Raw genomic sequence first — 55,840 nt, forward strand, 5'->3', positions numbered from 1 at the left:
AAGGCGATCGGCAAGTTTCTTGATCTGCGTGGACTTTCCGGAGCCCTCGCCGCCTTCGAACGAAATGAACTTTCCGCGCCCCGAAGGCCGGCTAACCGTTGCTTCGGCCATGATCAGAGCTTCTCTGCGCTCGCGCGGAACATGCCGATGACAAGCTCGCTGGCGCCGTCGATCGCCCGGCGCATCGTCGAACCGGTCGCGACCGCCTCCGCAGCATAGACCGGCGCCTCCATCGCGACATTGCCGCCGCGCCAGACCCGCACCACGCCCACCGGCTGGCCCTCGGCGACCGGCGCTCGCACCGGGCCGTTATAGACCAGGCGCGCGATCAGTTTTTCGCTGCCGTTCTTCGGCACCATCACCTTAATCGGCTCGCGGCTCGCCAGCTTGACCGACCGGCTTTCACCGCCGAACACCTTGGCGTATCCGACCTGTTGATTGGCAGCGAACAGCGTCCGCGCCTCGAAATTGCGGAACCCCCATTCCAGCATTTTCTTGGCTTCCGACGCGCGATCGTCGGGGTCTTCAAGCCCGTTGATCACGACAATCAGCCGGATGTCGTTCTGGACGGCGGAGCCGACCATGCCGTAGCCGCCGTCCTTGGTGTAACCGGTCTTCAGCCCGTCGGCGCCATTGAGCGAGTTCAGCAGCGGATTGCGGTTCTGTTGCCGGATCTTGTTCCAGATGAATTCCCTCTCCGCGAACAGCTTGTACATGTCCGGATAGGTCAGGATGATATGACGCGAGAGGTTGGCCAGTTCCCGCACCGTCATCTTGTTGGCGGGATCGGGCAGCCCGTTGGAATTGCCGAAGGTCGACCTGGTCATGCCGAGCTCGCGTGCCCGCTTGGTCAAGAATTCGGCGGCAAAGATCTTCTCGTTTCCGGCCATCCCCTCGGCGAGCGCGATGCAGGAGTCGTTGCCGCTCTGGATGATCGCGCCCTTCAGCAGATCGTCGACCGAAACCTTGCTGTTGAGGATGGCAAACATGGTCGAGCCGCCCGCCGGCGCGCCGCCTTTGCGCCAGGCGTTTTCGCTGATGCGATATTCGTCGGTCAGTTTGATCTTGCCGGTCTTGACGGCGTTGAACACCACCTCGGCCGTCATCAGCTTCATCATGCTGGACGGCGCCCGCAACTCGTCGGCATTCTTCTCAAACAGCACGCTGCCGCTGGTGCCTTCAATCAGGATTGCGGTCGGCGCGTCGCCGTCAAAGCCACCCTCGACTTCCTTCTTGGCGCCCTGCACGCTGTTGTTGGCGGCGTAGACAATCCCGCCCCAGCCGACGGCCAGCGCCAGCGTGGCCGCGACCAACCCCCGCCACAGGCGAGCAGCGGCGGCGTCAGATTTGCTGGAAACGGGTCTGTCGGCAGCCATCGGCAATGTCCTGAATCCCGGCGTTCTAACAGTTGGAAGTATCGCAAACAACACAGGTTTTCGGACTTGTGGATCAGCCGATCCAATTGCGGTGCCGACCGAACGACCGTATCCTTCCCAAGCGCTGCAATTTCCCGACAAGATACGAAAAACAGGGCGGAAACGCGATGCCATCCTCACGGACCATTTCTGCCAACGGGATCGAGTTGTTTGTGCTCGAGCAAGGTCAGGGTCCGCTGGTGCTGCTCTGTCACGGCTGGCCGGAATTGTCCTATTCGTGGCGGCACCAGATCCCTGCGATCGCGGCAGCCGGTTTCCATGTCGTGGCCCCGGACATGCGCGGCTTTGGCCGCAGCAGCGCGCCCACTGATGTCGGGGCTTACAGCATCTTCGACAATGTCGGCGACATGGTTGCACTGGTGTCGGCGCTGGGCGAAAAGCAGGCCGTCATTGTCGGCCATGACTGGGGTGCCCCGGTTGCCTGGCACGCGGCGATGTTCCGCCCGGACGTCTTTACGAAGGTCGCGGGCCTCAGTGTGCCGCCCCCGTTCCGCGGCCGCGGCCGGCCGCTGGAGAGCCTGCGCGAAGGTGGAATCACCAATTTCTACTGGCAATACTTTCAGACCCCCGGCGTTGCCGAGGCCGAATTCGAGCGCGATGTCGCATTGACCATGCGCCTGGTGCTTGGGCGCGGGGTGTCCGATCCGGCCGCGCTCTACATCGCCGAGGGCAAGGGCTTTCTCGGCAACATCAGCCCGGTCGTGAAGCTGCCGGATTGGCTCGGTGAGGCCGACATCGCCTATTTTGCCAAGGTCTATCGGGAATCCGGCTTTCGCGGCGGACTGAACTGGTACCGCAATCTCGACCGCAACTGGGAGCTCACCGCCCCCTGGCAAGGTGCCCAGATCCATCAGCCGTCATTGTTCGTCGCGGGATCGAAAGATTCCGTGATCACCGGCCTGATCGGCGCCAAGCGCGTGACCGAACTGGAGCGGGTACTGCCTAACCTACGGCAAAAGCTGATCATCGACGGCGCCGGTCACTGGGTTCAGCAAGAACGGCCCGATGAGGTCAACGCCGCTTTGATAGCCTTCCTGAAGAATCAGTAGAGCCCGCGCCCGCTCAAAACCTCGCTCGGGCCCCGCGGATCGATCGGCAGATAGGCCGAGCGCGGCGTGGCGGCATAGCCCGCCTCGTTTTCGTAAGAGACCGCACGTGGGTTTTCCAACGCCCGGCCCCGGGTGCGGTTGGAGGTCGACATTTCCGAGGTCGCATTGATCGAGGCGTAGTCCGCCGACGTGTTGCCGAGGCTATAGGGCCGTCCCTCCGGCATCGGAACCTCGCCTCGGACCCGACCCGCGGAGGACGGGATCTCGGGAACGAACGGCCGGGCGGAAGCCACACGCACCGTGGACGGCGACGGCGCCGGAACGCCGGTCCGCAAGGTCGCCATCAGCTGACGGTCGTCGGAACCCTCCAGGGGCGCCCGCCCAACATATTCGACGCGGACTTTGGCGACACCATTGCTTTTGAAATCAAGGAGTTCGGCTGCCTTATTCGAGACGTCTATGAGGCGGTTGCCATGATATGGGCCACGGTCATTGACGCGGACGACCAGCGATTTGCCGTTACGCAAATTGGTGACGCGGGCGTAGCTGGGGATCGGCAGCGTTGGATGGGCTGCGGTCAGCGAGAGCATGTCGAATACTTCGCCATTGGCGGTCAGCCGGCCATGGAAATCGTCGCCGTACCAGGAGGCCATGCCTTCCGCACGATAGTCGGGGTCTTCCTCGGGCACGTAGACCCGCCCCGCCACGGTGTAGGGCTTGCCGATTCGGTAGGTGCCGCCACCCTTCGGCACGCGTTCGCCCATCGCCACCACCCGGGGGCTCGAGGAAACGCCGTACTTGGGATCGACGCGGCTCGCGAACTTGCCCGACGAGGCGCAATTGGCAAGCAGGAGACAGGCGGCCACGGCAGTAGCGCCACGCGCCACCCGGACCATCGATTTCGGCCGTCGAATCCCCATCTGCCCCAAATACCATTCTCGCGGCCGCATGCCTACGTTGAGGCTGCCCGGCCTGATTCCTTGATACGGCCCACCTCCGCACCAAGTCGTAAAGATATCGCAACCCGAACACGGCGGAAATGCGGTGCGCGCCGCCGTGGTGAATCAATGGTTGCTACCGGTGTGGTCGCCTTGGGTTTGCCGTGGTCCCCCGGCGGTTTACGGGCTTCATTGTGACGATCGCCCATAGACCATCCCTGCCCTGTCCCGGTTTCAGACAATCTGTTGCAGCAAATCATCACTCGGCCCGGATCTGTCGTTTCGGCTACTGAATCTTTTTGACTGTGCAACGCCGCAGTCGTTCTGTGCGTGCAGGGGCGCAAAGGATTTGTGCGATGATTGAGACGGTTACAGCGATTATGGGCTTGGTGAGCGCGGCGATTTTCCTGGCTCATGCATTCGAAGGCTATCGTTCCCGGGCCTGAGTTTCAGGTCCTGCCGGTGGTTTTGGCCACCGGCAGAAAGACGCATCACCTCTTTCGAGGCGGGAGATTTTGAAAGCTTTAATCAATTCGGACGAGCATCCAGAGTGGCAGGTGTATCATGCGCAACCACGATTTGGTCTCCAACGGATTCCTCGCACTGACCACGGCCAGCCTGGTGCTGCTGTGCTCAAGCTTGCTGGCGTTCGCGCTCGGCTAGACCGCAAGCCTTCCGCATTGCTGGGCGGGATGGCACCGTCAACCGCGCGAAATGACGCTTTCCCCGGCGGCACGCCCCTAGAAAAATGGTAGCAAGCCCGTTCACCACTTGTTCGTAGGCTGTGAATTCCTTAAGCCGATTCCGAAATTTTTAATAAATGCGGACCAGCCTCCAGTCAGCGGCAGGAGGTGTACCATGAGTAATCATGACTTCGTGTCTGACGGGTTCCTCGCGCTAATCGTCACCGCCCTTGTGCTGTTGTGCTCAGGTTGGCTCGTTCTCGCCTTCAGCTAGTCCTGGGAGGGGGGCGCCTCGTCCCACCTCTGGACGTAGGGCGTCGCGCCGGTTGCGTATCTCAAGGAACACCGGGCCTGAAGGCGAAAGGAATAAAATGAGTGACTCGCTTTTCTGCGAGCGGAAAAAGTGGGGAATTGCGGTTTACGGGCTCGTTAATGCGGGACTATTCGCACTGAGCGCGTCGGTCGCAGCCGCTGCCGAGATAAAGTCCCTTAATCTCAAAGACGATCAAGTCGAAATTTCCATCTCCGGCAATATTGCGCCTGGCGATGCTGACTTACTACAAGCGCGCATCAAAGCGGCGAATGACGCGGGTAAACTGGTGACCTCGCTGCGGTTGCACTCTGATGGCGGCAACTTGCGAGAAGGTGTCCTGCTGGCAGCCGTGGTCAAGTCTGCAAAAATCTCAACGAATGTAGGGCGGGACGCAACTTGCGCATCGGCGTGCTTTCTCATTTTTGCGGCCGGGGAAACAAAAACCGCAAACCATCGCGCCCGCATCGGAGTGCATGGCGCCGCCGATAAGGGGACCGAGTCTCGTTCTGCAACACAGTCGATGGCAAGCGTTGCAAAAGAATTGGGAGTTACCTCGTCAATCATTCGCCGCATGTTAATCACGCCATCCAGCGAAATGGTCTGGCTTAGTCTCACAGATCTTCAATCGATGGAAACGAATGTCACTCGCGGCGGCGACGGGCCAGAGCGATAATGAGCCAGGTGACTATAGAGTACCAGTCGGTCGCGCCTGTTGCCAAAGAGCCCATAAATACCCGGGTTTTCGCAGCCGAGTTGATTCTCTGGTCCTGTCTCGTTCCACTCCGTCCCAAGCAGTTGGTTTGCAAAAGTGTTAGCAAACCTCACACCTTCTGGAACGGTCGCTGTATCAGGAGCCGGCGATTTGGAGTTACCCAAGGGGTGTCATCGACCGGACCACGGGTAATATGAGAGTGTTGTGCTCCCGGCTTCAAGGGACGCGACACATGTCCAAATTCGACCCGCCGAGACTTCCTTTTAAGCGCCCACGTTTCGATTGGCTGTTCTGGGCATCCGTTGTCGGGTCAACGGGTTTGCTTGCGCTGTTCATAGGCGAACTCGGCACATAGGCGGGGTCGCCCGTCAGAATCATCGGCACACCGGCGCTCCTCGGGAACGATAACGCGGCATCCGAATTTGCGCCGACGAAGAAGCCCAATCGGTGGCGGCATCGAGGCCGCGCTCGGCGGCAATTGGAGTGCCAAGGCCGAATATCTTTACGTCGATCTCGGCAACGTCACCTACACGGTAACCCAGCCTGGATTCGGCCCCCTCACGCTGGCCATTGGCGTGCGCGATCACGTCGGACGCGTCGGTGTGAACTACAAATTCGGAAGCGGTCCGGTCGTCGCCAAGTATTGAGACGGCGAGCGAGCGGCGTTGGCAGCAACTCTCGCCCGGTCGACCACAAATCCTGCATTGCAACGACCCGCGGACAACGTGCCCTGCTCTCGTCCTCAGGAGTTTCATCCTCAAATTGGGTCCACTTCGCATTGCGTTCGGCTCCGCCCTACGCTAAGCGACTGAAATTACTGGTTTGGAAGGGTGGCCGAGTGGTTTAAGGCACCGGTCTTGAAAACCGGCGTGCCTGCAAGGGTACCGTGGGTTCGAATCCCACCCCTTCCGCCATAAGCCATTGAAATTGCTGATTTATATGGTTTATCTGGATTTCTGCGCACAAACGAACGTACAACGGGCGCGGCTTGCTTTTCAGGCGGTGTTGTTGCTCGGCATCGTTATCCCCACCGTGATCGTCGGAGCGACGCTCCTGTTTATGATGGACCGGCACGGCCGTTTTTGCGGGGGGGCCCCATTTGGGTACTCCACAGTAGAGTTTGTGGCTGCCCGGACGCGCGTGGTACTTCGCCCCAAAAATGGGAGGTGCCCAATGTGCGCAAATTGCGCGGAGCTAGAGCGTAAGCTCACGCTCATCAAGTCCGGCAGCGAGCCGGATGACCCTGAGACCCGGCAGCGGTTTAAGGCCCTGGTCGCAGACGTGGAACGCCAACTGGACGTGATGCGTAAAAGCCATCCCTCCACTGTGCACTGAAGCCGCCTCCCCGCCAGCGCACCATCGGCGCCTATGACAAGAGAAGGGTAGTGAGCGCCAGCCCGGCCAGGACCAGCGAGCCATATCCAGCGATACCGAGCCAATCGACGTGCCGATTCATGCCGGCACGGTGATCGTGGGGGAACCCGGGCATCTTGACCTAAATCAAAACAATGCCGCCATTGCCAGTTTTTCCCGAATTATTATCAGAAGAACTACTGAGTTGGTCGCTTTCCTGAGATCGAAAAACCCCGCCGGTTAGGGCGGGGCTAAGTCGAGGTAGCATCGCTTCTTTAGCCCGCGTGAGGGCTGCTGATAGAGTAACGGTCCGGTCGGTATAGTCGACCGCCTTTCGTGCATGCTTGCCTACTTATCCCGCATGCGTCCCGGTATAATAATGCGCCTGCGCACCCTCGGCACAAACGGCCCCGGCGCGGAGAACGCCACGCTGACCAAGGCCGCCAACCCGGTGGGGGGTCTCCCGCTCGGAGGTTCGCGGCATACCGGGAGCGCAGAGTCGATTCTTAGAGCGTTCAGGAGTTCCAAAGAAACGGCCCCAGGGCCGCGCGGTGGGCGAACACTGGGGCCGACATTTCCTCGAATGAAGCGCGGGGGGACGGCATCCATTCGGTCGTGCACAACTAAGCGATCCGGTCAGGAATTGTTCCGCTCCCCTAGCGGTCGGCTCATTTCGACGTTCCTACGGAAGATAACGTCTCGGTGAACGAAACCGATTGCCTTTCCCCACGCAGTTGTCCGGAAACGAAGCCGGAGCAGTCTCCTCGTCACCGACAACAGGGGATTTTCAAAATGATTGCTCTCACAGTCACCACCATTTTAGCCGTCTGTGCCGGAACATTGATCGCGCTGGCATCGAGCGATTTCGGCACCGAACTAGTCCTCGCCGTTGTAAGCCTCGTATAAGTACGGCAACAAAGAAAAACCCCGCCTTGACCCGGCGGGGCTAGTGGGGTTGGTGCAGGCATTCTTGCCGGTATTTCCCGATCCTCCATCAGGAGAACTACTGACTTTCCGAACTACTTCGGAGGACCTCGAGCTGCATGCCCGTGTCATAAAATGTTGGCACGTGTCGTGCAAGTAACTCTCTGCTGGGGATTAGAGAACCCAGATTGAGACAGGGCGCCGCCGGGACACTGTATTTCGAGCCCGGCGGCGTATCTTTTCGTACTAAATGCCAGCGAGGCACTTTCCCAACATGGCAAGGCTATGTTGATCTTGAAGCAGGTGCGACCCGCGTACAGTCGGATCAGGCGCAGACAGACGGACACCCCTTCCGCCAATACGCTGTTCCACCCTCCTCCGGATCGGACTGGAAGGTACTGATCTAATGGTGCCTTTTCGCAGAAGGGCCCGCAACCCCCGGTGCAAAGCCACGCTAGGCCGGGCATCGTGGCGCTTCTTCGGTTGCTAAACATCTGTTGGGCAAACTGGCTTATGTTCGTCGAGCGCAAGGTGACGCGATGAAGCGAGAACCTCCGCGTCGCAAACTCCCTGATCCACCAGCCTATCGACCGGATCGTCGCCGCACGGCGACCCGATGCGGGGATGTCACCACGCTGCGCAACAATAATTCCTACCTGTATGAACGCCTCCGATGCTTGATCTAGATCAAGGCGGCCCGCGGCAATGCTGAAAAGCGTTATTGCGAGTTGAGATTGCCGCTGGCTGCCGCTCTTCTCGGAGATAGGGCGCGTGTCAGCAGATGTTCACGGAACGCTTGTGGCAATCGCGCACTGACGCACCCGTTGCGCAGCAGGACGAACAAATGGCGGTTCTCGGCAAGATCAGCCACACCACCACTTACCGGTATGCGAAGCCTGTTACCTTCGGTACGCACCGGGCGATGTTCTTGCCAAGGCGCGGCGCATCGGCGCGTCTTGTCAGTTGGTCCGCAACAAGCAGCGTTCCTACGAAAATGCACTGGACCACCGATGCCCGCTCCAACACCGTAACGGTGATGGAATTCACTGAACCTGCTAGTGAGCTGACGATCGTTTTTGAGGCTCGCGGCGTGTATTACGGCGTTAAAGGGATCGAGGCGTTTCCGCTGGAATCCCGGGCCGATGAAGTGCCGGTGCAATACACTCCCGACGAATGGACCGATCTGGCCGGTTATCTCCGCCCTCATGCCGAGGATCCGGACGCAACCCTGGCCGCGTGGACCAAGAGCTTCGTTGCCGGCGACCAGGATCGAACCATCGATGTCTTGCACCGGATGCTGCACATTTTCCGCGACACCTTCAGCTATCGTCCGAGGGACGCCGAAGGAACCCAGTCGCCTGGTGAAACCTTGCGCACCAGATCCGGCACTTGCCGCGACTATGCCTGGCTCATGATCGAGGCATTGCGCCGGCTCGGGTTCGCGTGCCGCTTTGTGACCGGTTACCTTTACGATGCGGCGCTGGATGGCGGCGCAGTCGGCGTGACCGGGTCCGGCGCCACCCACGCCTGGCTGCAGGTCTTTCTCCCAGGTGCCGGCTGGCTGGACTACGACCCGACCAACCAGATCAGTGCCGGCTTTGATTTGATTCCGGTGGCAGTCGCCCGACATCCGGCGCAAGCAATCCCGCTGGCAGGCTCGTGGTTTGGTGAAGCAAACGACTACCTGGGCATGACGGTCAACGTCGCCGTGCAAAAGATCGGGAACGCGCCCGATCTGTCGGCACGATAGAAGCAATTCCAGCACCGCGTCGCACGAATCATTGGAATGCCGGCAAGCGGCCTTCCGTGGAATGCGCCGCCTCTACGCCCCGGCTTCCGAGAATTTCACGGCCGGGAAAGCGATGATTTCGCCGTCATGCGACTCGAAGGAACCAAAGGGCTGCGGCTTGCCGATGGCGAAACCCTGAACTTGGCGCCAACTCAGCGCCCCGTCGGGAAAGCGAACCCTGACTTCCGTCCTGAATTCTTCTCCGCGGCTTACCGCGTCCCGCCAAATCTTCAGCATGCCTCCGCGGTCATCGGGATCGACCCAATCGATCCAGCGCGTTCCCAGCACGCTGGCACTTCTGCCAAAGGGCTGCTGATACAGCACGTTGGTCACTCTACCGTTTGGATCTGCGATGGTTACCGTGGCCTTCGACAACTTCGCAATTGCTTGCAGGTATCTTGCTCCGGTGCATAGCAAATGGTTTCTGTTTTGGTCCGTGGTTGCATCCGCCATCAGTACGAGTAATGCGCTGGCTCGTCCCTGATCATCGACGAGGAATTCGCCATACGCGCGCACCCAGCGCACCCGGCGGTCCCCGAGGATGATGCGAAAGGTGTCGTCAAATGAGATCCGGTTCTGCAGGGCGACATTGACCCTCTCCCGATCTTGCCGGTCCCGGGGATGCATCCTGTCCAGCAATGCCGCGCGCGAAGGCAGTACGCTGCGCTCGAAGCCGAACAGGTCGAATATCCCTTCCGACCAGGCCATTCGCTTCTCGGCGAGATTCACCCAGCAGACGCCGACCTTGAGCTGCCGTTCGAGGAATCCGAGGACGTCGTGGGGAATTATCTGGTGCTGCGCGATTCCGGTCATCTCATTGATCTGGGCTCTGAAAGATTCGGCACCCCGGAAGGCCTGACGGCGGGGCTGCTGTTTTCGGCAGTGCAGTGCCTCGCTGGACAACAAGCGCTCAGGAACGCGCCAAAACGGCTGGTCGCTCACGAGACGATTTCGCGGTCAAAACGCAAGAAGCACCCATGCAGCGGCACTGCATAGGCCACAAAGCCAAACAATTGAAAGCCAGAACAATGCATCGTCGCGTGACATGAAGCTTCCGGTAACTCCCAGCCTGGTGCGGCGCCTGTGCGCATATACCGGAGCGCTGCCATGCAAAACTTGCTATCGCGCGCCAAGATTTTGGGATTCCGCGCCGAAAATCTCGCGAAGGTGCCTTTTAGACCATGCCCGTGGCTTTGAGTTAATGGTCGTAACTGCCCGACCTCAGTTGCCGCCCCGTCGCTCGTCGTCGGCCTTGTCACGGGCTTCCAACGCTATCGGTGCGCCTCTCGCCGGAACGCAATTGGACAGCCGGAATTCTCTTGGCGTGGTTCCTGTCCATCGCTTGAATGCGTGAGTGAAGGAGCTGACTTCCTGATAGCCCAACAGCCACGCTATTTGAGTGACGGGCAATTCGCGATCACTGAGATAGCGTTGGGCAAGAGCTGATCTCAGCCTGTCCAGTATTTCGGCGAAGGTTACACCCTCGTCTCGAAGCTTCCTCGATAGCGTACGCGAACTCATGCCAAGCTGACGGGCGACTTCCGAAAGCTCGACCCGCCCGTGCGGAAGCAGTTGCGGTATTACTCCCTCCACGCGGGAATGATTGCTCCCGCGCAACCCCGGTCGGTGAGCAAGCGCCTCTTCTGCATACCGCCGCAGCAAATTGTTCAGATGAGGGTCGCGCCCGACAATCGGCATCGAAGCGGCCAGCGCCGGAAGCATTATCTCATCCGTATCGGCGTCAAATTCTACTTCGGTTCCAAAGAAGGCTTTGAACGCCGCCGGCGAGCCGGCCCTGGAATGTCTGACCTTCAATCGACGCGCGGCTATTCGACTACCGGTAAGCTGTCGGCATATGCGCATCAGCGCAACCAGCCAAAACTCGATCTGATGCCGATCGGAGTTTCGATCTACATTTACGTAGTCGATGGTGATGTTCGCCGTTTCATTTAATTCGAAGCCCAGACGCGCCCCGTCAGTGTTGATTTTGCTGTAGCGTTCAGCGTTGCGAAAGGCATCCGCAAGATGCTCCGAGGATGCCATCACATAGTAAACCAAACCAATCTCGCGCAGGTCGAAGCTGCGTGCCAAATGAAACCCGAGAAGGTCATCCCGAAGTTCTTCGGCGGCCGATTCCAGGAGCTTGATCTGGGACTGCACCTCGAGACGAACCGTCGAATCGGTAATCTCGTCAAATCGCAACCCCGACTTTGACAGAACGGCCTTTACGTCCCTGCCTTGCTCGCGCAGTCGCGCGCATGCCAGGCGAGCGATTCGTCCGGTGGCACTCGGGATCGAACGAAAGCCCGCAGATCCATTTGAACTCATGAGGCCGGACCTCATTTCCCTTCCGAGCCTGCATTCTCAGGACCCAACATCTTTCCCGGAAAAAGGCTTTCTCTGACAACAACCGGGTCGTCACGGGCGATCGACCTTGATCTAAATCAAGTAAATCAAGCCGAATGCCTCCAATGGTTCCACGTCAGACTGAACTCTTTGGTCACGAAACTCATCCGATGCAAACCCTTGCTCGAACACTGATCGCGATCGTCGTGGCGCTTGCGTCGCTGGGCGCGATCACCGAGCGCGTGCGCGAGCCGGGTGTGACCGACACCGAAATTCGTATCGGCAATGTTATGCCCTATAGCGGGAGTTTGGAAGCATTCGGTGCGATCGGAAAGGCCGAAGCGGCGTATTTTGAGATGATCAACGAGCGTGGCGGGATCAACGGCCGCAAGGTGCGCTTCATCTCCCATGACGACAAATCCGATCCGTCGACCGCGCTGGAACTGACGCGCGGCCTCATCGAGAAGGAGGACGTCCTCCTGATGTTCGGGTCGTTTGGAACTCCGGGAAATTTTGCCGTCCGCACATACTTGAACGAGCGGCAAATTCCTCAACTCTTTGTCGCCTCCGGAGACGATCACCTGAGCGATCCATCGCTATTCCCCTGGACAATGAGCTGGCAGCCCTCGATTCGGGAAGAAGGGCGCATCTACGCCAACTACATCCAGGCGTTCTACCCCGGAAAACGGATCGTTGCGCTTTGGCAGAACGATCATTTCGGCCGTGAACTGTTCAGGGGACTGCAGGACGGTCTCGGTGACATCGCCCGGATGATCAGGGTCGACATCGCGCACGATGTCGCAGACGACAATCTGGGCAAGCACGTATCGGTCCTGAAGCGATCAGGCGCCGAGATTTTTGTGTTTGCGGGCGCGCCTGCCAACGTGACGAAAGTGATCCGAAGCGCGGCGGATCTGAACTGGCACCCTGTATTCATACTGAACCACATGTCGTCATCGATCGCGACGGCGCTAAAGCCTGCCGGACCGGAAAATGCCTTGGGCGTGATTACGGCGACCTTCTTGAAGGACGCCAGTGATCCGGCCTGGAAGGACGAGCAAGCCGCCAAGGATTGGCCCACATTCATCGAAAAATACAATCGGGCCGGAGGCAAAGACGACAACGCCGCCGTGTTCGGATACGCGGCCGCCGAGACACTGGCCCAGGTGCTCAAGCAATGCGGCAATGACCTGTCTCGCGACAACGTCATGAAGCAGGCCGCGGCTCTCGAAAACTACCAGAGCTCGATTTTGCTGCCTGGAATCAAAATCAACACTGGACGTTGGGACTTTCGGCCAATCAAGCACCTGCGACTGGTTCAATTCGACGGCCGCAGCTGGCAACCGATCGGCGACGTGCTTGAAACTGCTTTCTCCAGATCCCAAAAATAGCCGGGCCCGGCAACACACAATCGTGGTGAGATGGCATGGGTGCCGACTGAGCGGTGCCCCCCGCGCGCGGTGCTTTGTGGTCGATCCCGGGGTTTGATCCAGATCAAACACGCTGCGGCGCGCCGTCCCAAAATAGGCCGTGACCGGCCGCGCCAGGCGCTGCCGCACCGGAGGAGACGATCATGAGCGTACTGAGTTCACTGCGTATCGCTGTTCTCGCTGCCACCGGCGCCCTGATTGCTGCGGGCGCGCAGGCCGGGCCAATGCCGACCAACGTGGCGGCGATGAAAGCGATGGTCGACCAAAACACGACTGAAGTGCGCTGGGGTGGCGGCTGGCGCGGCGGCGGTTGGGGCTATCGCGGCGGCTTCGGTTATCGCGGCTGGGGCTATCGCGGTCTCGGCTACGGCGTCGCAGCTGGCGCCCTCGTCGGCGGCGCGATTGCCAGCCGCGGCTATTATGGCGGCTACGGCGGATATTATGGCGGCTATCCTTCCTATTATAGCTACGCTGCCGTTCCGTATTACGGTTATGGGGGCGGCTACGGCTATGGTGCCGGCTATTGCCCGCCCTATGGCGGCTACGCCGCACGCTATTACGGCTGGTGAAATCGGTCGCGCTGTTTGTTTTCATCTCCCTTGCGGAGGATGAGAACCGCGCTACGAAGCTGCGCCCGCCCCCACGATGGCGCGATCGTGTTCGCCGACTCTATTTGGGCAGGCATTCCACGTTGAAGGCGATGATGATCTGCGCCGGGTCGCCCTTGCCGATGCTCTTCAGGTCTTCCAAACCGCTTTTCAGCTTGGCTCCCGCCTCCTTCAGGCTGCCCTCGAGTGTCGACTTGGCCGCCCTGCATCGCTCTTCATTCGAGAACTCCTGAAACACGACGGTTGGGAGCAATCTCCATTCCGCCCTGTCGTTGGTAGCGGCCGGACTGACCGAGTAGGAGAAGACGTACATCAGGACCCACATTGATATGCTCCACGAATGATACGACGCGAGTTGGGTGGCGCTGCCGTTATAATCGCCGGTGGCATGACTGAGCTGACCGACCTCGTCGGGTGGAGCTAGCTTTGTCCATGAAATGCTGCGCGCTGGGCAACATCGCTCGCTGACGAACTCGCGGTCAGCGAAACCGGGAACTGCGAAGCGGCGGCGGTAAAGACCGACCGGACCGACGCCCACCTTTCCTGCGTGATCAGTACGGATACTGATACTGCCCGGGGCAGACCCAGTTGCCGTAAGTGTCGTAATAGCAGCTGTTGTAGCCGCCGTAGTAACCGTAAGCTCCGGCAGCTGCGGCCCCAATGGCTGCGGCGCCATAGGCCGCGCCGCGATAAACCCGGCCTGGATAATACCCGGGGTAACCAGCTATCGGACGGCCCGGCCGGCCGGCTATCGGGTAACCGGGGCGACCCGGCCGACCAGCTATCGGATGCGCCGGTCGAAGGCCTCCGCGATACCCGCCTCCGGCATGAATACGTCCTGCGTGAACGGCGCCGCCTCGGAAGTGAGCGCCGCCACCCCCGTGGAAGCCACCTCCACCACCACGGAAACCAGCACCACCTCCTCCTCGGCGCGCGAACGCGTCATCGGGAATGAGACTGGCAGCAACAAGAACGATTGCAGCGAGTGCAGCGAGAGCAAACCGAAACATGGTGCTTCCTCCCCACTGATTTGAGATGAGTTTCGCCTCGCATCAGTATGTAATGCGAACGCGGCAAACTAAGTGCACGCGCGTGATGGAGGCTTGATCTAGATCAAGGCAGCAGCGGTGGTTCATCCTGCGAATGCGCGCGGTCGCTGCGCGTACTGATCTCAAGAGACGCTCGGACAGTCAGCACCCAAGCTCAGAACGACACCAATATCGTCGCCGGCATTGAAGCCACGCAGATTGAAGCAATCACGACAAACGTACTGGATTTGCGCCTGATAGTCAGCCGCGCTGTCTCGGCATAAAGACGGGCGGCGCGCTCGCATGAAATCCCACCGCTTCCGAAGGCGTCATAGTATCTGTTCATGCCCAGACGGCGCACGTCGTCAGGCAATCCTCGCGCAAGCTGCGCTCGAACGAGGTTGCTTTCGCGGTAGACGCCATCCAGGCTTCTTGCCAGCGAAGTGACCCGCAAGAGCTGTGTCAGCGACACACATATGCACCATTCACAAGAACGCGGACACAGTTCCTGCTTGCAGCTGCGGCGCCTACGGCCGCTCCGCCGACGACCGCCCGGCGCGTTGTACGGCGTGCAACGCCGGCAACGCTAGCGGGGGTCGCCGGGCGTCCCACCCTGGCTTCGGCGCCTTGAATGGATAGCTCAAGACCGCCGTTTGGCGATAAGTCGATCGAGCCAAATACTCCAAAACCCAGGACGGCAACGACTAGCAGCGTCCGCTTCGTATGAAAGGATTTCATGGCAACCTCCATTGGCGACTTGAGACAGTGGGGTCAGTTTTTTGATGCTGTCGGTCCCTGGCTTGATCTGGATCAATCAAGTCGGGACTGTGAGGCGGCAGCAACGTGGCACAAACTGCATAGTCCAGAGCTCCGATCAACAAAGCGGGCGTGGTGCGCGGCACGGACGAATGCCTCAAGTGGCGGCCCTCAAGCCTTGATTGATCCGATGCGTGCAGTTCTTCACCGTAGAATACCTGATCAGATTTGTGCGGGGCTGACCTGACCCTGCGGGAGTGGTCAGAGCCTCTCCTGACGTCGATGATGCGCTGCGGCGTGGGGCCGACTGGAAATTCGCGCATTGACTGTTTGGGAATGGACTAAAATGGTGGCTCTGGCACTTCTGATTTCGAGCGTATTGGCCATCCCGCTCGCGGTTTGGGTGTTCACGCGATAGGGCCGCGTCGGCCGCCTCTCCTGACGTCCTAATAATTGGGCCGTGGCACAAACTGCACTGGGCGGCCCGCTGATCCGGGCCTATTCTGAGAGGTCTTATGAGAGACGATCGCGCATTCCAGATTGGCGTCATCGGGCTGGGGTTAGTGCCGATCGCACTGACATTCGCCGTGCTTTTCATGCGCTAGCACCCCCGCATCACATGCCCGATTTGGCATACGCGCTCGGCATCATCGCCTCTCGCAATCAAACGCTCCTCTGCTCGAAGTGCTATGGCGACCGCATGGTGTTGGCTGGCAGCAGGCCCGGCCCTGACCACTCCGAACTGCGGACCTTTAATGGCCCGAGTGCGGCCATGTCCACAAAGTAGCGGTCGAGGACCCGCTCGAATCCGTTGGCAGCACCGGCTGGACCGACAACGATCTCAGCCCGCCACATTGAAACCTTTGAGCAATAAGGCCCCGCCGAGTGAAAGAGCCAGTCGATGTGCGCAATCTGGATGCCGAGGCAACGGCGGCACTGGAAGAAGCCCGCAACATGCCGCCCGGCCCTGATCGAACAGAGGCATTGAAGAAAGCCGGCATTTTGCGGAAAGCCGCCGATCTCCATCGTTCGCTGTTGCCAAAGCGCGGCAGACCACCAAAATAGTGCCGCCTCCGTTTCACTCATTCAATAAGCCGGGCGATTTGGCTATTGCCAGCCTGGAACGCCGCGCATGTCGGGTAGATGGTGGGCGATACCCTTGTGGCAGTCGATGCAGGTTTTCTCGTTGGTGAACAGAAAGCGCTGATGCGCGGTGGCCGCGCGTGGCGATTGCCGGGTGATGTCCATGGACTCGGCGCTGTGGCAGTTGCGGCACTCCAGCGAATCATTGGCCTTGAGGCGCGCCCATTCGTGCAGGGCCAGTTCGAGCCGGTGATCCACGAATTTCTCTCGCGTATTGATCCTGCCGAATAGATGACCCCAGACCTCTTTGGATGCCTGCATCTTGCGCGCGATCTTGTCGGTCCAGTCGTGCGGCACGTGGCAATCCGGGCAGGTCGCGCGCACGCCGGAGCGGTTGGAGAAATGAATCGTGGTCTTCAGTTCCGCAAACACGTTGTCGCGCATCTCATGGCAGCTGGTGCAGAATTTCTCGGTGTTGGTCAATTCCAGCGCGGTGTTGAAGCCGCCCCAAAACACCACGCCGGCGACGAAGCCGGCGAACACCAGCACGCCAAGGCCAAACACCGAACTTGGCCGTCGCAGGACATCCCACAATTCGACGACAAAGGCCCAAAACCGGGCGAGCCAGGATCGTCGCGACACACCTTGGTCAGCAGCGCTCATCGCCGCCCCCCGGGTGCGGCGCGGCTGAGCAGAGTGTCGATATCGACGAAATCATTGTCGACTGGCGGCTTCACCATATTCTGCGGAACGTGGCATTCAGTGCAGAAGAAGCGCCGCGGCGACACCGAGGCAAGGAACTGGCCGTCCCGATCCATGAAGTGGGTGATGCTGACCATCGGGGCCTGCGACTCTCCGGTCCGCGCGCGGGCGTGACAGGAAAGGCACTTGTTTCCGTTCATATCGATCTGATAGCCGTCAGTGGTATGGGGGATCACCGGCGGCTGCTCGGGATAGTTTCGCACCTCCTTCTCGGTGGTGTTGCGCAACGGCGTCATCGGCGCCGCCGGCCCCTCTTCATTGAGTGGCGTCGAGCCGCGCAGCCCGGAACTGACGGTTTGAGCGACCAGCGAAGTCGAGGCGCTGGCGGAGAGAATGGCCAGTGCCACAAGCCAGTGTTTCCCGATCATGTGCTTTGTACCCGCTCGATACGCACCGCGCATTTCTTGAAATCGGTCTGCAGCGAGATCGGATCGGTCGCGTCCAGCGTCACCTTGTTGATCATCTGCGCTTCGTCAAACCACGGCACGAACACCAGCCCGCGCGGCGGCTTGTCGCGGCCGCGCGTTTCGAGGCGGGTCCGGATGTAGCCGCGGCGGGACTGCACTTTCACTTCGTCGCCGCGCCGCAGCTTCAGTTCGGCTGCGTCGTCCGGGTGCATGAAGCACACGGCTTCCGGGAACGCCTTGTAGAGTTCGGGGACGCGGCGCGTCATGGTGCCCGAATGCCAGTGCTCCAGCACGCGGCCGGTGGAGAGCCAGAAGGGGTATTCGCTATCGGGCACTTCCGGCGGCGGTTCATAGGGCAGTGCGAAGATGCGTGCCTTGCCGTCCGGGAATCCATAGAACTCCACGCCCTTGCCGTTCTTCACATAGGAATCGGTACCTTCGCGGAAGCGCCATTTGGTCTCCTGGCCGTTGACCACCGGCCAGCGCAGGCCGCGTACCTGATGATAAGTGTCGAATGCCGCCAAGTCGTGCCCGTGACCTCGGCCAAAGCCGGCGTATTCCTCGAACATGCCCTTCTGGACATAGAAGCCGAACGCCTTCGATTCATCGTTCAGATAACCGTCCTCGATATCGGACACCGGGAACTTGTCGATCTGTCCGTTGGCATAGAGCACGTCAAACAGCGTCTTGCCGCGGTATTCGGGCTTCTTGGCAATGAGCTCCTCGGGCCACACTTCCTCGATTTTGAAGCGTTTCGAAAACTCCATTAACTGCCAGAGGTCCGATCGCGACTCACCCGGCGCGGTGACCATCTGGTGCCAGAACTGTGTGCGCCGCTCGGCGTTGCCGTAGGCCCCTTCCTTTTCGACCCACATCGCGGTCGGCAGGATCAGGTCGGCGGCAAGCGCCGTCACCGACGGATAGGCGTCGCTGACCACGATGAAGTTATCGGGATTGCGGAAGCCGGGATAGGTTTCCTCGTTGACGTTAGGCCCGGCCTGCAAATTGTTGTTGACCTGAACCCAATAGGCATTGAGCAGCCCGTCCTTGAGCATCCGGCTCTGCAGCACCGCGTGATAGCCTGGCTTGTCCGGAATGGTGCCCTCCGGCAGCTTCCAGATCCGTTCTGCGATGTCGCGATGCGCCTTGTTGTTCACGACCATATCGGCCGGCAGGCGATGCGAGAACGTGCCGACTTCACGGGCGGTGCCGCACGCCGAGGGCTGGCCGGTGAGCGAGAACGGGCTGTTGCCGGGCTCGGAGATTTTCCCCGTCAGCAAATGGATATTGTAGACGAGGTTATTGCACCAAACGCCGCGGGTGTGCTGATTGAAGCCCATGGTCCAGAAGCTCGTGACCTTGATCTTCGGATCGGCATAGAGTTCGGCCAGCGCCTCAATCCGGTTGACCGGCACGCCCGACATCTCGGCCGCTTTCTCCAGCGTGTAGTCGGAGACGAACTTGGCGTATTCCTCGAAGGTCATGTCGGTCGCGTCATTGGCCTTGGCTGCGCCAGTCGCTTTTTTCTGCAACGGATGTTCGGGGCGAAGGCCGTAGCCGATGTCGGTCTGGCCGCGTTTGAAAACCGTATGCTTCGCAACGAAGTCCTTGTTCACCCGGCCGGTCTTGATGATGTGGTTGGCAACGGCATTGAGCAGATAAAGGTCAGTCTGCGGCTTGAACACCATGCCAATATCGGCGAGGTCGAACGAGCGGTGTTCGAACGCCGACAACACGGCGACGCGAACATGCGGCGCGCTCAACCGACGGTCTGCAAGGCGCGTCCACAGGATCGGATGCATCTCGGCCATGTTGGAGCCCCACAGCACGAAAGCGTCCGCAGCCTCGATGTCGTCGTAGCAGCCCATCGGCTCGTCGATGCCAAAGGTACGCATCATGCCGGCCACCGCCGACGCCATGCAGTGCCTTGCATTGGGGTCGATGTTGTTACTGCGCAAACCAGCCTTGAACAGCTTGGCCGCGGCGTAGCCTTCCCAGATCGTCCATTGCCCGGAGCCGAACATGCCGACACCACTCGGCCCGCGCTTTTTCAGGGCGTCCTTGTACTTCTCCGCCATGATGTCGAAGGCTTCATCCCAGGACACCGGCTCGAACTCGCCCTTCTTGTCGAATTTGCCGTTGGTCTTGCGCAGCATCGGTCTGGTCAGGCGGTCATGGCCGTACATGATCTTTGAGAGGAAGTAGCCCTTCACGCAGTTCAGCCCGCGATTGACCTCCGATTTGATGTCGCCGTGGGTAGCGACCACGCGGTTATCCTTGGTCGCCACCATAACGCTGCATCCGGTGCCGCAGAACCGGCACGCTGCCTTTTCCCACTTCAATTCGCTTACGCCACGTTCGGTGACGAGGTTGGCGGCGGCAGCGGCGGCAGGCATCCCGCCCGCGAGAGCGGCCATCGCTGCTGCCTCGAGTTTGAGAACCTGACGGCGGTCCAGCCTGGAGTCGGTCATGACGGTCCTTCCGCAATCAGGAGGTCGCGTCGAGCGCGTGGAAAACGAGCGAGGCGGAGTAAACGTCAGGCAGCCGCGCGATGTTGTTGAGCGTGGTCCCGAGTGAGCCGGAATCCGGCGAATCGACCACGACGACGAGTTTGCCAATGGGATCACGGCCATGGATCTCGCATCCCTCCATGGTCACGATGGCGGCCTCCACGTCGGCGAGGTGCTCCGGCCGGGCCTGCACCAGAATGCTGGCGATTTCGCCGCCGGGCGGCGCTATCACGCGGTCCGGCTTGATCAGTCGGCCGGTCATCAGCGCACGGCGGTCGACAGCGGAGTGAGACTTGGCCATGTACCTACCTCCGAAAGCCGGGAGTCATCGATCCGGCGGACCCGGCGGGCCCGTAACGATCTGAGATATCCAAACCGCGAGTCCGTAACTGCCGACAACGGCGACGGTCAGCGCGGGCATCAGCACGGCGGTCAGAAATAGAAACGCGAAGATTTCCATGCGCCTGCGGCGCGGACGTCCGCTCGTGTCATCGCTCGCCAAAGCCATGCGTGATCCCACTCGAGATTTTAGGATTGGCGGCATCGGGGCCGCTGCCGGCACCCAGCATGGCGCGCCGGGGGCGATTAGCTTTGATCTAGATCAAGGCAACCCGCGAAGTCTTGAAGGTGCCAGGAGGCTGGTCTCCAGGCCGTTCGAAAATCCGTCTCACTTCAGCGAGATCGCAATCCGGCTGACGTTGGCGGCGAACTCCATTCCCGCCTTTGGACCTCGCAGCGCGATGACCACGCCCTTCTCATTCCCGAGTTGAACGCCTCCGGCGCCACCAACGAAGGCGCCGCCAGCCCCTACGGAGCTGTAGGTACCGGCAAAATCGCTGACCTGCTTGATGCCTGACGCCCAACCTTCGAGACGATTGACAGATCCTCCCGCCGTGACACCGAGGCTGAGACCGGAGACTCTGAATGGATAGTCGCGGCCGCGATAGGTCAGGACGCCGCTGCCGCCGCCGGCGCCGAGCATCAGACCTGCTTTGGCGAACTTGAGCCGGACGTATCCGGAGGCTTGCGCGAACGATGATGTTGTCGAAACGATAATTGCGAAGACCGCGATCGCGGCGACCCGGATTGCAGACGGCATTGCTCCAACCCTCCTCCGCTCAAGGGGCCGCCACATCCACCTTCTTCCAGGTGTGATCCGGATCGAACAGGTGGATGCGCCCGACAATCCTCAACGTCCGATCTCCAAGATCCTTCTCATAGACGGTACCGGCATGATTGACTATGAAGGTCATAACTCCGGAATTTCCATACTCGGCGGGATATGCGATCAGCGCGAAGCCGCCGATCATCTTGCCCTTGACGACGTAATTGAACGCACCGCCCGGCGCATCAGACCCCTGCCCCCGCATGATCCGAAAATAGTATCCGTGATAGGGCTCCGCCTGCTCCGCCTTGTATCCCTCGGCGGAGGCTTGCGCCATCAGTTCGCCAAACGGGCTTGGGTCGCTGTCGTCGCGCCAGAACAGCCCGTCCTTCTTGCCAGGGCTACTGACGACACGTTGCGCGTAAACGCCTGCTCCCTCGCCGGTGCGATCCTTTTCGGCATACTCGTTCTGGGCATCCACAAAAGCCAGGCTGGTCTGGATCGCGTCCAGTTCATTGCGTCCGATACGACGGTATAGAACTTCACGACGTCCGGCAGCCGTGTCGAACTCCCAGCCAGTCCTGCCATTCACCAACGGAATCGGGAATGGAAAATCATCTGCGCCCAGTATCAGCGTGGCTTTCTTGTTTCCCTCGGTCCGAATGGAATTCCTGGCATCATAGGCCGACAGGAAACGTTGCCGCATCTCGGCGTCAGCAACATCATCGCCGGACTCGACAATGTCAGCCCCGGCATTGCCGAGGACCTTCAGAATGGCGCTCTTGGTGCCGGTCTTGACGGCTGCAACCAAAGCGGCCGCAGCGTTCTCCGGCGAGGGATAGGCCTGCTGCGCCTGAGATGCCGAAGTCAGCAGCGCCGCTACCGCGATTGTGCCGACGACCGTCAAAGCTATCCGACAGAGCGATTTGCGGATGATCATGGCAAGATCTCCCGTGGCGTGGGAATCCTTGCGCCACCGGCAAGCCAGTCGGTGTAGGAACCGAACTTCAATCCCAGCTGTTCATAGTAGACGCGCAGATAGCCGTCCCGGCCGCGGGTCACCGCTTCCGGCATCAGGCTCTTCACTTCCTGCGCGATGACGCCGACATAGGGCTTGGTGCTGCCGAGATAGCTGAAGCGGTAGTAGCCGAGACCATTGGCGAGATGACCGAGCAGCACGACATCGTGTTTCAGAGCGATATCGGAGCGCCGTCCACCACCGCCGCCACGAAAGCCACCACCGCCACCGCCGCCACGGAACCCGCCGCCTCCTCCCATGGCGGCTCTGCCGCCAAAGCCGCCTCCGCCGCCCCCGGCGAAGCTCGGACCGCCACCGCGCGGACCCATGCTCGCCATGCTGGCCCGGCCGCGGGCCGATTGCGCGGCGGCGGCCCTGCCCGACGACACATTCATTGCCCCGCCGCGAGCGCCGGCGCCGCCACGGTTCGCAGCCTTGGCACGATCTCCGCCACCTTTGGCGGCCTTGGCACGATCGCCGCCACCCTTGGCGCGATCCGCCGTGCTTGGGCGATTGGCGCGATCACCGCCGGGCCGATCACGCGAGGCTGCGCGGTCGCCAGTACGATCACCCGCACGATCGCCGACCCGGTCGCCGGCGCGATCTCCGCCGCCCGGACGGTCCTGTCCCGGTCGAATCACCTGCTGACCGTCGCGACCGCGGAAATCCATCCGGTTCGCGGCACCGGCCTTCAGATTGTTGTTGCCGAAGCGCTGCTGAACGTTGACGTTGTTGTACCGCACGCCCTGGCGATGCGCCGGATTGTGCTGCCAGCTGTTTCCGATGTTGGTGGTCCTGTTGAAGTGGTTGACGTAGAGATTGCGGTTGCCCCAGTTGAATCCGCCGCCCCAGTAATTGCCCCAGCGGCCGATGGCCCAAGCCGCGCCGAAGGCAAGACCCGTCGCGATGACGCCCGCGCCGATATAGGACGGATAGCCAAAATAGTACGGCGGATATTCCGCGTAAGGCCAGGCCCCGTAAACCGCCGCCGGTTCGTAGTACGGCACATACATCGTATTTGGATCGGCCGACTCGATGACGATGGCCTGCTTGTTCTCCTGTGTCTGAACGCTGACCTTCTGTTGCTTGGTGGTGACCAGCTTCTTGTTGTCATAGGCTTTGGAACGAAGACGCTGGATCGCGTCCATCACATCCGGTTGCTGCGCGAGCACGGCATCGCCAAGACTCTTGGTCCAGTCCACCTTGTCGCTCATCATCGAAATCACGTCCGGCGTGCTGGCAAGCGCCTTGACGCTGTCATCCCAGGATTGCTTGTCGACTTCCTTTTTGAGGGCATCGCCCTTCAGCGCCTTGCGCTCCTTCAGCCAGCGATCGGCTTGCACCACTTCCAGCGGGTAGGTCGACGCCGCCAGCACATTCGCCAGCAGTTCGTCTGGGTAGAGCGCGATCGGCGCCACCATTGCTTCGAGTTGGGCAGGCTTCAGCAGCTCGGCACTCGGCTGAGGCTGGCTGGCCGGCTGGGCTGAAGTGCCGGCGGCAGGCGGGTTATCGGATGTCTGCGCCGAGACGGCGGCTGGCATCGCCACCATCAGCGCGAACGCGATCAGGGTCTTACCGCAGCGGAACATCACACCCTCCTTCGGGGTCCATCGCGGCAAGCATCGGTCCGGGGCCGGGTCGTTCTTTGATAAAGATCAAGGAATCTAGATGAGGGGCGCGGCCGGCCTGGATCAGGCCGAAATTGATCGGCCGCGGGCGATCGGCAGTCTGATCGTGAGTAGCGCGCCACCTGACGGCTGGTTCTCCACCGAGATCTTGCCGTGGTGCGCTTCGACAATGGTGCGAACAATGGCAAGCCCCATGCCCATGCCCTGCGGTTTTGTCGTGAAGAACGGATCGAAGACCTTCTTGAGATTCTCCGCTTCGATACCGGGGCCGGTGTCCCCAACCCGGATTTCCGCGGAGGCGCCGGAGCGATTCGTGGTTACGCTGATTTCGCGCTTTCTTGGTTCGGCTTCGGATATGGCGTCCATCGCGTTGATGATCAGATTCAGAATCACCTGCTGCAGCTGAACGGGATCGCCCTTGATGCGCAGATCAACCAAGGCTGGGGTATAGCTCAGTTGGATTTCGCGTCCATGGGCCAGGGCCGACACAAATCCGATAACTTCCCGCACCGTCTCGTTCACATCGAGTTCTATCATTTCGAACGGTGTTTTCCTCAGCACGCCGCGAAGCCGGCGTATCACCTCACTGGCGCGCAGGTCATCACGTCGGATGTCAGCAAGAATTTCCTTGAGCTCTTCCAGATTCGGCGAAGCCCCCTTGAGTATCGATTCTGCCGTTTCGGTGTTGGTAAGAATGGAACCGAGCGGTTGGTTCAGTTCATGCGCAATAGATGTCGTCAATTCTCCGGCTGCCGCATAGCGGTTGACGTGTGCAAGCTCCGCCATGCGTTGGCGTGATTCGACTTCGGCAAGACGGCGGCGCTGTCGTTCATGGAGCAATCCGCTGATCAATACGCCCTGGACCAGGATGACGCCGCCAATCAACGCCAACTGCCAACCATATTTTTCCCAGATGCTGGGCTCACGAAACAGGATCGCGCTCCCTGGGGGCAGATTGCTTCGGCTGATGTCCCAGCGCTGCATCTGCCGCCAGTCGTACTTCGGAGACGCAAAACCGATCGGCTGCACCTTGATATTGCCCGGCTTCTCGCCCCCGAGAATGCGGATCGTTGCGCTGGCGGTCTGCCGGCTGGATTCAGCGATCGAATGCATCGGACCACCCACGGTATCTCCATCGAAAAACGCTTCCTGGAAGGAGAAGATCGGAGCGTTCGCGACCGCATGGAGTCTACGCAAAGCGAGATCGCCTTCATGGGCAACACCCGCCGCATCGACCGACATCAAGCCCCAGAACAGGACCGTGTGCGGCGGGAGCACCTTTGCCTGCTTCAGAATTTCCTCAAACGGGAGGTCCGCGTACCAGACGAATGCGACCCGGTTTTCGAAGGGCTTGGCTTCCTGCTTCACTTCATCGAGCCAGAACTTCTCCAGAGGCGAGGCACCGGTGACGACGGCAATCGTCTTTGTGTCCGGCAGGACCTGAAGAATGCTGCCGAAAAAGGCTGAGAAGTCGTTGTAGACCGAGACGACCGTGTCATTGTCGGTCAGCAGCGAGCGGTCAACCAGTCGCTGCTCGATCGCCGTCAGCACCATGGGTGCGTCAGGGAAAAGCTGTCCGCGATATTTCTGGACAAATCGAGCCGCAGGCGCCCCAATGCTCAGCACGATATCCGGCTGATGGCCAGCGTACAGCGACCGTAGATAGTCGACAAACGGTGCCTCCGGTCCCGGGTTGTTAAACCGTGCCGTCAGCAAACTATGCTCCTGAACGTCCAGCGGCCGTGGCGATTGCTGCTCGAGCGCCACCTTGATGCTTAGGGCATATGCGCTCCAAGGCCGAAAGTCGCGTCCGAAAGAATGCAACATCAGGACACGTTTGGGTTCGCCCTGCGGCGCACTGCTAGCCGATCCAGGCAACATCGCAGCCAGAATCAAGAGACAGACGCAGAGACGAACGGCCAGGACTGGCCAGATCGCTCCGATCTGGATGCGTCCGCTCATGCTGTTACCCCCGGTCGTCCGAGCGGTGCATTCGAGCACAATTCGAGCGCGAATCATACTGCAGCGGACGGTCTCACCCGTGTGGAAACGCTGCCTTCAGCAACGCGTCGTGATCGGGATGCGACACCCTAGATCTGACAGCGGTGATATTTTACTTCCATTTCGTCCATCCCCGGAAACTCCCGGGAGATAGTGTTGTCATCGAGTATCTTCAGGAAAAACTGGACGTTTGAAAGCATGATACCCGAGGCACAAGCGACGACCATATTGACGTTTTGAGCGTTTTCCTTCTTCGACTTGATCGAGCATTTCTCGAACTTTCCCCTCAGGCGATTGGCCTCGACGATGAAGCCGCCGCCGTAGACGCCGGAAAAGCTCGTAAAGGTGACCTGGTTCGCGCGACCTCTGCGGGCAAACACTTTTCTGCATTGCTCTGCACTGGTAGCCCATGCGCCGGTGAGTTCGAACGCCTTCACCTCCTGCAGCGACAATAAGCCGGCGCCCGCCGTGATCGCCGTGGCAATCAGGAGCTTTCGAAGTGCAGCCATCGGCTTCCCCTTGAATCCCAATCAGTGGCGGCTCAATAGAAGGGCAGATGATGCTTGCCCATCGGATGAAGCTGCGCGTTCAACGTTCTCTCCTCGAAACGAGCCAGGCGGCTCGAGACATTCCCGTGCACCGTGCGTATGCCGGCTGCCGATTTGCTTGATTTGAATCAAGGAAACGATGTCGACGCCGCCTAGCCTTGTGACACCGCTGAAGCAAAATAGCCGTTCAGGAGCCTCGGCCATGTCGCGCAACATCGATGACCTGATTCCCAGTGCGAAGAAGATCCAGCAGGAAGCCGCCCTCAAGGAGGCGGAAAAGGCCGAGCAATACGCGCGACTTGCGGCTGCGGCCGAAGCTGAGAAGCGGGCCCTGATCGAGCGGCTTGCCCGACCGTCAGGCAAGTCAGAGGAAGAGAAGGTTCAGCTTGCTTCGACCATTATCCAGCGAGCGGTGCGAAACGGACTGACGGAAGTGCAGGTGTATCGGTTCCCTAACTCGCTGTGCACCGACAAGGGGCGCGCGATCAATCAGCAGGAACGGGGTTGGGAGAACACGTTGACGGGGATTCCAAAGGAAATATTCCAACTCTGGACCGACTACCTGCAACCGCGCGGCTATCGCATCAGCTACCAGATCATTGACTACCCGGGAGGTGTGCCGGGCGACATCGGCATCACCATCGCCTGGGGTGACTGAGAGTAGCTCGGACAGAATCTGATCTGACGGCAGGATGGTATGTCAGCCAAGGCGCCCACCGCAGGGATGAAACGCAAGGCCTATGAGAAAGAGCTGGGAAAGCTCCAGGTCGAACTTTGCCATCTCCAAGAATGGGTGAAGGCGAACAATCTTCGGGTCATCGTCCTGTTCGAAGGCCGGGATGCCGCCGGCAAGGGTGGCACGATCAAGGCGATCACCGAAAAGGTCAGTCCTCGCGTGTTTCGGGTGGTCGCCCTGCCCGCACCGTCGGACCGCGAGAAGACGCAACTGTTCCTGCAGCGCTACATGCAGCATTTTCCGGCGGCGGGCGAAATCGTCATCTTCGACCGCAGCTGGTACAATCGCGCCGGCGTCGAATATGTGATGGGGTTCTGCACGCCGGCAGAGCACAAGCGATTCCTTTCGTTGTGTCCTCAGATGGAGAAATACGTCATCGAAGGCGGCATCATCCTGATCAAACTCTGGCTCGAGGTTGGAATGGACGAGCAGGAGCGTCGTTTCAGGGCCCGCATCGATGATCCGCTACGGCAATGGAAGCTGAGCCCGATGGATACGGAATCGTACCAGCGATGGTACGATTATTCGCGGGCGCGAGACCTGATGCTCAAGGCAACCAGCACCAAACACGCGCCTTGGTACATCATTCGCTCCAATGACAAGCGCCGGGCACGCCTGAACTGCATCGCGCATCTGCTGAAAATGATCCCGCACAAGCGCGTGAAAAGAGCCAAGGTCGAGCTGCCGAAGCGTTCCGACAAGCGGCGCTATAACGACCAGACCGGGCTGCGGGGGATGAAGTTCGTTGCGGAACGGTACTGAACGGATCGGACGCGCTTTGGCGCAGCCCGATCCGTTCAAATTCCATTCTCGAAAAACTATTTCAAGCGTATCGTCACCCCGCCGACCGCCGCCGACACTTCAGCGCCGACCCTCGGGCCACTTAGCTGCAAGATCACGCCGTTGGCATTCTGCAATTGAACGCCTCCCGCGCCGGCCGCGACGGCCCCGCCGGCTCCGACGGTACCGTAGGTGCCTTCGATCGAAGCTGGTCCTTTCAGATTGAGCGCCCGACCGACAAACTTGGTGGTCGAGGCCCCGACCGTGAAGCCGACGCTCATGCCCGATACGGTGAATGGATAGCGCTTGCCGCGGAGGACCAGCACGCCCTCGCCGCCACCTACCCCAACGATGAACCCGCCCTTGGTGAAGACGACGGCGACCTGGCCGGTCTCGGCTCGCGATGAAGTAGTGAGACCTGCCACGCCGATGACAAGGGCGATCAAGGCAACGCTGAGGTTAAACCTTCTCATATTTCTTCCTCTCGTGAGACGCTGTGCAACACGCACTATTGGGCCAGGAGCATCGCGAAATATCCAAACACCGTGAGCAATATTCCGGACACGGCGTAGGCGACCGGGAACCCGATCCAGGGCACGCTGCTCTGGATTTCCACGGCGGCTTCACGGCAAGGACCGGAGTGCGAGCGCGCACCGGCAACGCCGCCCATCAGTACAGCCGGGTTGATCTTGAAGACGTGATAACCGATCGCCCAGACGATGAACGGCGGGATCGTGCAGGCGATGAACCCGACGATGAAGATCTTCAGTGCGAGCGCCCCGGTCAGTTGCGCCAGCAGTCCGGCCCCGGCATTGACGCCGACGATGGCGACGAAGACGACGAGGCCGAGGTCCTCCAGCACGTTGCGTGCCGCGTTTGGCGTGTTGCCGAAGAAGCGCAGCCGCGAGACGACGGACGACACGATCACACCGGACAGCAGCAGGCCACCGGCGTTTCCGAGGCCGATCGAGGCGCCGAACGCCGGAAACGAAATCATACCGATCAGAAGTCCTAGAATCATGCCTGCGGCGAGTGTGAGGAGGTCGGTAGCCGTATTGGTCCTGGCGACACGGCCCCACATTTCAGCGAGTTCATTCACGGCGGACTTCAAGCCGACGACCGAGACGATATCCATCCGCTGCAGTTCGGTCTTGAGACCGGCCGGAAACGGCACGCCGCCACGCTCGACCTTGGTGACCTGAAGCTGACCTGCCATAGCTTCGCCGCGGAACGATTCGAACGTACGCCCGACGACCGCCTTGTTGGTGACGAGGATTTCGGCCTGGTCCAGGGGAATGCCGAGCGTCTTGGCGTCGGCAACTTCGGGACCGATCAGCCCCATCTTCTCGGTGAGGTGTGCGGTCGCGCCACCAAGCGCGACGATATCGCCCTTGTTCAGCACGAGATCGGGATCGGCGCCGAGCTGTTCGCCGCCTCGGGACACATTGACGATACGATACTCGGGATTGCTCAAGCGAAACTTGGCAATGCTCATACCGACCTGAGCCTGATTTTCAAGCCGGTAGGCACGAAGGCCAAACTGCCGGAACCCGGTCAGGCCACCACCTTCGAGATCCCTGACGCCGAACTCGGCTTCATACTGCTTCGCCGCCGCCTTGGCATCGACGCCCCACCAGCGCGGCAAATATTTGCAGATCAGGATGATGCCGACGGTACCCCAGATATAGGTGATACCGTAGGACAGCGCGATCATGCCGGTGGCGTCCTCGGGCTTCACGCCCGCTGGCAGCTTGACGACGCCCGATGTGATGGCCTGCTCCGCCGAGCCGATCGCGGCAGACATGGTCTGTGAACCCGCAAGCATGCCGCCGGCCGCGCCGGGTGGCAGCGCGAACAACTTTGCACCGAGCACGACAAGCGCAAGCCCGAGCACGCTCGACACCACAGCGAGAACGCAAAACTTCAGACCGTCGCCCTTCAGGCTGTTGACGAAGGACGGTCCGACCCGCAAGCCGACGCCATACATGAACAGGTAATAGAACAGGCTCTTGGCAAAATTGTTCAGCTCCAGCTTCACACCATAGAGCGACGCCGTCACCGACAGCGCCGCGCCGACCACGATGGCGCCGGCAACCATGCCAAGGCCGTAGCCCTTGATGTTGGCGCGGCCGATCCAGACGGCGAGCCCGACGACGAAGAACAGCAGCAGATAAGGATTCTGCTGCAGGAATGTGAAAAAGCCCTGCATGGTCGTCGTCCCTCTCTATGAGGCAGCCTTCAGTTTCGGTGCGGCGCCAGGCTTCGGCCTGCCGATCTTCGCCAAGGCTTCGGTGCGCACGAGCTTCAAGCCTTCCTTGGCGTCGTAACCGTGGATTTCCTTCACATCGAGCTTGCGCATGAAGTCGATGGTTTCCTGGGTGATGACCTGGCCTGGCACCATGATCGGGAAGCCCGGCGGATACGGGATCACGAAGCTGGCCGAGACGAGGTCGGGACCCGCCTTCAGGCGGCGGTCGATCTCGGCGTCGCCCAGACGGATGTATTCGCAGCCTGGGGCGTCATACGCCGCATAGAAGCCGCTGCGGATGTCGCCCTCGTTGGTCTTGGCGCCCGCATCGCCACGGAAGCTCGGGTGGAAATGCGAGAAGTTCGGCAGGTCGGGCACATCGGTCATCAGGCTCTTCACCCGCGCCTCGAACGTCTTCTTCGCATTGGCGCCGCCCTGCGTCAGGCCGCGGTCCACTTCACCGGCGATCTCCGCCAGCACCCGCACGAGGTGAGCCACGTCGCTGCGCGTGTTGTTGATGTTGGACTGCAGCAGAACCGAGTTGCGGGAGGTCTTGTTGATCTGGATGTTGTACTCGCTCGCCAGAATGCCCTTGAACTGCGTCCCGTCGAAGCCAGCCATCCCACAGACCAGGGTCATGCGGGTCGGATCGAGGCAGAACTCGTCGTCATCCAGGCTCTTCAGGGCGGTTGCCCAGTTCGCGCTCGGGTCCAGATAGTCCTTGAAGCCGCTTTGGCGGTATTGCGCGGGCACCATTGCGTCCGCACCGAGGATCCGGAAATATTTCGAGATCAGCGGATTGGTGTTGACCGCCCGGCGAATGGCGACCGCGATCTCGATCGCATTGGCCACGAGCCCATAGCCCTCGAGCTCCATCTGGCGTCTCGAGACGTCGAGGCTTGCGATGAGCTGCTGGTTTGGACTGGTCGAGGCATGGGTGAATACCGCCTCCTTGAATTGCTGCTCGACGGTGTGGAACTCGACGTCCTTGACCGACAGCATCGAGCCTTGCCGGATCGCCGACATCGATTTGTGCGTGGAATTGGTCTGATAGACGCGTAGCCGAATCTGCCGCGGGTCGGGGATCAGCCGGGTCTTGAGCAGCACTTCGTTCGACGGATTCTTGCCAAGTTCGGACTGCTGCTTTTCATAAGCCGCAACCGATTTTGGGTCGCGCATCCACGCCTCGATCTCGTTGGCGGCCCCCAGTCCGGTACGTCGCCTGAGGAACGGCGAAAACCGCGCGAAGCCGAACCAGGCCTCATCCCACAGGAAGATCAGGTCGGGCTTGATCGCGAGACATTCCTCCATCACCCGGCGGGTGTTGTAGATATGGCCATCGAAGGTGCAGTTGGTCAGATCAAGCATCTTGACCCGATCGAGCCGGCCGTCGGCCTTGGCATTCAGGAGCGCGTGCTTGATGGTGTTCAGCGGCACCGCGCCATACATCGAATATTCCGTCATCGGGAACGCTTCGACATAGAGCGGCTGCGCGCCTGCCAGAACCATGCCGTAGTGGTGCGATTTGTGGCAGTTGCGATCGACGATCGCGATGTCGCCCGGCGCGAGCAGCGCCTGAACGGCCATCTTGTTCGACGTCGAGGTGCCGTTGGTCACAAAGAAGACGCGATCGGCGCCAAGCGCGCGGGCCGCCTTGTCCTGCGCCTTCTTGATGTTGCCGGTCGGCTCCAGCAGGCTATCGAGACCGCCCGTGGTCGCGCTGCTCTCGGCCAGGAACAGGTTCAGGCCGTAGAACTCGCCCATGTCCCGGATCCAGTCCGATCTAAAGACGGACTTGCCGCGCGCGATCGGCAACGCATGGAACGTCCCGATCGGGCGCTGCGCATATTTCTTGAGATTGTCGAAGAACGGGGTGTCGAAACGATCCTGGATCCCTTCCAGAATCGACAGATGGAGTTCCAAAAGCTCCTCGATCGAATAGAAGATCCGCCGGAACACATTGGCGTCGGGGCTTCCAGCCATCTGCTCGACATCGCGATTGGACATCAGATACAGGTCAAGCTCGGGTCGCACCCGGTTGATGATATGGGCGAGTCGCAGCGCTGATGCATCCGACTCATCGTTGAGGCCGGCGGCAGTCATCATGGGGCGGAGCACGGTCGCGTCATGGCGTGAGCGAAGGGCAAAGCCTTCATTGATGACAACGGACGCGATGTTGGGATTCAGCATCACCGCGCAGAAGGCATCTTCCAGGCTGCCGACGATGACCGGCTCATAGATGAACCCATCGACTGGACGACGCAGCTTGCGCCACTCGGTCGCAAGCGTCGGCCAGTCGCTGGCTGAGAGACCGGTGACGATCAGTGTTTCGAAATATGGACGGCGCCCCGCTTGCGGCGCGAATGTCGTCGGCACCAGGTCGGGATCCTCCCCGTTGCCGTCATCTTTCAGATTCCAGTCGCTGGCGTGCTGACGGAACGACCTCGTCGTCAGGGCCTGCATGATCCGTGTCGCCAGGGCCAGCGAGGCCGCCGCATCCCCGGCCGAAGCGGCCTCCCGCAACGCAGCCATCAGTCGCAGGCCGGGATAGCCGTGAAACTCTTCCGTCACCGACAGAACGGCCAGCGCGGCATCGTAGGTCGCACGATCCCCGCCTCGAGCCCACACCTTGGCGCCTTCGACCAGATCACGCCAGTCGTCCGCCCGTCCACCGGGCCCGGTGAGGAACTGATCGATGCGCTTCTGTGCGGGCTTGGTGTCCTTCGACATATTTTTCTCCCGATCCTTGCAGGGGTGATGGCTCCCAGGATCGTGCCCGCCTGTCCGATCACTCCTTTGATCCAAGTCAAGGGTCGCTCGCTGCCAGGACAAACTCGTCAAGCCGCCGCCAATGCTGCGCTTCGCAACGCGATAAGCGTGAGGGAGGTCAGGTTGTGGCTTGGTAGTATCAGTGCCGCATCGCCTGTATCGGCGTGCAACCCGTCAGTTTTCACGGGCGGCCGGTCGTTCCAAAGGGAGATCGGATCGCTCCCTGGCCTTACTCTCTTCCAGCACGCTGTCGAGCGTCCGGAGCCATGCCCCGCTATCCGTTCTGTCCGCCAACCCTTCCGCCCTTAACAGATCTCGCAGCTGCGCATGGGCGCCTACGATGCAGAACGTCACATGACGCGATGCCAGCTCGTCATGGAGGTCAAGCAACATGCGCGCCCCGGCCAGATCGATATAGGGGGACGCCGAGAGATCGCAGGCAACCAGCTTGACGTCAGGCGATCTTCGGAACGCCGTCAGAACCGTATCCAGTATAGTCTCGGCATTGATGTAGAGCAGCGATGCCTCAGGCCGGAATGCGATCACGCCGACCAATGGCTCCACGCCCTCGTGCCTGGCGCTGTCGGAATAGCGGCCGGTTCCGGGAAGCCGCCCGAGAAACGCGATGTTGGGCCGCGACGCACGGGCAAGCAGCAGGAAGATGGATGCAAGGGCGGCAAGCAGCACGCCTTGCAGGATTCCAAGCAGCAACACGGAGACCAGCGCGATCGCCGCGGCGTAGAAGTCGATCCTGCTGACCCTCCACATCCAGATCAGCGCGCGGACGTCGACCAGCTTGTAAACGGCAACCAGGACAATGCCGGCCAACACTGCTTTGGGAAGATTGGTCAGCAATCCCGTAAAGAACAGCAGGCAAAGCGCAAGGGCAAACGAGCAAACCACCAGTGCCAGCGGCGTGCGCGCTCCTCCCGAGTCGTTGACGGCGGATTGCGACAACCCGCCGGCGACGGGATAGCCATGGCCAAACGCGACTGCGAGGTTTGCGGCGCCCAGGCCCAGGAATTCCTGCCGCACATCAAGGCTGTATCCATGCTTCGCTGCAAAACTCCGGGCCGCCGAGACACCTTCTATGTAGGCCAGCAGCAGACACCCGGCCGCTATTGGAAACAGCTCCTGGAATTCGAGCATCCCGAAAGTCGGCACCTGGAAAGCCGGCAATCCTTCCGGAATGCTGCCGGTAACGGGTATGCCCAGCGACGGAAGACCGAACAAGGTTGCCAGGAAAATTGACATTGCCACGACGGCCAATCCGACCGGCCTGCCCGGCAGAAACCGGCCGCCAAGGAGCAAGAGCAGGATTGCAGCAACCCCAATTGCCAATACGAGCAGATTGGTGTCGCCGACTTGACCTGCAAGCCGGATGACCCGGTCGAAGAAGTTGTGGCCTCCGCCGGCCACGCCGAACAGGCTCGGCAACTGACTCATGATGATTGTCAGTCCGGCCCCTGCCTTGAAGCCGACAAGGATGCTGTCGCTGACCAGGCGGACGAGAATGCTGAGTTTGAAAAGCCAGGCAATCAGGCAAAGCAGCGCCACAGCGCAGGCTGCAAGGCTGGCGATCTGCGCGAATCGAACCGCGTCACCTCCAGCCAGGGACCCAGCGGTGCCGGCAATCATCAGCGAGATCGCGGAGGTCGGGCCGACCGCGAGCTGGCGCGACGAACCGAGCAACGCATAGCCGATGCCGCCGAGCATATAGCCGTAAATGCCGACCTGCGGCGGCAACCCGGCCAGGCCTGCATAAGCCAGTGATACCGGGATCGCATAGGCGGCGAGCGTCACGCCGGCGATCGCATCATGGCGCAGCCAGGACGGCTGATACTCGGCAAGCCAGGCCGACGGAGGAAAAATCCGTATCCAGCCCGTTCGCTGAGACGATCGTGATTTCATGGACGCTCCTCGTTGGGGCGTATCTCGCAGCGAAACAAAACAATCAGCAGTGCCACCACGGGCAAGCCGAGCGCGAGGTCCGGGATGAACTTCGTTGCGTAGGCGCCGACCGCCGCCCCGATACCGAATGCGACGCACAAGGCGCCGAAAATGCCGGGGCGGCGCAGCGAGCCAAATTGTCCGGAGACCACGGCGAACAGCCCCTCGATCGCCTGTCGTAGATTGCCGGTTATCATCACCGAGCTGTAGATCACCCCTTCGACCTTGGTGAATATCGCGGCTTGCATGGCGGCAACGAACGAAATGCCCAGTGTACCCGCCAGATCCGGCAAGCGATTGTGCAGGATGCCGACCGTGATGAGCATCACAATCTCGATAAGCGTGCTGATCGCACTGGCCCGCTCTCCTGTCGCGCTGCGCAGAAATGCGGCCATCACGATCCCCACCGCGAATGCCAGCATGGGAGGAACAAAGTGAAGCGCCCGCGTCCATTCGCCCGTCGTGGCATAAACCCAGAGCAGGACAAGGTTCGCCGTCTGCGCGTTGGCCATCACGCCGTGGATGATCCAGGTATAGGCGTCGAGATAACCGCCGGCGAAGGCCAGCAGCAGCGCGACCTGCACCGTTTCGTCGCGGCGTATCGGCGGACTGGCGGCGATATCCATTGAAGTCATGTCAATACGCGGTCTTGTCGCGGGTCCGGCTCGGCTCGATAGGCAACATCTCAACCCCGACGGGGCTTGATCTGGATCAAGCCTTCGGGGAGTTCGCTCCAATCAAATCGGTACGCAATCGAACCGTGTGCCCGGGAATGCGAGCATGGCCAGTGTCAGCGGGATCACTGCTCCGGAAAGCTCTCTGCCGCCGTCGAGGACTCGCATTCTTTGCATCCCTGAGCGTACCGACGTCAGTTGCCTGCACCTTCGTTGGTTGAGCTTTGCTTCAGGTGCTACATCGAGGGAGACGCGCCATGAGTCAGCAGAGCTTACGTAGCCTGATCGCCACGCTATTGCTGCTATTCGCCCCCCTGATCACGCCGTCGCGCGCCGAAGATCAGGCCGCATCCCGCTCAATCCAGGAGGAGATCTGGGCACTGCCGCTGCCGCTGCCGATGTTCGCCTATGTGGTGCGGCCGGTCGGTGACGGGCCGTTCCCGCTTGCGATCATGAATCACGGCGTCTCGATGACTGCGACCGGCCGCAGCTTTTTCCCGCTTGTGGAATTTCGCGACGCCGCCAAGTGGTTTGCCCAACGCGGCTATCTCGTGGTGGCCCCCGTCGGCACCGGATACGGCGCAGCCGCCATCGACATACCCGAGCATGGGCTCTACGGCCCGTTCTTCTCGAAAGTCGGAAAGTGCAGCAATCCCAACTTCCACGCTCCCGGCCTTGCGGTTGCTCAAGTCGACCTCTGGATCATCGACTATATGGCTGCCGAGAAACGCATCCTGCCAAAGGATGTCATCGTCGTCGGGCAATCCGCCGGCGGATGGGCCTCGATCGCGCTTTCAAGCCTGAACCCGCCCCAGGTCAAGGCAATCATCACCTTTGCCGCAGGCCGGGGCGGCCGCGTCGACGGCAAGCCGAACAACAATTGCGCGCCCGACAAACTGGTGGAAGCAACCGGCGAGTTCGGCCGCACATCGCGGGTGCCGATGCTGTGGATCTATATCGAGAACGACACCTTCTTTGGCCCGGTCCTCTCGAAACGCATGCACGAGGCCTTTAGCGCGGCGGGCGGCAAGGCCGAATACCATTTGGTACCGCCGTTCGGCGGCGATGGACATTTCTTTATCGGGTCTCCCGACGCCATCCCGATCTGGTCCCCGATCGTGTCGAAATTTCTGAATGAACAAAGGTAGAGAACGGCCATAGCCTGGAGGAGCAGACATGACGCGCTCACATCGCAGCGAACCGCGGCTCAATTATGCGAAGTCCTCCTTTTGCGCGCTTGTTATGGCGGCGGTCGCGAGCATCGCGTTCGGCCAGTCAGCCGTATCGCAACAGACCTCGACGACCGCGCCGACGGGGACCGAAATTGCGCCCCGTGGGCAGCGCGAAGTCAAGGATCTCACCTATAGTGACTGGAAGAAGCTCTGCTTCAAGCCCGGCGGCGCAAAAATGATCTGCCGGACCTCGATATCAGGCACGTTCCCGACCGGTCAAATGGCGGTCCGCGTCGATATCATCGAGCGTGAAGGCGACGCCACGGCACGGCTGCAGGTGTTCTGCCCCGTCGGCATGTATCTGCCGAAGCCGGCCACGCTTACCATCGACCAAGGCAAGCCCCATGATGTGCCCTATACCTGGTGCCTCACCAACGCCTGCATCGCGGGCGCCGCGGCAGACCCGAAGATGGTCCAGGAAATGAGTTCAGGGCAAATGCTGCGGCTGGAATTCGTTGATTCAGGCCTGCTGTCGGTTTCGACGTCGCTGCCGCTCGGCCAGTTCGCGTCCATCCACAAGGGGGCGCCGGCGCAGACGTTCGAACAGGACATCGATGAATGAGACAAGTTTGTCTAAGCGGCAGCGCTTACTTTTTGGATGGGCTCGATGAGCGAAGATGCGGTAAACGGCTTGGTCAGGTATGCGATGCAGCCTGATCCCATTGCCGCTGCGCGGTTCGCATCACTGTCATTGCCGGTAATGAAGATAACCGGCAGGACGCACCCCCTGTCGGCGAGGTAACGCCGCAACGCGATGCCGGATTCTCCCTTGAGGTCAATATCCAGCACAATACAAAATGCTGCGCCGAAATCCGCGTAACTGAGCAGCTCCGCACCAGACTCGAAGAGGATTGCGTTGAAGCCGTGCTTGTTCAGCAACCGCTTCATGCCCTCGCGCATTGAGGAATCATCATCAACCACGAAAATTGACTTGCGGATCGACAAAGTGCTCGGCCTTCAGGTTTGATACAATTCAAAACCATTCGGCGACCCGCGCCAACTATTCTGAAGTATGAGTAGGCCGCGCGAGCGCCACTGGGGCACCCCTAGTTAGACATCCGCCCGCAAACTTTCATATTGTCCTCATGTGCAAGGTGGTCGGAACGGGATCCAGCGGTACCCCAATCTGCCTATTTGCCGGAGTTGGTATCCGGAAGCAGCACACCCATCCGCACGGCCCTCGAAACCAATTCCGCCAGCGAATGCGCTTGCAGTTTTTCCATCACCTGATGGCGGTGCGCCTTCACGGTGCGTTCGGTCGTTCCGAGATCGTTGGCAATCTGCTTGTTCATCTTGCCACGCACGATCAGATTGAACACCTGTCGCTCGCGCGGCGTCAGCGTTGCAACGAGGGCGAGAAAAGAATCGAGGTCAGTCTGTTGGCTGCGGGCGAGGTCGCAACGAGCCAAGGCGCGCTCGATTGCGCCAATCATTTGTTCTGACGGTATCGGCTTGGTCAGGAAATCCTCAGCCCCCGCCTTGATAGCCCGCACGGTCGTCGGGATATCGGAATGACCGGTGACGAACACGATCGGCAAGATCGATCCGAGCTCGACGAGGCGATTTTGCAGTTCAAGACCGCTCAGCCCCGGCATCTGCACATCGAGCAGGATGCATCCCGGCATTTCATCGTCGCCCGGTAGGCAATCCAATAGATGCTGCGCCGATGAGTGGGTTTCTACCTGATAGCCCGCATGTCTCAGGCGCCGTTCGATCGCCGTTCGAAACGAGGCGTCGTCATCGACCACGTGAACAAGGCCAGGCATTTCCCCTCCTAGCCGCCGAACCAAACCCGGCGATCCGGCCAGGTCCAAGCACTGCGCAATCCAAGTACTTCGCAATCAAGCTCTAAATGTATTCTATCGAACATATGGTTTGGCAGTGCAACGGTGCGGTACTCACCTCGCAACATACTGCCGGTTGTCCTTTGGGACAATGAACCTTGGGACAATAGTTTCAGGTACGGCTTACGTCCAAGGTGACCTGCGGTCGAAAACGAAAGGCAATGTCCGCATCCTCCGCGACAAATTGCTTCACCCAAACGTGGCACCACGTAGCGCCCTCAGTACAGGAGTTGGCCAATGTTTGTGCGGATCACGGCCGATTCGGCATCCCGTCCCAACACGCTCGACGCACTCGGCATGGAGAGCTATTCAAATCCGCTCGTTAGTTTAAGCGAATTCAATTACAAAAAAGGGACCGAGATATTTGGAGAGAAAGAACCTGCGGAATACGTCTATCAGGTGAAAGCCGGTGCGGTGCGGAGCTACAAGTTGCTTTCGGACGGCCGTCGCCAGATCGGCGCGTTTCACCTTGTGGGCGACATCTTCGGACTCGAGAACGGAAGCGAACACCGGTTTACCGCAGAGGCGATCGTGAACACGACGGTTCGCCTGATCAAGCGGCGCAGCCTTGAGATCGTGGCCGAGAGCGACGCCATGGTCTCGCGAAACCTGCTCAGCATGACCACGAGCAACCTGCAGCATGCCGAGGACCACATGCTGCTGCTCGGCCGCAAGACCTCGCTGGAGCGGGTCGCCGCCTTCCTGATCGAGATGGATCGGCGGCTTACGGCGGCGGGCGTCATGCCACTGCCGATGTCACGCCGCGACATTGCAGATTATCTCGGCCTGACGCTCGAAACTGTCTCGCGCGCGTTGTCGCGGCTGCATGAACTCGGCATCATCGGCTTCATCGGCACCAATCAGCGCCAGATCGTGCTTATGGATCGCCAGGAGCTGGCCAATCTCGACCTGCAGCACTGAACCCCGGTGCCCCGGTTGAGGCGAGATGCTCGTGCGTCTTGCGCAGCACCTCGAACAGGACGGCGGTTGACCAGCCGAACATCAGAATGCCGTTCATCGCGGTCATCGGCCCGCTTAGCCGCCACGCCTGCACGGGCGTGATATCACCGTAGCCGAGCGTGGTATAATTGACGAAAGAAAAATAGAGCAGATCGCTGCCGGCAGGCGCCGCGCCGACGATCGCGTAGGCCAACGCCCAAACAAAGATCTCCAGCGTGTGCGCCACCATCAGGGCCACCGCAGTCGCGACCATCACGGCCATCAAGTGCGCTCTCGGCCACCTTGTGTGCCGCTGCCCGGCGGCGCGGGCAATGCCGGCCGCGCCGACGGTCACCAGCGCATGGATCATGATATTGAGCACGCTGACGACGAAGCCTACCAGCAATTCAAGCGCCATCGCCGTCTCTTGGATCGGCAGAGGCGCGACCCATCCTCTGATTACATGGCAGCCAGTCTCAGCTCTTCGGGGTGAATGCGCTGGTCGCCGCTTTCATGGCGGATTCACCCATGCTCCTGGCCTGCTCGGTCATCGCCCGCATCTGGTCCTGGTAGAACTCGGACTGGATCTTGAAAGCGTCCTGCGCATCCTTGGCTTGAATCAGCTTATCGCCGAGGTCGAATGTCGCAGTCACATTGCGCTGCACCTGACTGCAGAACTGCTTGACCTGGTCGGAAGCCGGCAGCTGCGAAGCGCCCTTCTCGAGCAATTCAAAATACTCCACCATGGCCTTTCGAATGCGGCCGTTGGCTTCGGAAAGCATCGCGCGAACGCTGTCAGCGGAAGGATTGATATCAGCCATGACACTACTCCTCGTGAGAGATCGGACTAAACCTTATCGCGGAAGCCGCCGAACCAGGCGCCAAAATAGCCGGCGTAGAGCGCAGGCAGTTCGAGATTCATCGAATGCCCGATACCGGGTACAACCACGAGCCGGCAATCCGGCATCGCCGTCGCCATCGTTCGGAGGTCGCTCGTTGGAATCCAGCCGTCCCACTCGCCCCACAGCACCAGATGCGGATGTCGGATCTCGGGCATTCGGCGCTCCAGCTCGCCGCTTTCCCGCTCGTGTGTGAGATTGACGGGGGTCCCGATCCAGACGCCTTCGGAGACGCCAAAGGTTTGCTCCAGGATTCGTTCGAACAGCGCTTCGATCTGTTCAAGCCCGGTACGGAATTGCGGAACAATGTTCGGCGCAAGGCTATCCGGCACGAACAGCGAGGACGCCGCCGTCGCCATGATTTCCCGCGTCAACTTCCTGCTCGCCATCATCGAACGGAAGAGACCGATCTGATCGGCATTGAACGCCATGCCGAGCGGCGTGACCGGATCGAGGGCGAACACCCGTCCGAACCGCTGTGGCTGCATCAGAAGCATCCGCGCGGCGATGATGCCTCCGGTCGAATGTGTCGCCAAATGACAGAACGTGATGTCGAGCGTATCGAGCGCAGCCAGCATGTCCTGTGCATGCTGCTGCATCGAGTAGTTGGAATAGCCGACCGCAGGCTTTGGGCGGTCGCTTTCACCGCAGCCGCGCCAGTCGATCCCGATCACACGCAGGCCGCTAGGGAACAGCGGCGCGGCGAGTTCGATCCAATCCTTGCTGGCGAGATTGCCGTGGATGAAGACGACGGTAGCATCGCCGCCTCCCCACTCTCGCCAGCCCAGCTGGACCTCGCCCGCCTGCACCCGTGCCATGACAGCTCTATTTGTTCAGGCCGGCCGTCGGGTTCGGTCCGCTCGGCGTCGGCGCCTCCGGCATCGCCGAAGCGACGACGCCGTTGATCACGCGGTCGATCTCGAGCGGCGAACTGGTGTCGAGAAAGCCCGTGGATACGAAGTCGGTGACGTCGGCCGAAAACTCCACCGGATTGTCGGTATGGATGAAATGTCCGGTGTCCGGATATATCTTCAGGATCGGGCGGTTATTGGCGCCCGTCATCCGTGTCATGAACGGCGTGATGATGTCGCGGCCAAGGTCTTTCAGCCCATTGAATGCCGTGCCGGGGATAAAGGGCTCCTTGTCGCCGAAGGCCAGGAAGATCGGCGCCTTGATCTCCGTCAGCCGGCGATAGAGGTTCTTGGGATCATCCTGCTGCAACTCCGACACCATGCCGTAGATGTCGAAGATGTACACATTGGTCCACTGCTCCAGCTCCTTCGGGTTGCCTCTGGTCAGGCCGACACGCTGTTCGGTATGCAACCGCGCATACTGGCTGTCGTTCATGAAGTAGCCGCTCTTGCTGCGTCCAACCACGCCGGTGACCGGATCACGCTTCTTGAAGTAGAAGAACTCGCGAATGTTCTGCTCCGGCCGGGCCATTTCACTCGCCAGTACCTGGGTTGGCCCCCAGACGTCCTTCCACTTGTCGAAGTCCCGCGCCAGGGAGGCGTCGAACAGCTTCGCGGTCTTGCCCGGCGCGATCGTGACCTCGCGCGGATATTCCTCGAGCCCCGCCGGCGCCTCGAGGATCAGGCTCTGCACTGCGTCCGGATAGGTCAGCGCGTAACCCATGATGAGCTGGCCGCCAAGCGAGTGGCCGAGATAAGCGGCCTTGCCGACCTTGAGCTGGTTGACCACCAGGTCGTAGACGACCTCACGCATGTCCTGCATGGTTCGCGCCGGGCTCTTGTCGATATTGCCCGGACCGGACATGCCGTAATGCGGCAGATCTGGCGCAATCACGCGCAGGCCGCTACGCAGCGCATACTGCATGACGTTGCCGTAATGGCCGGCGAACGCGCCCTTGCCATGGATGATAACGAGAATCTTCGGATCCTTGTCGGTGCCGTTGTACTCGTCCATGTAGCCGATCTGCCAGGACGTGCCGCGGCCATCCTTTGCGGTGGCGTATTTGACCGGGTAGGGATAGGTCACAAAATCCTTCCAGAACGACTTCTTCGGATCGATGTCCGACGCCACGCCCGGCACGCGGTAGTTCTTGTCGGCGAACTGCTGCGCCCTGTCGAGGCTCGCCACGTCATCCATGAACGAGACGAATTTCGGATCGTTCTTGCGGCGGTTGATGATCGAGAACACGCCGTAATGCGCGACCGGGCTCTCTTCGGCGATTAGGTCGGCACCCGGGATGCGGTCAACCGCCTTTTCCGCGAGCTTGAAGTTGAGCCAGAGGTCGTTGGTGATGTGCATCACCATAGTCCGCGCCTGGATGCGGCCGAGTTGGTCATTGATGTTGTGAAGCTCTCCGACGCGGTTGCGCCAGACCAGATCGACTGCGTCGTACATCTTGGACCGGTTGATCACGTTCAAACCGGCCTTCTCGTTCGGAGGATTCCAGTAGAAGATTTCGGGCTGCACCGAGGTGAAGGCCTGCGAGGTCCGGTATTCGAAGTCATACCCGGTCAAGCCGAGAACCGACCAGCCGAACGCCATGCCCATCAGCGGGTGCTTTTCCTTGGGCATCTTGTAGTAATCGCCCTTGGTCTGCTGCCAGACCGGATCGGACTCGATCGCGGCTGTCATCAGCTGGAAGGTCCAGTTGCCCACGGGATCGCCGGCATCCGATTGCGTGGTGCCGCCAATCGGCATGATGGCGCCGACATATTGCGGGTGCATCACGCCCCAGACATAGGTCTGGGTGCCGCCCATCGAGACACCGGCGGCCAGCGCCACCTTCGCCACCTTCAGATGGTCGCGGAGCATGCGGTAATTCGCCTGCACCATGTCGAAATAGGTGTATTGCGGAAACTTGATCCCCAGCCCGTCGGACGGTTTGCTGGCGCCCCAGGTGCCGAGCGGGTCGACCATCACGACATAGTAGCGATCGGTGTCGATCGGGCGGCCCGGCCCGATGATCGGCGTGGTGCCGGAGAGCGCGGCGCCCTTCACCCACTGTTCGTACATGTCGGTGGAATCACCGGAATAGTAGGAGTTGATGACGACCGCATTGGTGATCTCGCCCGCGGCGTTGCGGCGCGGCGTGCCGATCGCGATGTAGGCGGTGCGCAGCTTGCCGCCGCCGAGGGATTCCAGCGTCACGCCGCCCTCGCCGCCGTTTTCCCATTTCGAGGGATTGGCAAGGTCGTATTTGCCGCCGAGCTTGAAGTCGCTGATCTCGTAATATTTCTTCAAGCCGTCGTGCTGCACTTGCGACGAACGCCGCGTAAACGGCTGTGCGACAGCGAGCGAGGTACCGACCAGAAGCAACAGCAGGCTGATGAAGCATCTGCGCAAAGCTTGTTTCCGGATCATGGCTAATTCCTCCCGACCAGTCCTTGGCCGGAAGCTAGCTGCGGTCGCCGCGCGTTCCTTGATTTAACTCAAGGGAATTGAGACGCGGCGGGCGACCCTGCGAACACAAACTCGCACCGGGTCGCAGCGATGCCCTTCCTCCGCCACGGATCGTATCGAATCCGCTACGAGCTCGAGGGCCCCGCCAACGCCCCCGCCTATGTTCTGGTGAACGGGCTCACGCAATACGCCGAGCTATGGACGGCCTATCGCGACGCGCTGGTGGCGAGACGATTTCGCGTCGCAACATTCGATCTCCTGGGCCAGGGTACTTCAGACAAGCCGGCATTGTTCATCAGCCAGGACGACCAGGTCGCGACCCTTGCTCTCCTGATCGACGAGCTCGGCGACGGCCCTGTCTTTCTCAGCGGCATCAGCTTCGGCGGCCTGATCGCGCTTCGCTATGCCATTACGCATGGCAAGCGGCTCTCCGGACTGGTGCCGATGAGCTGCTTTGCAGAGCTCTCGCCGCAGCTTCTTCTGCTCGGCAGCGCCATGCGCACCGGCCTGATCCTCGGCGGCACCAGCTATCTTCAGGATCTTCTGCTGCCGATGAACCTGTCGGACCAATGGTTGAAACCGTTGCTGGACAAGCTCGACAGCGTCAAGCGACAGGGTTGGCTGGTCAACGACGTCTACGCCCTGCAGAACCTCATGGAATCCTTCCTCGATTTCGAGCCGTTGACGCCGCTTCTCGCTTCAATCGCGGTGCCGACCATGATCCTGAACGGTGAGTTCGACTTTCTGACGCCACGCGCCCTGCACGAAACCCTGCGCGTCCACATTCCCAACAGCTCGCTCGTGATCATCCCCCGCGCCTATCACGCCTTCACCCTGGAGAAACCAGCGCTCACGGCAGATCTGCTCGCGCGTTTTGCCGAGGACGTCCTTGCCGGCCGTTGGCACGGCAACAAGGCCGTTTGGATCGCCCCCGAGGAAGCAGGCGGCGCGCTTGAGCCGTTTCCGCCCGGTTACGATCATCTGCGCGCGATCCCTGTGCCGAGGCCGACAACATGAGCGGGTTCTTCGGACCACTCGACCCCGCCGGCCGCGTGCCGCCGCGTCAGCAGACGCGGGTCGCGACTTTCCTGATCTCCGCTCACGGCGCATTGGCGAGGCAGTTCGCGTTTAGCCTGCCGCTGAAGCTCGAGTCCGCGTGGCAAACCGAATTGAATGCGCAGCTCCATCGCGAGACCGAGATCATTTCGCTGCTGCTGCGCGCGACCTCGTGGGTGCCGGATCTCGCCCTGGGTTACATGGCGGCGTCCTGGGAGACGGCATGGCTTCCGGCGCCGATGGAAGGGATCGCCGATCGCAGTTTGGCGGCGGCGACCGGCCTTGCAACGCTCGCGCATGCCGTGCATGCCGGCATTCGACCGGCCGCGCTGCTTCCAGTGGAAGCCAACGCCGACGATCCCTTCGTGATGGCTCTGCGCCGCATTGAATTCGAAAGCAGCCGCCTGCTGCAGGCGCAAATCGTCTTCCTGAAGGGCGCCGAACTCGCACCATTTCGCGACACCGTGAGCGCAGCCCTTGAACGGCGTCATGCCGAGATTGCCAAGCTATGGGCGGAAGCGCTCGAAAGCGTCGGTATGCACCGCGCGGAATAGCAGAAAGCCTTGATGCAGATCAAAGGAGCGCTGGCGGCCATCATCAACATCACCGTTGCATCCGCCCTTTCATGGATCGCTTGCTGACTGGAGTTTCATCATGAGGGCCGTTTCCGTTGAAGAAGCCGTTGCGATGATCCCGCACGGCGCGAGCATCATGGTCGGCGGCTTCATGGGTGTCGGAACGCCGGAACGCCTGCTCGACGAAGTCGTCCGGCAGAACAAGACCGACCTTGAAGTGATCAGCAACGACGCAGCCGTCCCCGGGAAAGGCGTTGGCAAACTGTTCGATGCGACGCTCGTATCGCGCCTCACCGCAACCCATATCGGTCTCAATCCGAAGGCGCAGCAGCAGATGCTGGCCAAGCAGGTCGCCATCGACCTCGTACCCCAGGGGACCTTTGTCGAGCGCATTCGTGCCGGTGGTTGCGGCCTCGGAGGCGTGCTCACGCCAACCGGCGTCGGCACGCTGGTTGCCGAAGGCAAACGCCAGATCGAGGTCGCCGGAACGACGTTTCTGCTCGAAACCGCGTTGCGCGCAAAGTTCGCCCTGGTTCACGCTTTCCTGGCGGATTACCTCGGCAACCTCACCTACGCGCTGACGGCACGCAACTTCAATCCCATCATGGCGATGGCCGCCGACACCGTGATCGTGACGGCGGAACACATCGTGCCCGTGGGCGTCATCGCACCCGACCACGTCGTGACCCCGGCGCCCCTCGTCGACTATCTCATTACGAACGGGTGAACCATGGATGCACAAGCAATCATCGCCCGACGTGTCGCACAGGAGCTCCGTAGCGGCGACCTTGTGAACCTGGGCATCGGCATTCCGACGCTGGTCGCCAACTATGTTCCGGCCGGACTCAAGGTGTTCTTCCAGTCTGAGAACGGATTGATCGGAACCGGCCCCATACCGGAGCAAGGGATGGCCCATCCACTTCTGACCGATGCCGGCGGCCGACCGATCAGCGCGCTGCCGGGCGCTAGCACTTTTGACAGCGCGATGTCCTTTGGATTGATCCGCGGCGGCCATGTCGATGTGACGGTGCTGGGCGGCCTGCAGGTCGACGCGCACGGACATCTCGCCAACTGGATGATCCCCGGGAAGATGGTGCCGGGGATGGGCGGAGCAATGGATCTCGTCAGCGGCGCCAAGCGGGTCATCGTCGCCATGCAGCACGCCGCGAAGGGGAAATCGAAGATCGTAGCCAAATGCACCCTGCCATTGACCTCGGCAAGACCGGTCAATCTGGTCGTGACAGACATGGCGGTTATCGCCTTCGCGGACGGAACGGCAACCCTGGTGGAAACTGCGCCCGGTGTCAGCGTTGGCGAGGTCGTGGCCGTCACAGAGGCCGATCTCATCATTCCCAACGCCGTTCCGGAAATGCAGATCTGACGAGGCAGGAGCATGCGGATATTCAGCGACTTCAGCGAGATCAAATCTGCCATCGGCACCGAGATCGGTGCCAGCGATTGGATCGAGGTTACGCAAGAGCGAATAAACCAGTTTGCGGAAGCGACTTGTGACGAGCAGTGGATCCATGTCGACCAGGAGCGTGCGAAGAAGGAATTGCCTGGTGGCACCACCATTGCCCACGGGCTGTTGTCGCTCGCGCTCGCGCCGCTCTTCATTCGTTCGGTCATTGGCCTGAAGGGCTTGCGCAATACCCTGAACTACGGTGCGGACAGGATACGGTATCTGGCGCCGGTTCCGGCCGGCTCGAGGTTGTGTGGCCGCGTCACGGTGGCGGAAGCGGAGGACGTGCCGCCGGACGGCCTCCGCGTGAACTATCACCTCGTGATCGAGATCGAGGGTGGCAAACGCCCTGCCTGCGTCGCCGAGTTGATCGCCCTGCACTATCGCTAGACGGTACCAGCCGCACTCAATCGATGATGTGATAGCCGCCGTCGATATAGAGCACGCCACCCGTGATCAACTTGGCGCCATCGAGCGCCAGGAACGCGGTGGCGTTGCCGACATCGTCGATGCTGACGAGACTGCGCGCCGGCGCCTTGGATTGCGCCTTGTCCATCAGTTCGTCGAATTCGGGAATCCCCGACGCGGCACGCGTGGCGAGCGGCCCCGGCGAGATCGCATGAACGCGGATGCCTTTCGGGCCCAGTTCCGCAGCCGCGTAGCGGACGGCCGCTTCCAGCGCGGCCTTCGCCACGCCCATCACGTTGTAGTTCTCGACCACCATCTGGCTGCCATAGTAGGTCATGGTGAACATCGTTCCACCATTCTTCATTAAAGGTTCGGCCAGATGGGCCATTCGGAGGAACGACCAGCACGAGACATCCATGGTCTTGAGGAAGCCGTCGCGGTTGACATCCACCACGCGTCCGTGAAGCGCCTCCTTGGGTGAGAAGGCGATCGAGTGCAGCAGGAAATCGAGCCGCCCCCATTCCTTCCCGATCCGTTCGAACACCTGCTCCGTCTGGCCTTCGACCATGACGTCCATGGGCATGAAGATCGGCGCCTCCAATGCTTGTGCAAGCGGCTCGACATGCTTCTTCGCGCGATCGTTCAGGTAGGTGACGGCAAGGTCCGCCCCGAGCGCGCGAAATGCCTTCGCGCATCCCCAGGCGATCGACTGGTCGTTGGCGATGCCGACGATCAGGCCTTTCTTGCCCTTCAGGGCAACCTTGGTATCCGGGAATACGGGGATCATGACACCCTCTCATGTCTGGGGTTGGGCGTTGGCCTGTTCAACAGCAGGGACAAGGTGTGCTGCGCGATCATCAACTCCTCATCGGTCGGCACGACATAGACCGGAATCCGGCTGTCGGACCGCGAGATCAGCCGCGCGTGGCGGGAGTTCTCGGCCGGATCGAGCACGACGCCGAGCCATCCAAGCTGGTTGACGATACTGGCCCGAATTCGAGCCGAATTTTCCCCGATACCGGCGGTAAAGACGAAAGCGTCCACGCCCTGCAATGCGGCGGCAAGCATTCCGGCATTGAGACCTATTCGGTATACGAAATAGTCGACGGCCAGCTTTGCACGTGGATCCGCATTTCCCTCCAGTTCGCGCATGTCGTTGCTGATGCCGGAGAGGCCCTTCAAGCCGCAATCGCGATAGAGAAAGTCCTGTACGTTGGACGCCGACATTCCCTTTTCGCTGATGAGATAGAGCACGACGCCGGGATCGATCTGTCCCGGGCGCGTTCCCATGGGGAGCCCGTCGAGGGCTGTGAATCCCATGGTGCTCTCGGCGCTGCGTCCTTGCTTCAGAGCGCACATTGAAGCGCCGCTGCCGAGATGCGCGACGATCACGCGCCCCTTGGCGATTTCAGGCGCGATTTGCGGCAGCGCTTTCGCGACGTATTCGTAGGAGAGACCGTGAAATCCGTAACGTCGCACGCCCTCCGTGTACAGCTGATGAGGGATCGCATAGTGGTCGGCGACCGCGTCATGGGTACGGTGAAACGCGGTGTCGAAACAGGCCACCTGTGGAAGTGCTGGAAAATTGGTGAGAAGCGAACGGATCGGCGCCAAATTGTGCGGCTGATGAAGCGGGGCCAAGGCAATGAACCGCTCCAGCCGAGACACGACACCATGGTCTATCAACACCGGCCGGTCATGGTCCGGACCGCCATGAACGACGCGATGTCCGACCGCCATGGGATTGATGCGAAGTTCATTCCGCAACCAGTCACCCGCGGTAGCCAGCGCGGCTGGGACGTCCGGCATGCTCTCGATCGGGTAAGCACGGTCAGCCAGCGAATCGCCATTCGCACCGCTCGCTCGAAGCCGCGGACGGCTGCCAATGCCATCCACCTGGCCTTTGATCTGCCGCTGTAGTCGTCCCTCCCCCTCGACCGAGAATATCTGGAACTTGACGCTGGAGGAGCCTGCATTGACGACGAGGATGGTATCCATGGCGATCACGCGGCAACTGTCGGCGCATGTTGGCGCCTTGCATGTGCATAAAGCGCGGCCACCGCGCAGGAAGCCATCCGCGCGCGCGCTGTGTCCGCACGCGATGTCAGGACGACCGGCACCCGGGCGCCGAGCACGATACCGGCACTATCCGCCTTGGCGAAGTAGGCCAGATTCTTCGCCAGCATGTTGCCGGCTTCGAGATCGGGAACGAGCAGGATCTGCGCCCGGCCGGCGACCTCGGATTTGATTCCCTTGATCCGAGCCGCTTCCATGTCGATCGCGTTGTCGAATGCCAGCGGTCCGTCGAGCACGCCGCCGGTGATCTGTCCGCGATCCGCCATCTTGCAGAGCGCCGCGGCCTCAATCGTCGACGGAATCTTGTCGGTGACGGTTTCGACCGCCGACAGGATTGCGACACGCGGTGATCTGCCGAAGCCGGCTTGCGTATAGAGATCGATGGCGTTCTGGATGATGTCCCGCTTGGCATCGAGGTCGGGAAAGATGTTGATGGCCGCGTCGGTTACAAACAGCGTCTCGGCATAGGCCGGCACGTCCATCACGAAGACATGGCTGATCCGGCGGTCGGTTCGCAGGCCACCCACCTTGGCCGTGACGCTGCGCATCAATTCGTCGGTATGCAGGCTGCCCTTCATGAGCATTTCGCCCTTGGCCGCATGAATGAGTTCGACGCCCTTTGCCGCGGCCTCCTCGCTATGTGCGGCATCGACGAGCTCGAAGCTGGAAATGTTGAGGCCGCTCTTGCTGGCCGCATCCCTGATTTTCTTTTCGGGACCGACCAACACCGGCAGGATGATGCCTGCTGCCGCGCTGTCGGTGACGCCACGTAGCGAGGTCTCATCGCAGGGATGCACGACGATGGTCCGAGCGGCCGGCACAGCCTGGGCCGCTACGATCAAGCGGTCATACTTGCTGGGAGACCGCGCTCCGCCCGAATCGGCCGCCGTGACGCTCATGGTGCTGCTCCGATCTCGTCCAACCTTCGTTACGAAGCCTTCGCTTTGGGGTCGAAAGGGGCAACGTTGGAGGTCCTCTCCAACATGTCCGTTGCGTCGACGCCGAACAGTTCGGCGACACGCTGCAGGCGGCTCGCGACCTCACCCGATATCGCGGCGCTGGCGGACAGCACTTCGCGGATCGCGTCGAAGGCCGCACGCCGGGCGTCGGCGTTGTCAGGCAACATTTTCGGGATAGCGGCCAACGCATTGTCGCGATCCAGCAGCAACATGAAGAATTGCTCGCGGACCAGTGTCTTGAACTCGGACAGCGTCAGCCGCGCACCCTTGTCGTTCCGCCGAACGTTACGCAGCGCTTCAAGGCTGCGCTCGTCCACCATTCCCCGCGCCGACCCGACATAGAGCAGGCCGCGAAGCGCCGCTTCTCGAAGGCCTCCGTCGCCGATCCTGGATTTCAGCTCGGCGATCCGGGCCTCCAGCATCTGGCGGTGCTTGGCCGACATTTCCTGCCGCCGTGACGGTACCGACTGCGGATCGATACCGACGGCCGCCTGAACCGCCGGCGAGCCATAGACGGCAAGGAAGATCGCCTCGCTGAGCGCTTCCTGCGAATCACGCCAGCTGTCGAGCGCATGAACGATCTGCTTGGAGACTTGCTCCTGGAACGCCATGAACGGATTGTCCGTCGACACCGGCTTGCGCTCCCCAGTCGCCTTCTCCGCAAGAGACTTGATCGCCGACATGAAAGGATTCAGGCTGCTGAACGCCTCGTACTGCATCCGCAGGGGGTGCAAATGGCGCATCGACTCCGCCATCTGCGGTGTCACCAGGCGCTTGACCAACGGCTGGAGGAACTTCTGGTAGGCGGCGAGATTGATCTCGGACACGCGTTTGGCTGCTGCAAAACGCCGCTCATCCTCGGGCGAATTGCCGCCCATGGCGCGGATGTCGTCAAGCGTCCGCACCTCGCAGCGCATCACCCATTGGCCGACGACCATATCGGCGCTTGTGGTATCGTCACCCTTGGCCTCGAAAGTTGCCTCATAGAGCCCGGGCGGCAACACGTCGATCAGGTCGATGTTGCTGGAGAACTCCGCATGTTCCTTCTTGGCAATGCCGCCGGAAACGAAGATGCCGAGATGGCCGACACTTTCGTGAACGGTGTAAACAATCGTCTGCCCGTAGGTCCGGATTTCGTCGACGTCGGCATAGAGATCGAGGATCCAGTCCAGCGCCTGCTGCGGCGGCGTGATGTTGTCGCCCTTGGAGCAGAAGACCAGGATCGGTGATCGGATATTGCGCAGATCGACCATCTGTCCGTCGGACATTTGGATCCGGCCGGCGGCGAGGTTGTTGCCGACGAACAGTTCATCGACGATGAACTGGATCTCCTCGGCATTCAGGTTGACGTGTCCACCCCACCAGCGTTCGAATTCGAGGTATCGCTCGGCCTCGGTATCGACCTTCGAGTAGACGTTGTACTGCTTGGTCCACAGCGTGTTCGACGGATTTTGGCTTTCGAAATTTTGCACCAGCCAGGCGCCGTCGAACTTGCCGGCTCCGAGATCGCTCGTCAGCGCGGTCAGCCAGCTTCCTCCCAGAAGGCCGCCGGAGTAACGCATCGGGTATTTGCCGTGCACGCCCGCCCAATAGGCGAGCGGCGCACCGGCGATGATCACGGGCCCGAACAGTTCGGGCCGCAGCGACGCCAGGATCATGACGGCCCAGCCGGCCTGGCAGTTGCCGATCACGCACGGCTTGCCGTCGGCTTGCGGATGTCGGCTGATGACTTGCTCGATGAAGACAGCCTCGGCGCGCGCGATGCGCTCGATTGTCTGTCCAGGCATCGGTTCCGGCAGGAAGCCGATGAAGTAGCAGGGATGACCCGCCTTCATCGCGACGCCGATTTCGCTGTCCGCCTTGAACCCGCCAATTCCCGGACCATGTCCGGCGCGCGGATCGACCACGATGAACGGCCGGCGGTCGAGATCGATCTCGACGTCTTTGGGCGGAATAATGCGGACGAGCGCATAGTTGACCGGCTCATCGAGCTTGCGGCCGTCGATGATCAGTTCAGCCGAATACTGCAGAACATGCGGTGCGGTCTGGGCCAGGTGTTCCCGGTACTGGTCGCCCCGCTGACGCATGACGTCAAGGAAGAGAACGCTCCTCTGTCCCGCATCGACCATGTATTCTACGGCTGAAGCGACAAGCCCTGAGATGGGGCCGCCTGCTGACGCTGCAGTGTCTGTCGACATGTTCCGACCTCGTCATTATCTGCTTTATTCAACGGGTCCCGCGCCAGCGAACGTTGATTTAGGTCAACGTTCGACGATCAGCCGGCGATGACGCTGCGGCAACGCGATCGGCGTGTATCCAGGCCACCGTCAGTTCCCAGGCGAGCGAGAGAATGATCGGTCCGATAAAGAGGCCGACAATTCCGTGCGCGAGCGTTCCCCCGATTACCCCGACGAAGATGACGAGTGTCGGCGTTGTCAGGCCCCGCCCCATCACCAGCGGTCTCACGATGTTGTCGAGCACGCCGACGATGCCGAGGAACAACGTCAGCAGCAGTGCCGTGGTGAAATCCTTGTCGAACCAGATCCAGATAATCACTGGGAGCAGTACGATTGCCGCACCGATCTGCACGATCGTCAGCAGCATCACCAGGAAGGCCAACAGGCCGGCGCTTGGAACGCCCGCCAGCTTGAACCCGATGCCGGCCAGCAAGGACTGGATGATGGCGACGCCGATGACGCCCTGGGATACCGCGCGGATGGTCGCGCCCGCCAATTCCAGGAAATGTTCGCTCTGCTCGGGCACGATGCGAAAGAGAAATCCCCTGCCCGCCGCCACGAGCTGCGAGCCGTAGGGAAACAAAAACCCGGCCAGCAGCACAGAGAGGAGGAACTTGAGCGTACCGACGCCGGCATTGCCCGCGAGCGCGAGCAACGTGCCGGCCAACGGCTTCAGATGGGGAGCGACCTCGCGTAGCGCGGATCGAATGTTGTTAGAAGCCTGGGCCCAGAGCTCGTAAAGCTGGGGACCGATGAGCGGCCAATCCTTGACGGCCGCCGGCGGCGTTGGAACCACCAGGTTACCAGCACCTAGACCACCAGCGAACTCCCTCACTCCGTCGAGGGCACTCAAACCAAGCCAGGTCGCCGGCCCAATAACGATGCCGAGATTGATCAGGGTGAGAATTGTCGCCGCGAGCCTTGGACGTCCCCCGAGAAGTCCGGAAAGTGCGCCAAAGACGGGGTAGAGCGCGACGGCGAGGACGATACTCCATGTCAGGATCGGCACGAAGGGGCGGATCAGAACGAAGGTCCAGTAGATCAGGAAGGCGAGCAATCCGAGCCGGATCACGAGCTGGATGACATCGTCTCCGGGCAAATACTGGCGAAGGGTTTTCAAGGACGCGCCTTCATCTGGGAGCGGGCATGCTGTCGCCAAGCTACCGGCCGCGCCTGCGCAATAGTCTTGATCCAGATCAAACCAATGTAGGCCGGTGACGGCTTCATCGGCAGACGGGACGGATACTTTGTCCGCCAGCATGCGAGACGCCATGTCCGAGGCCATCAACTACGCCGCACGCGAACGTCTCCGAGACGGTGGAGAAATCGAAATCCGCGCTCTTCGGCGGGAGGATGAAGCCGACATGCTCGCTGCGGTCGGAAACACCAGCGCCCAATCGCTACAGCGTCGCTTCTTCGTGATGAAGCGCCACTTCTCGGACAAGGAGCGCGCCTTCTTCATGGACATCGATTTCAAGAATCACGTCGCAATTGTCGCGCTCGCCGAAGAAGCAGGTCGCAAGGCCGTCGTCGGGGGCGGCCGGTACATTGTCTTCGAACCAGGGCGCGCCGAGATGGCGTTTGTCGTCATCGATACCTGGCAGGGACGCGGCGTCGGCTCGATCCTGATGCGTCATCTCGTCAAGCTCGCCAGAGATGGCGGATTGCAGGAATTGACGGCAGAAGTTCTGCCCGAAAACGCCGCGATGATAAAAGTATTCGGAAAGTTCGGCTTCAGGCCTGACTCGCGCCGGGACCCGCAAGCAATCCATCTGTCGCTAAAGCTCGCTTAGGGCTCAGGCACCGCGGCGTCGCGTTGAAACTGCTTCAGAACACGTGGCGAGCTGCGGTGCGGAGAGCCTACCTCAATCCCAGGCGCGAACGTCGATAGCCGCTATCCCGGGCTTCATGCCTGCATACGAAGCTGCCGGTAGTTCCCGACGCGTAGCGCCTCTGGCCTTTGAAGTAATAGCGCCCTCTTCCGAAATCGAGCCAGACGACCGTCTCCCCCGGACAATGACGCTGCGCCTGGGATTCACTTCGGAACGGCGTAAGGACCTGTGCCATCGCTCCCGGTGACGCACAAGAAACGAGAGCCAGAACCGCAACAGACCAGCCGCGGAAGTTCAGTCGCATGCCACGCCTGTCATGCGCTCAGGAAGGCGCTGACGGAGCAGCCGCCAGGGCTCCGGCCAGGGCCGCCTGCAGCGCCGCTTCCTTGGTATGGTCAAGAGACGTCTTCAGTACCGTGCCACCTTCACCCTTGAGCCCCTCGAGCACTTTGTCCGCGGTGACCTTGCGCACGAGCACGAACAGTGCCGCCGTCCCGGGCTGAATGGCCGCCGCGGTTTCCTTCATCCATTTGTCGTCGATGCCGACATCGGTCAGGTATCCGCCGAGCGTGCCCGAGGCTGCGCCAAGGGCCGCACCGGCCAGCGGCATCAGAAAAATCAGGCCAATGAGCGTGCCCCAAAATGTCCCGGAGACCGCACCGGCAGCCGTGGTGTTGATCAGTTGATTCAGCTTGATGCTTCCGTGGGCATCCTTCACGGCAATCGCCGCATCGCCCAATTCGATCAGATACTCTTTCTGCATGGCCAGCAGTTTCTGCCGAACTTCCTCCGCCTTCGCTTCCGTCGGAAACGCAATCACGACGAGATCACTCATTGGTCATTCTCCTTTTTCCATGCAAATGGAGAACTGTGACCGCTGACCTGTTGATTTACATCAAGGAATTAAGCGCAGCCGGACCCTTTAGGTAGCGGACATTGCGCGCAAGCCGCATCAGCGCTCCGCAATTCATGTTGATCTAGATCAATCCCTGCGCTGGATTTGAGGCAGTACGCTTCGTAAATCGATCCACGCGATAAATCATCGTTCGGATATGGGGTTAGCCATGGCTGAAACACCTAAACTCTCCGTCGAGAAAGCACTCGAAAAACTGCGCAGCGCCGATGCGCCGAAATCCAGGGACGTGCGACGCACTGAGGAAATGGACGCCCTTGATGACGAGATAAAGCGCTTGAGGGCGCAACGACTTCGCCTGGACCGGCAGTCGGGACGTTCGAACAAGAGAGATTGACGTGGATCTGGAAGGTTCGAACCTCCTCCTGCGCAGAGGACGTTGCGAATCGTTCTCAGATGAGCGTTTGATACGCCTGCCGCGCGCATTCAAACTTTGTGCACCTCTTGTGCTG

56 protein-coding genes and 1 tRNA gene (1 of these 57 cut by a window edge) are annotated in these 55,840 nt (G+C 60.8%); 20 read left to right on the plus strand and 37 right to left on the minus strand.

Annotated elements, in window-relative coordinates:
- Positions 1-111 carry the start of a dTMP kinase gene (gene tmk / locus JQ575_RS01185; RefSeq protein ID WP_212031447.1) on the minus strand. It extends 576 nt beyond the left edge of the window, so the window shows 111 of its 687 coding nt (coding positions 1-111); the start codon lies at positions 109-111; its stop codon lies beyond the left edge, outside the window.
- Between the two features lie 2 nt (positions 112-113).
- Complete coding sequence (locus tag JQ575_RS01190; RefSeq protein WP_212031449.1) at positions 114-1,376, minus strand: D-alanyl-D-alanine carboxypeptidase family protein; 1,263 nt, start codon at positions 1,374-1,376, stop codon at positions 114-116.
- Positions 1,377-1,543: 167 nt separating this feature from the next.
- On the opposite strand from JQ575_RS01190, the gene JQ575_RS01195 reads away from it, so the two are divergent.
- A complete protein-coding gene (locus JQ575_RS01195) occupies positions 1,544-2,485 on the plus strand; it encodes an alpha/beta fold hydrolase (protein ID WP_212031450.1) in 942 nt (313 codons plus the stop codon).
- On the opposite strand, the gene JQ575_RS01200 is transcribed toward JQ575_RS01195, so the two are convergent.
- Positions 2,479-3,405 carry a septal ring lytic transglycosylase RlpA family protein gene (locus tag JQ575_RS01200; protein WP_212031451.1) on the minus strand — a complete coding sequence of 309 codons (927 nt, stop codon included), beginning with the start codon at positions 3,403-3,405 and terminating at the stop codon, positions 2,479-2,481. The two genes, JQ575_RS01195 and JQ575_RS01200, sit on opposite strands and share 7 nt — an antisense overlap.
- A 1,072-nt stretch (positions 3,406-4,477) precedes the next feature.
- Here JQ575_RS01200 and JQ575_RS01205 point away from each other — a divergent pair.
- The 5 genes from JQ575_RS01205 (at position 4,478) to JQ575_RS01225 (ending at position 9,158) form a co-directional block, all read left to right on the plus strand.
- A complete protein-coding gene (locus JQ575_RS01205) occupies positions 4,478-5,092 on the plus strand; it encodes a hypothetical protein (RefSeq protein ID WP_212031453.1) in 615 nt (204 codons plus the stop codon).
- A gap of 461 nt (positions 5,093-5,553) precedes the next feature.
- Positions 5,554-5,778 carry an outer membrane protein gene (locus JQ575_RS01210; protein ID WP_212031454.1) on the plus strand — a complete coding sequence of 75 codons (225 nt, stop codon included), beginning with the start codon at positions 5,554-5,556 and terminating at the stop codon, positions 5,776-5,778.
- Between the two features lie 177 nt (positions 5,779-5,955).
- Positions 5,956-6,045, plus strand: a tRNA-Ser gene (locus JQ575_RS01215).
- Positions 6,046-6,052: 7 nt separating this feature from the next.
- The gene (locus JQ575_RS01220; protein WP_212031455.1) at positions 6,053-6,466 is read left to right on the plus strand and encodes a hypothetical protein; all 414 of its coding nucleotides are present in this window, start codon (positions 6,053-6,055) and stop codon (positions 6,464-6,466) included.
- Between the two features lie 1,786 nt (positions 6,467-8,252).
- The gene (locus JQ575_RS01225) at positions 8,253-9,158 is read left to right on the plus strand and encodes a transglutaminase family protein (RefSeq protein ID WP_212031457.1); all 906 of its coding nucleotides are present in this window, start codon (positions 8,253-8,255) and stop codon (positions 9,156-9,158) included.
- Positions 9,159-9,230: 72 nt separating this feature from the next.
- Here JQ575_RS01225 and JQ575_RS01230 read toward each other — a convergent pair whose 3' ends face one another.
- Positions 9,231-10,139: a PAS domain-containing protein gene (locus JQ575_RS01230; protein WP_212031458.1), complete on the minus strand. Its 909-nt coding sequence runs from the start codon at positions 10,137-10,139 to the stop codon at positions 9,231-9,233.
- A gap of 279 nt (positions 10,140-10,418) precedes the next feature.
- Positions 10,419-11,525 carry an AraC family transcriptional regulator gene (locus tag JQ575_RS01235; protein ID WP_249166354.1) on the minus strand — a complete coding sequence of 369 codons (1,107 nt, stop codon included), beginning with the start codon at positions 11,523-11,525 and terminating at the stop codon, positions 10,419-10,421.
- A gap of 188 nt (positions 11,526-11,713) precedes the next feature.
- On the opposite strand from JQ575_RS01235, the gene JQ575_RS01240 reads away from it, so the two are divergent.
- On the plus strand, positions 11,714-12,934 hold the full coding sequence (locus JQ575_RS01240) for an ABC transporter substrate-binding protein (RefSeq protein WP_212031461.1): 1,221 nt from the start codon (positions 11,714-11,716) through the stop codon (positions 12,932-12,934).
- A gap of 182 nt (positions 12,935-13,116) precedes the next feature.
- Positions 13,117-13,542: a hypothetical protein gene (locus tag JQ575_RS01245; protein ID WP_212031463.1), complete on the plus strand. Its 426-nt coding sequence runs from the start codon at positions 13,117-13,119 to the stop codon at positions 13,540-13,542.
- A gap of 100 nt (positions 13,543-13,642) precedes the next feature.
- Here JQ575_RS01245 and JQ575_RS44310 read toward each other — a convergent pair whose 3' ends face one another.
- The 15 genes from JQ575_RS44310 to JQ575_RS01315 form a co-directional block, all read right to left on the minus strand.
- The gene (locus tag JQ575_RS44310) at positions 13,643-14,119 is read right to left on the minus strand and encodes a hypothetical protein (RefSeq protein WP_249166355.1); all 477 of its coding nucleotides are present in this window, start codon (positions 14,117-14,119) and stop codon (positions 13,643-13,645) included.
- Between the two features lie 13 nt (positions 14,120-14,132).
- Positions 14,133-14,591 (minus strand): hypothetical protein, encoded by a 459-nt coding sequence (locus tag JQ575_RS44315; protein ID WP_249166356.1) that lies wholly within the window; start codon positions 14,589-14,591, stop codon positions 14,133-14,135.
- A 193-nt stretch (positions 14,592-14,784) separates the two neighbouring features.
- A complete protein-coding gene (locus JQ575_RS01260; RefSeq protein ID WP_212031465.1) occupies positions 14,785-15,081 on the minus strand; it encodes a hypothetical protein in 297 nt (98 codons plus the stop codon).
- Entirely contained in the window at positions 15,072-15,347 is a 276-nt protein-coding gene (locus JQ575_RS44320; RefSeq protein WP_249166373.1) for a hypothetical protein, read from the minus strand. Before JQ575_RS44320 ends, JQ575_RS01260 begins: the two co-directional genes overlap by 10 nt.
- Before the next feature lie 705 nt (positions 15,348-16,052).
- Positions 16,053-16,451: a hypothetical protein gene (locus JQ575_RS01265; RefSeq protein ID WP_212031467.1), complete on the minus strand. Its 399-nt coding sequence runs from the start codon at positions 16,449-16,451 to the stop codon at positions 16,053-16,055.
- Between the two features lie 21 nt (positions 16,452-16,472).
- Positions 16,473-17,111, minus strand: coding sequence for a NapC/NirT family cytochrome c (locus JQ575_RS01270; RefSeq protein ID WP_212031468.1), 639 nt, complete (start codon positions 17,109-17,111; stop codon positions 16,473-16,475).
- Complete coding sequence (locus JQ575_RS01275; protein ID WP_212031470.1) at positions 17,108-17,578, minus strand: nitrate reductase cytochrome c-type subunit; 471 nt, start codon at positions 17,576-17,578, stop codon at positions 17,108-17,110. The genes JQ575_RS01270 and JQ575_RS01275 overlap by 4 nt, the downstream gene beginning before the upstream one ends.
- Positions 17,575-20,088 (minus strand): nitrate reductase catalytic subunit NapA, encoded by a 2,514-nt coding sequence (napA, locus tag JQ575_RS01280; RefSeq protein ID WP_212031472.1) that lies wholly within the window; start codon positions 20,086-20,088, stop codon positions 17,575-17,577. The genes JQ575_RS01275 and napA overlap by 4 nt, the downstream gene beginning before the upstream one ends.
- A gap of 16 nt (positions 20,089-20,104) precedes the next feature.
- Positions 20,105-20,428, minus strand: a complete 324-nt coding sequence (locus JQ575_RS01285; protein ID WP_212031474.1) for a chaperone NapD — start codon at positions 20,426-20,428, stop codon at positions 20,105-20,107.
- 24 nt (positions 20,429-20,452) lie between these two features.
- Positions 20,453-20,635, minus strand: coding sequence for a periplasmic nitrate reductase, NapE protein (napE, locus tag JQ575_RS01290; RefSeq protein ID WP_212031475.1), 183 nt, complete (start codon positions 20,633-20,635; stop codon positions 20,453-20,455).
- A gap of 159 nt (positions 20,636-20,794) precedes the next feature.
- Positions 20,795-21,226: a hypothetical protein gene (locus tag JQ575_RS01295; protein WP_212031477.1), complete on the minus strand. Its 432-nt coding sequence runs from the start codon at positions 21,224-21,226 to the stop codon at positions 20,795-20,797.
- 19 nt (positions 21,227-21,245) lie between these two features.
- Positions 21,246-22,172 carry a DUF2950 domain-containing protein gene (locus JQ575_RS01300; RefSeq protein WP_212031478.1) on the minus strand — a complete coding sequence of 309 codons (927 nt, stop codon included), beginning with the start codon at positions 22,170-22,172 and terminating at the stop codon, positions 21,246-21,248.
- A complete protein-coding gene (locus JQ575_RS01305; protein ID WP_212031479.1) occupies positions 22,169-23,839 on the minus strand; it encodes a DUF3300 domain-containing protein in 1,671 nt (556 codons plus the stop codon). Before JQ575_RS01305 ends, JQ575_RS01300 begins: the two co-directional genes overlap by 4 nt.
- Positions 23,840-23,941: 102 nt before the next feature.
- The gene (locus tag JQ575_RS01310; protein WP_212031480.1) at positions 23,942-25,840 is read right to left on the minus strand and encodes a sensor histidine kinase; all 1,899 of its coding nucleotides are present in this window, start codon (positions 25,838-25,840) and stop codon (positions 23,942-23,944) included.
- A 128-nt stretch (positions 25,841-25,968) separates the two neighbouring features.
- Positions 25,969-26,388, minus strand: a complete 420-nt coding sequence (locus tag JQ575_RS01315) for a hypothetical protein (protein WP_212031481.1) — start codon at positions 26,386-26,388, stop codon at positions 25,969-25,971.
- 241 nt (positions 26,389-26,629) lie between these two features.
- On the opposite strand from JQ575_RS01315, the gene JQ575_RS01320 reads away from it, so the two are divergent.
- On the plus strand, positions 26,630-27,085 hold the full coding sequence (locus JQ575_RS01320; RefSeq protein ID WP_192734998.1) for a hypothetical protein: 456 nt from the start codon (positions 26,630-26,632) through the stop codon (positions 27,083-27,085).
- Between the two features lie 39 nt (positions 27,086-27,124).
- A complete protein-coding gene (ppk2, locus tag JQ575_RS01325) occupies positions 27,125-27,925 on the plus strand; it encodes a polyphosphate kinase 2 (RefSeq protein ID WP_249166357.1) in 801 nt (266 codons plus the stop codon).
- Between the two features lie 56 nt (positions 27,926-27,981).
- Here the strand turns inward: ppk2 and JQ575_RS01330 are convergent, their stop codons facing one another.
- The 5 genes from JQ575_RS01330 to JQ575_RS01350 all read right to left on the minus strand — a co-directional run bounded on the left by JQ575_RS01330 (position 27,982) and on the right by JQ575_RS01350 (position 35,545).
- Entirely contained in the window at positions 27,982-28,416 is a 435-nt protein-coding gene (locus JQ575_RS01330; RefSeq protein WP_212031482.1) for a hypothetical protein, read from the minus strand.
- A gap of 35 nt (positions 28,417-28,451) precedes the next feature.
- A complete protein-coding gene (locus JQ575_RS01335) occupies positions 28,452-30,152 on the minus strand; it encodes an aspartate:alanine exchanger family transporter (protein WP_212031483.1) in 1,701 nt (566 codons plus the stop codon).
- A gap of 15 nt (positions 30,153-30,167) precedes the next feature.
- Positions 30,168-32,921 (minus strand): decarboxylase, encoded by a 2,754-nt coding sequence (locus JQ575_RS01340; protein WP_212031484.1) that lies wholly within the window; start codon positions 32,919-32,921, stop codon positions 30,168-30,170.
- A 213-nt stretch (positions 32,922-33,134) separates the two neighbouring features.
- Complete coding sequence (locus tag JQ575_RS01345; RefSeq protein WP_212031485.1) at positions 33,135-34,871, minus strand: SulP family inorganic anion transporter; 1,737 nt, start codon at positions 34,869-34,871, stop codon at positions 33,135-33,137.
- A complete protein-coding gene (locus JQ575_RS01350) occupies positions 34,868-35,545 on the minus strand; it encodes a YoaK family protein (protein ID WP_212031486.1) in 678 nt (225 codons plus the stop codon). The genes JQ575_RS01345 and JQ575_RS01350 overlap by 4 nt, the downstream gene beginning before the upstream one ends.
- Positions 35,546-35,841: 296 nt before the next feature.
- On the opposite strand from JQ575_RS01350, the gene JQ575_RS01355 reads away from it, so the two are divergent.
- Both JQ575_RS01355 and JQ575_RS01360 read left to right on the plus strand, forming a co-directional pair.
- Positions 35,842-36,732: a S9 family peptidase gene (locus JQ575_RS01355; protein WP_212031487.1), complete on the plus strand. Its 891-nt coding sequence runs from the start codon at positions 35,842-35,844 to the stop codon at positions 36,730-36,732.
- Between the two features lie 28 nt (positions 36,733-36,760).
- Positions 36,761-37,378 (plus strand): invasion associated locus B family protein, encoded by a 618-nt coding sequence (locus JQ575_RS01360; protein ID WP_212031488.1) that lies wholly within the window; start codon positions 36,761-36,763, stop codon positions 37,376-37,378.
- Between the two features lie 11 nt (positions 37,379-37,389).
- Here the strand turns inward: JQ575_RS01360 and JQ575_RS01365 are convergent, their stop codons facing one another.
- Both JQ575_RS01365 and JQ575_RS01370 read right to left on the minus strand, forming a co-directional pair.
- Complete coding sequence (locus tag JQ575_RS01365; protein WP_212031489.1) at positions 37,390-37,761, minus strand: response regulator transcription factor; 372 nt, start codon at positions 37,759-37,761, stop codon at positions 37,390-37,392.
- Between the two features lie 185 nt (positions 37,762-37,946).
- A complete protein-coding gene (locus tag JQ575_RS01370; RefSeq protein ID WP_212031594.1) occupies positions 37,947-38,582 on the minus strand; it encodes a response regulator transcription factor in 636 nt (211 codons plus the stop codon).
- A gap of 315 nt (positions 38,583-38,897) precedes the next feature.
- Here JQ575_RS01370 and JQ575_RS01375 point away from each other — a divergent pair, with 315 nt between their 5' ends.
- Positions 38,898-39,581, plus strand: a complete 684-nt coding sequence (locus tag JQ575_RS01375; protein WP_211995868.1) for a helix-turn-helix domain-containing protein — start codon at positions 38,898-38,900, stop codon at positions 39,579-39,581.
- On the opposite strand, the gene JQ575_RS01380 is transcribed toward JQ575_RS01375, so the two are convergent.
- Genes JQ575_RS01380 through JQ575_RS01395 form a run of 4 tightly spaced genes read right to left on the minus strand, consistent with a single transcriptional unit; the run spans position 39,538 to position 43,831 of the window.
- A complete protein-coding gene (locus JQ575_RS01380; RefSeq protein ID WP_212031490.1) occupies positions 39,538-40,017 on the minus strand; it encodes a potassium channel family protein in 480 nt (159 codons plus the stop codon). The two genes, JQ575_RS01375 and JQ575_RS01380, sit on opposite strands and share 44 nt — an antisense overlap.
- A 58-nt stretch (positions 40,018-40,075) precedes the next feature.
- Positions 40,076-40,420, minus strand: a complete 345-nt coding sequence (locus JQ575_RS01385) for a phasin family protein (RefSeq protein ID WP_212031491.1) — start codon at positions 40,418-40,420, stop codon at positions 40,076-40,078.
- A 26-nt stretch (positions 40,421-40,446) separates the two neighbouring features.
- Positions 40,447-41,316, minus strand: a complete 870-nt coding sequence (locus JQ575_RS01390) for an alpha/beta fold hydrolase (RefSeq protein ID WP_212031492.1) — start codon at positions 41,314-41,316, stop codon at positions 40,447-40,449.
- Positions 41,317-41,323: 7 nt separating this feature from the next.
- Positions 41,324-43,831, minus strand: coding sequence for an alpha/beta hydrolase (locus tag JQ575_RS01395; protein WP_212031493.1), 2,508 nt, complete (start codon positions 43,829-43,831; stop codon positions 41,324-41,326).
- A 129-nt stretch (positions 43,832-43,960) separates the two neighbouring features.
- On the opposite strand from JQ575_RS01395, the gene JQ575_RS01400 reads away from it, so the two are divergent.
- The 5 genes from JQ575_RS01400 to JQ575_RS01420 all read left to right on the plus strand — a co-directional run bounded on the left by JQ575_RS01400 (position 43,961) and on the right by JQ575_RS01420 (position 47,353).
- A complete protein-coding gene (locus tag JQ575_RS01400; RefSeq protein WP_212031494.1) occupies positions 43,961-44,887 on the plus strand; it encodes an alpha/beta fold hydrolase in 927 nt (308 codons plus the stop codon).
- Positions 44,884-45,480, plus strand: coding sequence for a hypothetical protein (locus JQ575_RS01405; protein WP_212031495.1), 597 nt, complete (start codon positions 44,884-44,886; stop codon positions 45,478-45,480). The genes JQ575_RS01400 and JQ575_RS01405 overlap by 4 nt, the downstream gene beginning before the upstream one ends.
- A gap of 100 nt (positions 45,481-45,580) precedes the next feature.
- On the plus strand, positions 45,581-46,228 hold the full coding sequence (locus tag JQ575_RS01410) for a CoA transferase subunit A (protein ID WP_212031496.1): 648 nt from the start codon (positions 45,581-45,583) through the stop codon (positions 46,226-46,228).
- 3 nt (positions 46,229-46,231) lie between these two features.
- Entirely contained in the window at positions 46,232-46,882 is a 651-nt protein-coding gene (locus JQ575_RS01415) for a 3-oxoacid CoA-transferase subunit B (RefSeq protein WP_212031497.1), read from the plus strand.
- A 12-nt stretch (positions 46,883-46,894) separates the two neighbouring features.
- Positions 46,895-47,353, plus strand: coding sequence for a MaoC family dehydratase (locus tag JQ575_RS01420; RefSeq protein ID WP_212031498.1), 459 nt, complete (start codon positions 46,895-46,897; stop codon positions 47,351-47,353).
- Between the two features lie 16 nt (positions 47,354-47,369).
- On the opposite strand, the gene fabI is transcribed toward JQ575_RS01420, so the two are convergent.
- From fabI to JQ575_RS01445, 5 genes are read right to left on the minus strand one after another with little or no spacing between them, the layout of a single operon-like run.
- Positions 47,370-48,158, minus strand: coding sequence for an enoyl-ACP reductase FabI (fabI, locus tag JQ575_RS01425; protein ID WP_212031499.1), 789 nt, complete (start codon positions 48,156-48,158; stop codon positions 47,370-47,372).
- On the minus strand, positions 48,155-49,369 hold the full coding sequence (locus JQ575_RS01430; protein WP_212031500.1) for an acetate/propionate family kinase: 1,215 nt from the start codon (positions 49,367-49,369) through the stop codon (positions 48,155-48,157). The genes fabI and JQ575_RS01430 overlap by 4 nt, the downstream gene beginning before the upstream one ends.
- A 5-nt stretch (positions 49,370-49,374) precedes the next feature.
- The gene (locus JQ575_RS01435; RefSeq protein WP_212031501.1) at positions 49,375-50,346 is read right to left on the minus strand and encodes a phosphate acetyltransferase; all 972 of its coding nucleotides are present in this window, start codon (positions 50,344-50,346) and stop codon (positions 49,375-49,377) included.
- A 29-nt stretch (positions 50,347-50,375) separates the two neighbouring features.
- The gene (locus tag JQ575_RS01440) at positions 50,376-52,604 is read right to left on the minus strand and encodes a DUF3141 domain-containing protein (RefSeq protein ID WP_212031502.1); all 2,229 of its coding nucleotides are present in this window, start codon (positions 52,602-52,604) and stop codon (positions 50,376-50,378) included.
- Between the two features lie 58 nt (positions 52,605-52,662).
- Positions 52,663-53,763: an AI-2E family transporter gene (locus JQ575_RS01445; RefSeq protein WP_212031595.1), complete on the minus strand. Its 1,101-nt coding sequence runs from the start codon at positions 53,761-53,763 to the stop codon at positions 52,663-52,665.
- 151 nt (positions 53,764-53,914) lie between these two features.
- On the opposite strand from JQ575_RS01445, the gene JQ575_RS01450 reads away from it, so the two are divergent.
- A complete protein-coding gene (locus tag JQ575_RS01450; protein WP_212031503.1) occupies positions 53,915-54,436 on the plus strand; it encodes a GNAT family N-acetyltransferase in 522 nt (173 codons plus the stop codon).
- A gap of 361 nt (positions 54,437-54,797) precedes the next feature.
- Here the strand turns inward: JQ575_RS01450 and JQ575_RS01455 are convergent, their stop codons facing one another.
- Positions 54,798-55,310 carry a DUF1269 domain-containing protein gene (locus tag JQ575_RS01455; protein ID WP_212031504.1) on the minus strand — a complete coding sequence of 171 codons (513 nt, stop codon included), beginning with the start codon at positions 55,308-55,310 and terminating at the stop codon, positions 54,798-54,800.
- 229 nt (positions 55,311-55,539) lie between these two features.
- On the opposite strand from JQ575_RS01455, the gene JQ575_RS01460 reads away from it, so the two are divergent.
- A complete protein-coding gene (locus JQ575_RS01460) occupies positions 55,540-55,725 on the plus strand; it encodes a hypothetical protein (protein WP_212031505.1) in 186 nt (61 codons plus the stop codon).
- Positions 55,726-55,840: the final 115 nt, after the last annotated feature.

It is taken from the genome of Bradyrhizobium sp. JYMT SZCCT0428 (assembly GCF_018131075.1).
In the GTDB taxonomy this organism is placed as follows: domain Bacteria; phylum Pseudomonadota; class Alphaproteobacteria; order Rhizobiales; family Xanthobacteraceae; genus Bradyrhizobium.

What these genes read in the sequence shown, in the direction of transcription:
- JQ575_RS01190 (WP_212031449.1), bottom strand. Translation starts at nt 1,376, where the DNA reads ATGGCTGCCGACAGACCCGTTTCCAGCAAATCTGACGCCGCCGCTGCT.
- JQ575_RS01195 (WP_212031450.1), top strand. Translation starts at nt 1,544, where the DNA reads ATGCCATCCTCACGGACCATTTCTGCCAACGGGATCGAGTTGTTTGTG.
- JQ575_RS01200 (WP_212031451.1), bottom strand. Translation starts at nt 3,405, where the DNA reads ATGGGGATTCGACGGCCGAAATCGATGGTCCGGGTGGCGCGTGGCGCT.
- JQ575_RS01205 (WP_212031453.1), top strand. Translation starts at nt 4,478, where the DNA reads ATGAGTGACTCGCTTTTCTGCGAGCGGAAAAAGTGGGGAATTGCGGTT.
- JQ575_RS01225 (WP_212031457.1), top strand. Translation starts at nt 8,253, where the DNA reads ATGGCGGTTCTCGGCAAGATCAGCCACACCACCACTTACCGGTATGCG.
- JQ575_RS01235 (WP_249166354.1), bottom strand. Translation starts at nt 11,525, where the DNA reads ATGAGTTCAAATGGATCTGCGGGCTTTCGTTCGATCCCGAGTGCCACC.
- JQ575_RS01240 (WP_212031461.1), top strand. Translation starts at nt 11,714, where the DNA reads ATGCAAACCCTTGCTCGAACACTGATCGCGATCGTCGTGGCGCTTGCG.
- JQ575_RS01245 (WP_212031463.1), top strand. Translation starts at nt 13,117, where the DNA reads ATGAGCGTACTGAGTTCACTGCGTATCGCTGTTCTCGCTGCCACCGGC.
- JQ575_RS44315 (WP_249166356.1), bottom strand. Translation starts at nt 14,591, where the DNA reads ATGTTTCGGTTTGCTCTCGCTGCACTCGCTGCAATCGTTCTTGTTGCT.
- JQ575_RS44320 (WP_249166373.1), bottom strand. Translation starts at nt 15,347, where the DNA reads ATGAAATCCTTTCATACGAAGCGGACGCTGCTAGTCGTTGCCGTCCTG.
- JQ575_RS01265 (WP_212031467.1), bottom strand. Translation starts at nt 16,451, where the DNA reads ATGAGTGAAACGGAGGCGGCACTATTTTGGTGGTCTGCCGCGCTTTGG.
- JQ575_RS01270 (WP_212031468.1), bottom strand. Translation starts at nt 17,111, where the DNA reads ATGAGCGCTGCTGACCAAGGTGTGTCGCGACGATCCTGGCTCGCCCGG.
- JQ575_RS01275 (WP_212031470.1), bottom strand. Translation starts at nt 17,578, where the DNA reads ATGATCGGGAAACACTGGCTTGTGGCACTGGCCATTCTCTCCGCCAGC.
- napA (WP_212031472.1), bottom strand. Translation starts at nt 20,088, where the DNA reads ATGACCGACTCCAGGCTGGACCGCCGTCAGGTTCTCAAACTCGAGGCA.
- JQ575_RS01285 (WP_212031474.1), bottom strand. Translation starts at nt 20,428, where the DNA reads ATGGCCAAGTCTCACTCCGCTGTCGACCGCCGTGCGCTGATGACCGGC.
- napE (WP_212031475.1), bottom strand. Translation starts at nt 20,635, where the DNA reads ATGGCTTTGGCGAGCGATGACACGAGCGGACGTCCGCGCCGCAGGCGC.
- JQ575_RS01295 (WP_212031477.1), bottom strand. Translation starts at nt 21,226, where the DNA reads ATGCCGTCTGCAATCCGGGTCGCCGCGATCGCGGTCTTCGCAATTATC.
- JQ575_RS01300 (WP_212031478.1), bottom strand. Translation starts at nt 22,172, where the DNA reads ATGATCATCCGCAAATCGCTCTGTCGGATAGCTTTGACGGTCGTCGGC.
- JQ575_RS01305 (WP_212031479.1), bottom strand. Translation starts at nt 23,839, where the DNA reads ATGTTCCGCTGCGGTAAGACCCTGATCGCGTTCGCGCTGATGGTGGCG.
- JQ575_RS01310 (WP_212031480.1), bottom strand. Translation starts at nt 25,840, where the DNA reads ATGAGCGGACGCATCCAGATCGGAGCGATCTGGCCAGTCCTGGCCGTT.
- JQ575_RS01315 (WP_212031481.1), bottom strand. Translation starts at nt 26,388, where the DNA reads ATGGCTGCACTTCGAAAGCTCCTGATTGCCACGGCGATCACGGCGGGC.
- JQ575_RS01320 (WP_192734998.1), top strand. Translation starts at nt 26,630, where the DNA reads ATGTCGCGCAACATCGATGACCTGATTCCCAGTGCGAAGAAGATCCAG.
- ppk2 (WP_249166357.1), top strand. Translation starts at nt 27,125, where the DNA reads ATGTCAGCCAAGGCGCCCACCGCAGGGATGAAACGCAAGGCCTATGAG.
- JQ575_RS01330 (WP_212031482.1), bottom strand. Translation starts at nt 28,416, where the DNA reads ATGAGAAGGTTTAACCTCAGCGTTGCCTTGATCGCCCTTGTCATCGGC.
- JQ575_RS01335 (WP_212031483.1), bottom strand. Translation starts at nt 30,152, where the DNA reads ATGCAGGGCTTTTTCACATTCCTGCAGCAGAATCCTTATCTGCTGCTG.
- JQ575_RS01340 (WP_212031484.1), bottom strand. Translation starts at nt 32,921, where the DNA reads ATGTCGAAGGACACCAAGCCCGCACAGAAGCGCATCGATCAGTTCCTC.
- JQ575_RS01345 (WP_212031485.1), bottom strand. Translation starts at nt 34,871, where the DNA reads ATGAAATCACGATCGTCTCAGCGAACGGGCTGGATACGGATTTTTCCT.
- JQ575_RS01350 (WP_212031486.1), bottom strand. Translation starts at nt 35,545, where the DNA reads ATGACTTCAATGGATATCGCCGCCAGTCCGCCGATACGCCGCGACGAA.
- JQ575_RS01355 (WP_212031487.1), top strand. Translation starts at nt 35,842, where the DNA reads ATGAGTCAGCAGAGCTTACGTAGCCTGATCGCCACGCTATTGCTGCTA.
- JQ575_RS01360 (WP_212031488.1), top strand. Translation starts at nt 36,761, where the DNA reads ATGACGCGCTCACATCGCAGCGAACCGCGGCTCAATTATGCGAAGTCC.
- JQ575_RS01370 (WP_212031594.1), bottom strand. Translation starts at nt 38,582, where the DNA reads ATGCCTGGCCTTGTTCACGTGGTCGATGACGACGCCTCGTTTCGAACG.
- JQ575_RS01375 (WP_211995868.1), top strand. Translation starts at nt 38,898, where the DNA reads ATGTTTGTGCGGATCACGGCCGATTCGGCATCCCGTCCCAACACGCTC.
- JQ575_RS01380 (WP_212031490.1), bottom strand. Translation starts at nt 40,017, where the DNA reads ATGGCGCTTGAATTGCTGGTAGGCTTCGTCGTCAGCGTGCTCAATATC.
- JQ575_RS01385 (WP_212031491.1), bottom strand. Translation starts at nt 40,420, where the DNA reads ATGGCTGATATCAATCCTTCCGCTGACAGCGTTCGCGCGATGCTTTCC.
- JQ575_RS01390 (WP_212031492.1), bottom strand. Translation starts at nt 41,316, where the DNA reads ATGGCACGGGTGCAGGCGGGCGAGGTCCAGCTGGGCTGGCGAGAGTGG.
- JQ575_RS01395 (WP_212031493.1), bottom strand. Translation starts at nt 43,831, where the DNA reads ATGATCCGGAAACAAGCTTTGCGCAGATGCTTCATCAGCCTGCTGTTG.
- JQ575_RS01400 (WP_212031494.1), top strand. Translation starts at nt 43,961, where the DNA reads ATGCCCTTCCTCCGCCACGGATCGTATCGAATCCGCTACGAGCTCGAG.
- JQ575_RS01405 (WP_212031495.1), top strand. Translation starts at nt 44,884, where the DNA reads ATGAGCGGGTTCTTCGGACCACTCGACCCCGCCGGCCGCGTGCCGCCG.
- JQ575_RS01410 (WP_212031496.1), top strand. Translation starts at nt 45,581, where the DNA reads ATGAGGGCCGTTTCCGTTGAAGAAGCCGTTGCGATGATCCCGCACGGC.
- JQ575_RS01415 (WP_212031497.1), top strand. Translation starts at nt 46,232, where the DNA reads ATGGATGCACAAGCAATCATCGCCCGACGTGTCGCACAGGAGCTCCGT.
- JQ575_RS01420 (WP_212031498.1), top strand. Translation starts at nt 46,895, where the DNA reads ATGCGGATATTCAGCGACTTCAGCGAGATCAAATCTGCCATCGGCACC.
- fabI (WP_212031499.1), bottom strand. Translation starts at nt 48,158, where the DNA reads ATGATCCCCGTATTCCCGGATACCAAGGTTGCCCTGAAGGGCAAGAAA.
- JQ575_RS01430 (WP_212031500.1), bottom strand. Translation starts at nt 49,369, where the DNA reads ATGGATACCATCCTCGTCGTCAATGCAGGCTCCTCCAGCGTCAAGTTC.
- JQ575_RS01435 (WP_212031501.1), bottom strand. Translation starts at nt 50,346, where the DNA reads ATGAGCGTCACGGCGGCCGATTCGGGCGGAGCGCGGTCTCCCAGCAAG.
- JQ575_RS01440 (WP_212031502.1), bottom strand. Translation starts at nt 52,604, where the DNA reads ATGTCGACAGACACTGCAGCGTCAGCAGGCGGCCCCATCTCAGGGCTT.
- JQ575_RS01450 (WP_212031503.1), top strand. Translation starts at nt 53,915, where the DNA reads ATGTCCGAGGCCATCAACTACGCCGCACGCGAACGTCTCCGAGACGGT.
- JQ575_RS01455 (WP_212031504.1), bottom strand. Translation starts at nt 55,310, where the DNA reads ATGAGTGATCTCGTCGTGATTGCGTTTCCGACGGAAGCGAAGGCGGAG.
- JQ575_RS01460 (WP_212031505.1), top strand. Translation starts at nt 55,540, where the DNA reads ATGGCTGAAACACCTAAACTCTCCGTCGAGAAAGCACTCGAAAAACTG.